The organism is Streptomyces cinereoruber (genome assembly GCF_009299385.1).
In the GTDB taxonomy this organism is placed as follows: Bacteria; Actinomycetota; Actinomycetes; order Streptomycetales; family Streptomycetaceae; genus Streptomyces; species Streptomyces bikiniensis.
Map to the genome: position 1 here is coordinate 4316228 of NZ_CP023693.1, position 53791 is coordinate 4370018.

A 53791-nucleotide genomic window follows, 5' to 3' on the forward strand; every position below is an offset into this window, starting at 1 on the left:
CAACGTGGAGAACACCCGGTTCTCCGGGGGTACGACCTCCGCCGACATCGCCTCCTACCTGAAGCACGGCGGCTTCCTCGGCAAGAAGGTCCCCGAGGGCACCGCCGAGTTCCGCATCGAGGTCGAGAACCTCAAGCAGCAGTGGGCCGCGTGCAACCACCAGGAACCGGTGGACCCGCGCAACTCCCTGAGCGAGGTCGCCTCGCAGGCCTCGGCCGAGTGGGAGGCGGAGTACGCCGGCCAGGCCGTCCCGCGCGCGATCATCGTGCAGGCGGAGGCCGACGCCGCCGCCGCGACCCGGGCCGCCGCCGACAACATGGTCGAGGCCATCGGCCAGGCGTGGCGCGCCGACCAGGTCCTGCGCTGGCAGAAGTACTGGCAGGACCAGCTGAAGAGCGACCCGAACCACATCCACAAGCCGAAGAAGGCCCTCTTCGACAAGGCGAACACGGACCTCGCGAACGCCCGGGGCCGGGTCCAGGCGCTCGTCGCCACCGCCAAGCAGCAGGCCACCGCCGCCAACGCCGCCGCGCAGCGCGCGGTGACCGCCCAGCAGCAGGCCTGGACGATCGCGGACGCGGCCGAGGTGCCGCGCGGTCGCGGCCTGATGTACGCCCAGCAGTCGGTCCAGGTCGCCCGCGCCTCGGGCGCGGCCGCCACGGCCGCCGCGAAGGCTACGGAGACGGCGCTGAACGCGGCGAACGCCACGGTCTCGACGTCCCACACCCTGTACGCACTGGCGCAGACCCAGTCGCACGCGGTGAAGACCGAGTTCCACCGCATCGCCGCCCAGGAGGCCGCCGCCCAGGCGAAGGCCGCGGCGGACAGCGCCGACAGGCAGGCCGCCGAGGCCGAGGCGAACCTGAAGACCGCCAAGGAGGCCCAGGCCACCGCGGAGAGGGAGGAGCAGGAGGCCAAGCAGGCGGCCGCGACGGCGCAGGCCGAGCGCGCCAACGCCGAGATGGAGCGGGCCGTCGCCGCCGCCGAGCGGGCGACCGCCGAGTCGGAGCGGGAGAAGGCCGGAGCGGCGGAGGCCCGCGCGCAGGAGGAGAAGAGCAGGGCGAGCTCCGCCCGCTCCGACGCGACGACCGCAGGCAACACCGCCTCGGCCAAACGCGCAGAGGCGGAGGAGGCGGAGGCACAGGCCCGGCTGGCCCGTGACCGCGCGGTCACCGCGGAACGCGCCAAGAAGGCGGCCGACTCACGGGCCGCGGCCCTCGAAGCGGCCGCGCACGCGGCCGAAGGCACCGAGGCCGCCGCCGAGACCCGACAGGCGGCGACCGAGGCGCGTACGGCCGCCACCACCGCGACCACCGCCGCGACCCAGGCTCGGGCGGCGGCCAACGAGGCGTCCACCGCCGCCGTCAACGCCCGTGCGGCCGCGACCCGCGCGCAGGGTGCCGCCGAACGCTCCAGGGCGTCGGCGGACAACGCTTGGGCCGCCTACCTGACCGCGGCCGGTTCGGCCGCGTCCGCGCGTGCCGCGGCTGCCGAGGCGATCGACGCCTCGGAGGCGGCGGCGGTGAACGCCCGGCAGGCCGAGGCCGACTCCAAGAAGGCGTCCGCCGCGGCGGCCGTCGCGAAGCGGGAGGCGGCCGCGGCGCACACCGAGGCGGTCAAGACCGCCCAGTGGGCGGCCAAGACGGCCGGTTACGCGTACGCCGTGGCCAACGCGGCGAGCGCGGCGCGGGACACGGCGACCCAGGTCATCAAGCCGGCGCGGGAGGCCATCTCCATCGGCACTCCCTACCAGGAGACCGACGCGTCGGCCGCCTTCGCGGTCCTCACGGGCCAGAACGCGCTGACCCTGTCGCAGCAGCAGGCCGCGGCGGCCGAGGCGAAGGCCGTCCAGGCGGCGGAGTACTCGGCCGAGGCGCAGCGCCTCGCGGCCCAGGCGGCCGCCGACGACAAGCTGGCCGCCGAGGCGGCAGCGGCGGCGGCCAAGGACGCGGAGCGCGCGGCCAAGGCGTCGAAGCGGGCGCAGACGGCGGCCGCGGAGGCGGAGAAGGCCGCCAAGGCGGCCCAGGCGGCCTCCAAGCGGGCCGACGGCTACGCCATGCAGGCGGGTACGGACGCCGTCTACGCGTCGTTCGCCGCCGGTGAGGCGGAGGCCGACGCGGCCGCGGCCGACAGCGCGGCCACCGAGGCCGAACGGGACGCCTCCAGCGCCCGCGCGGCGGCGACCTCGGCGGAGAAGGACGCGGCCGACGCCCGTTCCACGGCCACCAGGGCCGAGAACGACGCCGTCGCGGCCGAGACCGCGGCCGGGAACGCGAACGCGCTCGCGAAGGAGGCCGACGAGGCCGCCGAGCGGGCGGAGGAGGAGGAGCGCAAGCGCCTCCTCGAAGAGCGCGCCCGGCAGGTCGACACCGGCTCCCTGTACGACGGGCCGCAGCTCAGTGCCGACGACGAGGCCCTGCTGATGCAGATCTGCGGCCGGACCTGCGTGGAGGACTACAAGGCGGCCAGGGACCTGGCTGCCGGGGACGTCATCGAGTGGGTCAAGGCCAACGGCGGTGCGATCCTGCTCGAGGTGTTCGGCGTCACCAACATCAAGGAGTGCCTGTCCACCTGGGACTTCGAGAGCTGCATGTGGGCGCTCGCGGACGCGGCCGGCTTCCTCATCCCGGTGACGAAGATCCCCGCGGTGGCCAAGGCGCTCTACACCGTCGGCAAGTCGATCGACGCCTTCTTCGACGCCACGAAGATCGCCAAGCGCCTGGTCGAGAAGTACCAGAGCGTGATGGCGAAGATCAGGAAGGCCCCGTCGTGCGAGGTCCCGCAGCAGGCCTCCGCCCAGCGGGTCGCTTTTGCCGCCGCCGCGGCAGGCAACAACTTCGGGAACTGGAAGATCCCCGGACTGTGCATGCCCGTGGTGGACAACGACTGGTTCTACGACGACATCCGGGACTACCACTTCCCCGGTGGCAGCAATGTCCATTCCGGAAAGGGAATGTGGCCGGCGTCCATGACCAATGCCCGCCTCAAGGAGATCTTCAGCAAGGCCGAGGATCTGTGCGGAAACAGCTGGACCCCGGGATCCGAGCCGGCGTACTACGTCTGCACCTTCGACCCCGGACTCGGAGTGATCGGACAGAAATACCCGGGCGGACCGAACACCTCTATAGTCGAGGTCGTCGTTTCGAAGTACGGGGACGCGATCACCATGTATCCCAAGTAGGAATGTCTCCCAAGCAGGCGAGAGTTCGGAGGAAGAGGACCGATGAGTCTTGGTGTACGGGTGCTCGACGGCGGAAGGAGGATCCAGTCGGAGTTCGTGGACGACGACGAGCAGAGCCTCCTCCGGTTCTGTACCGGGGCGCCGGAGACGGCGGTCCGCTGGGGCGTGAGCCAGTGGCGTGAAACGCTCTTCAACTCCAAGCAGGCGTATCAGCTGATCCGCGAGATCGAGGAGACTCCCGCGGAGCTGATGACCCCCGTGCTCCGGCTCCTGCTGGAGGGAGCGCGATGGGCCCACCGGAGAAGCGGTTACCTCCAGTTCCTCGGTGACTGACGCAGTGCACGAGAACGCCCGGCCGGGAGCATCCCGGCCGGGCGTTTCGCGTGTGCGGAGAGGGCGGGCGCTCAGCCCAGCCGCTCCAACTGGGCCTTGACGACCGCCTCGGGGATCGCGCTCTTCTGCGGGGTCAGCATGTTGACGCCGTAGAAGACCGCGACCACGCCGTCCTCGCGGACCACGGTGTACGTCATGGTGACGTGCCGCTTCCCGACGACGTTGGTGATGCGGTAGCCGACGGACTCGTCGCCCAGGGCGGGGGCCTTCACCGGCTGGACCGCCTTGTAGGTCAGCCCGAGGGTCTTGAAGCCGCCGGGGCACTCCTTGAGGGAGGTGCGCAGTTCGGCCAGCACCTTCGCGGCGTTCGTCTCCGAGTGCGAGGCGAGCCACATCGAACCGATGGTGGCGTTCTTCGCCTCGGTGGGTTCGAGGGCGCGGTGCTCGACGCTCACCGCGGGGATGTGGGTGAAACCGCCGGCCAGGCTCGCCAGCGGCTGGCACTCGGCCTTGTCGGCCTTCATGTCACGGCCGGCCTCGACCTCCGCCTCGGCCACCTTCTTGGCCTCGAAGCCGTTCTCCTTTCCGGAGAGCGTGGCCTTTTCGAGGGCCTGCGGGGCCATCGCGCCTATCCGCTCCGCCTCGGCCGCGGCTTTCGCGTCCGCGCCGACCGCACCCGGAGTGCTCCCCGCGCTCGCCTTCGGCTTCTTCTCATCGGGGTCGGACGATTCGCCGCTGCACGCGGACACCGCGAGGAGGGACGGCAATACGACGGCAACGGGAAGGGCCTTGCGCAGTCTCATGTGGTGATTTCCTGGCGTCTCTCGCTGGCGAAGAATGAGCAGAATGATCTTACCGGCGGTAGGCGGCCCTTCTCATTACGTTTTGACGTCGGCCGGAGCGGTGTCTATTCCTTTCCGGACATTCCCGTCAGCTCCTTCAGCTCCCGTTCCACGTTCTCCCGCGCCTTCTCCTCCCACACCGCCGCCCCGTACGGCGTCCGGAAGAGCCGGGGCAGGTCGAGGAGGTGGCGCAGGACGGCGGCGCGGCCCTCGCGGAAGGCGTCGTCGGGGACGAAGCCGTACTCCTCGCGGACGGCCGCCGCGTACCGCGCGTACGTGTCGGGGTCGCTCGCCAGGACCGCGAGGTCCGCGTCGCAGAGGGTCTCGCCGTTGAGGTCGCCGTCGTCCGGGTCGTGGGTGACGGTCAGCCGGACCAGCCGGGCGACCTCGGTCACCTCGTGCGGGGTCAGGCCCGCCTCGGCGAGGGCCTTCTCGGCCAGGACCGCCGAGCGCTCCTCGTTCTCGGAGCGGTCGGGCCGGTAGACGGCGTCGTGGAACCAGGCGGCGAGCCGTACGAGCTCCAGCTCGCCGCCCTCCCCACCCTGGTCGGTCAGCTCGTCCACGCGGTCGAGGACCGCCCGCAGGTGGTCGACGGTGTGGTACCGGCGCTGCGGCTCGGCCCAGCGGGCGAGCAGGTTCCGGCCGTACGGGGCGGGGTCGGGCCCCTCGCGGCCGGCGCGGGCGGCGAGCAGGGTGGCGTTCCAGCGCCGGAGGAGCGCGGGGTCCTGGTCTGCGGTCATGGGGGCATTGTGCCCGCCGGGCGCGGGCGGTGTGTGGTCACAGCATGCGGCGCAGGAGCCGGTCGCGGTCGAAGAGCTGGTGCTTGAGGACCAGGCCGACGTGGCAGGCGAGCGCGGCGAGGAAGCACACCTGCGCGGTCACGTGCACCCACAGCAGGCCGTCGTCGTCCGAGGCGAGGAGGATCGCGCCGGTGACGGGGACGACGAACGTCAGCGCGTAGAGCGCGACCTCCGTGCGGTGGGCGAAGCGGCGCTCGAACGCCGTGAGCGTCGGCGCCCAGGGCGGCAGCTCGGTGTGTCGCCGCCACAGCAGCCGCGCCACCCCCAGCACGACGACGAGGGCCCCGACGAGCACGTGGACGGTCAGCAGGGCGTCCTCGCCGAAGGGCTCGTACCCGTCACCGCCGCGCCCCCGTCCCCGTCCGGGCTCCCCGCCCCGGCCCCGGCCCCGTCCGCGCCCGGACTCCGAGGCGTCCAGCGCGTACCCGACGGCGAACTGCGCGGCGAACGCGACCACGACGCTCCAGTGGAGGACCTTCGTGAGGGGCCGGTAGCCGGGGCTGCTGTTCATCGTCCCATCACAGCCCGTCCCGGCCCCTCCCGCACCGTGTCCGGGGGCGGGCACCCGCGCCGTGTCCCGGGCCCGTTCCCGGCCGTGCACTCCCGGCAGTACGCCTCGTCCGCGACGGGCCGGAACAGCATCGGCTGGGTGTGGTCGCCGGAGCATTCGCGCGTGCCTTGGAGCCGTGCGGACAGCCGGGGCCCCTCGGGCACCGGAGGCGGTACGTCGCGGGGCGGTACTTCGAGGGGCGGTACGTCGCGGGGCGGCACGTCCCGCAGCAGGTACCGGACCAGCCCGCCGGGCCGGTGCACGGGCGTCCCGTCGCCGGGCAGGCCGCGCAGCAGGTGCTCGTGGATGTCGGCGGAGGTGTGCCCGGCGTCGAGCCAGCGGGCGGCGAGGCGGGCGAGTTCGTCGCGCATGCCGGGCGGGATGCGGCGCAGGGCGGGGGAGAGGATCGGGAGGACGCCGACGAGGGCACGGGCCTCTTCGAGGGTCGGGGGCTCGTCGTGGGCGGCCGGAGCCGCCGCCTCGGCCGCTTCCACCACTTCCTCTGCCTCTGCCTCCGGCTCCGGCTCCTCCGGAAGGTTGGAGGTGTTCTCCCCGAGGTCTTCTTCTGGATGACCGCCGGTGGGCGGGCTCGCCGGTGAACCGACGGCCGGATTCCGGGTACCCGGTGCGACCTGCGGGTTCGCGGACGCCCGGTGGAGGAGGCGCGGGTCCCGGGCGAAGAACTTGGCGGCCTGTTCACAGCTCAACGGGACGTTGGAGACGATCTGTTGCGTCACCCACCGGCCGCCGACCACCTGCACCCGCCGCTCGTGCACGAACCCCTCCGCGATGAGCTGCCGCTTGGCCTTGGTGAACGCGTCTCCTCCGATCCCGGCCCGTTCGGCGGTACGGGAGAGGGTCTCGCGGGCGTTCTCGGGAAGGGAGAGCTGCCAGGTCAGCAGCCGTACGGCGTGGGAGCTGAGCCGGGGGTGCCGGATGAGCTCGTGCGAGAACTGGGTGAAGCCGCGCGAGGGCGCGCTAAAGTTCCGGTAGATCACGGTGGGACGCGTTCTTCCACTAGTGGTTCAGGCCCTCGCTGATGGGTCTCAGGTCATCGGCGGGGGCCGTTTTCCGCGAACGTATCGCAGTGGCATATGCCCGCACAGGCGCGCGGAGTGAAGACCGCCCATTCGTGTGACGCGCGGTCACATCATCATTCAGGCACGGGATGTGGCTTCCCCGGCGAGGTGCTGATGATCCGTACGGCTCCGCGCGGCGTCAGACTCGCGCGCTCCTCCGGGCTCGCCGCCCAGCACTGATCGGCCACCGCCTCCCACAGGTAGCCGCTGGGGCGGACCAGGACCAGCAAGTTCCCGTTCACAGAACGGACTTGCCCGGTGAGCGCCCGCTGTGCGTCGGTCACGACGTCGCCGACCCGGTAGTGCCTCACCGGCCGGCCGCCCGCGCGGTCCGCAGCAGCACGGCGAGCCGCTTGGCGCCGCCGATGCCGACGGTCCCGAGCCCGTACCGGTGGACGTCACCGGCGGGCCCGCGCGTGACGTCCCGGTAGAGCCCGCTCGTGGGGAGTCCGGCGGTCTCCATGGCGTCCTTGAGGTCGCGGTAGACACGGGTGGCCTCCGCCTCGGAGACGGGGCGGGAGGGGGGTGGGGGCAGGGGTGCGCTCATGGAGGGCTCTCTTTCTGATGGATCTCCTCCGGGACACCTTCACGATGGCGCGTGCGGGCCTACGCTCACCAGGAGTTGGGTTCCATTGCGCAGGTGGGGAACGGGGCATATGCCAGGGCGGCACGATCTAGAACCCGGTGACAGCGTCGAGCAGTACCTCGGGAACATGGTCCGTGAAGCCCGGCTCGCGCTCGGGCGCGAGTGGACGCAGACGTACCTGGCGGCGAAGGTCTTCAGCAGCACCACTCGGATCTCCGAGATCGAGCGGGGCGAGGATCCGCCGGACCGGGACCTGGCGAAGAAGCTGGAGGTCGTACTCCAGCTTGCGCCCGACTCCTTGGTGAACCTGGTGAAACTCGTGAGCCAGCAGAGCGTCCGCGACTACGCGAAGATCTATCTGCGCCGCCAGCTCGAAGCCACCGCCATTCACGAATTCTCCATCGTGGTACCGGGGTTGCTCCAGACCGCCGGTTACGCGCGCGGAGCGATGGAGGCCGGACTCGCGGGTGCTCCGAGCCTGATCGGTGATTACGTGCAGGGCCGTCTGGAGCGACAGATCGTTCTCGAACGGCCCGATCCTCCCTGGATGGTGACCGTTCTGGACGAGGCCTGTCTACGTCGTGAGACCGGGGGCAGGCAGGCGATGCGGGAGCAGATCGAGCACCTGCTCACCATGTGCGAACGCCCCAACGTGAACATCCAGGTGTTCCCCATGCGTGGTGTGCCCGTAGCCGGTTCCTTTGCGCTCCTCACCCTTCCGAAAGGCGATCGAGGCGCGTACACGGAGGGTTTCAGCACGGGCAGTTACACCGAGGATCGCACTGAGGTCCTGCAGTTTCAGCGGGTCTATGATCTCCTGCAACAGGATGCCCTGAGCGTCCGGGCGTCTCTCGAACTGATGCGTGCCATTGCGAAGGAACACGATGACTGAGACCTCTCCGAACTGGCACAAGAGCACGTACAGCGGCAACACCAACGACGCCTGCGTCGAGGTCGCCGACAACCTCCCCCTCGTCCACGTCCGGGACACCAAGGACCACGCCCGGGGCGAGCTGACCGCCGCCCCGGCCGCCTGGTCCGCCTTCACCGCGTTCGCGCGGACGCACACGGTCTGAGTGTCTTCGCGCGGGCAACGCACCGGTTCCGCGTTCATCGCGGCGGTTGCGGAGGCCGCTCTCCGTCAGCAGCGGCCCGTGGTCATCGACGACATGAGCAGGCTGTGCGGCGCCCGGGTGCGGCTCGTCCCGGTGTGATCCCGACGCGCCCCCTCGCCCGTTCGGCCCCGCCCCCGTGCGGAGCCCGGGGGCGGCTGGTCTCCTGGCCGGGAACCCTTCCCACGCGTACAGGAGCGACACCATGGCCGTCATCGTCACCGTCGAGATCCCCGGGGGGACCCGGGAGCAGTACGAAGAGGTCATGCGGCAGTTCGAGGGGGTCGACTGGTTCCCGGCGGACGGGCTCGTCGCGCACGCGGCCGGGCCCGACGGGGACGGGGGGTGGAAGGTCGTGGACTTCTGGGACTCCGAGGAGCAGTTCCTCGCCTTCGTGGAGCGGGCGCGGCCGATCATGGAGCGGGCCGGCATCTCGTCGATGCTGCCGACGGTGCAGCAGGCCGTGAACGTCATCCTGCGCTGACGGCGCACGCGGGACCGTCGAAAACCCTTTGCGGCGGACGGGTGCCGAGGACCAGGCTCTTCGTCCATGACCAGTCACCCCTCCTCCCCGCCCTCCGTCGCGGACCTCTCCGTCGCGGACCTGTTCGCCGCCGACGGGCGACTCAAGGCGATCCCGCGCCGGGCCGCCCGCCGCGAGGCGCTGCTCGCGCACCTCGCCGCGACCCTCTTCGAGGACGGCCGGACCTACCGCGAGCCCGAGGTCAACGAGGCGCTGAAGGGCGTGCACGAGGACTTCCCGGCCCTGCGCCGCTACCTCGTGACCGGCGGCTTCCTCTCCCGTACGGAGGACGGCGCCGCCTACCGCCGACAGCAGCGGGCCGGCACCCCGGGAGGCGCGATCCCCGCCGTCGCGTGACGGCGGACGCGGTGGTGGCCGGCCTGCTCGCCGGCTACGGCATCGCGATCCCGGTCGGCGCGGTCGGCGCCCACCTGGTGGCGGTCGCGGCCCGTTCCCCGTGGCGTACGGGCGCGGGCGCGGCGCTCGGCGTCGCCACCGCCGACGGGCTGTACGCCCTGCTCGCCGTCCTCGGCGGCACGGCCCTCGTCCCCCTCCTCGCCCCGGTGGCGACCCCGCTGCGCCTGGGCTCGGCCCTGGTCCTCGTCGCCCTCGCGACGCACTCCGCGCGGAGTGCCGTACGGGCGTACCGAAGCGGTACGGCCCCGGGACGGGCGCTCCGGGCCGCTCCCCGGCGCGCGTTCCTCGCCTTCCTGGGGATCACGGTCCTCAACCCCCTGACCGTGCTCTACTTCACCGCCCTCGTCCTCGGCGGCCGCCCGGCGACGGGCCCGGCCGAAGCGACCGCCTTCGTCCTCGCCGCCTTCGCCGCCTCCGCGAGCTGGCAACTCCTCCTGGCCGGCACGGGCACCCTCCTGGGCCGCGCCGTCACGGGCCCCCGAGGCCGCCTGGCGACGGCCCTCGCGTCGAGCGCGCTGATCGTGGCGCTGGCGGTGGGGGTGGTGGTCTGAGGGCGGGGCGTGAGCGGTCCGGCCGGTCAGCGGTTCCGTCGTGTCCCCGAGGTCAGGGCCGCCGCTCCCGCCAGTGCCACGAGCGCCCCCGCCGCCAGGAGGCCGCCGCGCGAGCGCCAGGACAGGACCGAGCCGACCGAGAGGGCCGAGCCGACCGATCCGGCGCTCGCCCAGGAGCCGATCGAGGCGAACGAGTGGGCGGAGCCGACCGATCCGACGGAGAGGAAGGAGCCCACCGAGCCGATGGAGAGCATCGAGCCCACGGAACCGATGGAGAGGAACGAGCCCCGGGACCAGAGGGAGAGGGACGAGGTCCCCGGACGGGAGCAGGGGTGAGAGGCCATGGGGCGATCCTAGGGACGCACCGGGAAGACCGCTCCCCGAACGCGCCTCGTCGCGAAAGCCCCCACCCCGAAGGTCCTTTGACCGGGCGAACGCGCCGGGTTACGTTGCCGGTACAGCCCGAAAGGCCCTGACCAGGCCGTTTCCGGGGCTGTACGTCGACCTGCGTACGGGGAGTGGAAGCGGATGCGCGCGGAAGAAGGAAGCGTCCCGGTGGCGGCACCGGAGGACGGTACGGCGGGGGGCGGTGCGCCGGAGAGCGGCACGGCGGACGCGGAGAAGCCGAGCTGGTACCTGACGAGTCTGCTCGTCGCGATCGTGTGCGCCGTGCTGAGGTTCGGCGGGGTCTGGTCCTGGTGGGCCCTCCTGTGGGCCCCGCTGCTCCTGTTCACCGTCGCGCTCGGGGTCCACGACTGGCGTCTCATGGCCCGCCACCGCCCACGCCTCGGCGCCTACGAATGGTTCGTGCTCGTCACCGCCCACCTCGGCGTCGCCGTCGCGGTCGCACGGATCGTCACGGGGTAGTACGCCCACGGGGCCGGGGCCGTCCGCTCCCGGACGGCCCCGGCCCCAAGCCCCGCACCCGTACGACACCCCCGTCCCTCAGCCCTCCGCCGCCCTGAACCCCCGCAGCCGCAGGCTGTTGCCGACCACGAAGACCGACGAGAAGGCCATGGCCGCGCCCGCGATCATCGGGTTGAGCAGGCCGGCCGCGGCGAGCGGCAGCGCCGCCACGTTGTAGGCGAAGGCCCAGAAGAGGTTCGAGCGGATCGTGCCGAGGGTCCGGCGGGAGAGCCGGATCGCGTCGGCCGCCGCCCGCAGGTCCCCCCGTACGAGGGTCAGGTCGCCGGCCTCGATGGCGGCGTCCGTGCCCGTGCCCATCGCCAGGCCCAGATCGGCCTGGGCGAGCGCGGCGGCGTCGTTCACGCCGTCGCCGACCATCGCGACCGAACGGCCCTCCGCCTGGAGGCGCTTGACGACGTCCACCTTGTCCTGCGGCATGACCTCCGCGATCACCTCCTCGATGCCGACCTCGGCGGCGACCGCCTCCGCGACCGCCCGGTTGTCGCCGGTGAGCAGGATCGGGGTGAGGCCGAGCCCGCGCAGCCGCCGGATCGCCTCGGCGCTGGTGTCCTTGACGGCGTCCGCGACCTCCAGGACCGCGCGCGCCTCCCCGTCCCAGGCGACGGCGACGGCGGTCCGCCCCGCCGCCTCGGCCGCGTCCTTCGCGGACTTGAGGCCGGCCGGGAGGGCCATCGCCCACTCCTCCAGGAGCTTTTCGCGGCCGACGAGGACCGCGTGGCCCTCGACCACGCCCTGCACGCCGAGGCCGGGGACGTTCGCGAAGTCCTCGGGGACGGGCAGGGTGCCGACCCGGTCGGCCGCGCCGGTGGCGACCGCCCGGGCGATCGGGTGCTCGGAGGAGTGCTCCAGGGCGCCCGCGAGCCGCAGCGCGTCCTTCTCGTCCACGTCGTCGGCGGTGTGGACCGCGAGGAGGGTCATCCGGCCGGTGGTGACGGTGCCGGTCTTGTCCAGGACGATCGTGTCGACCCGGCGGGTGGTCTCCAGGACCTCGGGGCCCTTGATGAGGATGCCGAGCTGCGCGCCGCGCCCGGTGCCGACCATGAGGGCGGTCGGGGTGGCCAGGCCCAGGGCGCACGGGCAGGCGATGATCAGGACGGCGACGGCGGCGGTGAACGCGGCGGTGAGGCCCTGTCCGCTGCCGAGCCAGAAGCCGAGGGTGCCGAGGGCGAGCGCGATGACGACCGGCACGAAGACGGCCGAGATGCGGTCGGCGAGGCGCTGGGCGGCGGCCTTGCCGTTCTGCGCGTCCTCGACCAGCTTCGCCATCCGGGCGAGCTGGGTGTCGGAGCCGACGCGGGTGGCCTCGACCACGAGCCGGCCGCCGGCGTTCAGGGTGGCGCCGGTGACGGCGTCCCCGACGCCGACCTCGACCGGGACGGACTCCCCGGTGAGCATGGAGGCGTCCACGGCGGACGAGCCCTCGACCACGGTCCCGTCGGTGGCGATCTTCTCGCCGGGCCGGACCAGGAAGCGGTCCCCGACGCGGAGTCCGGCGATCGGTACGGTGACCTCCCGGCCGTCCTTCAGGACGGTGACCTCCTTGGCGCCCAGCCGCATCAGGGCCTTGAGCGCGGCGCCCGCCTTCCGCTTGGAGCGGGCCTCGAAGTACCGGCCGGCCAGGATGAAGGCGGTGACGCCGGCGGCGGCCTCCAGGTAGATGTTCCCGGCGCCGTCGGTGCGGGCGATCGTGAACTCGAAGGGGTGCGTCATGCCGGGCATGCCGGCGGTGCCGAAGAACAGCGCCCACAGCGACCACAGGAACGCGGCGCCCGTACCGACCGAGATCAGGGTGTCCATGGTGGCCGCGCCGTGCCTGGCGTTGGTCCAGGCGGCCTTGTGGAAGGGCCAGGCGGCGTAGACGACGACCGGCGCGGCGAGCGTGAGGCTCAGCCACTGCCAGTACTGGAACTGGAGGGCCGGCACCATCGCCATGGCGACGACGGGGACGGCGAGGACGACGGCGGTGACGAGCCGCTGCCGGAGGGGGCGCAGCTCCTCGTCGGCCCGCTCCTCGTCGGCGTCGACGGCGTCGGCGGCCTCGTCCCTCGGGGGTTCGGGTTCGGCGGCGGTGTAGCCGGTGGCCTCGACGGTGGCGATGAGGTCGCCGACACCGACGCCCGCGCCCGCGTCGAAGGTGACCTTCGCCTTCTCGGTGGCGTAGTTGACGGTGGCCTCGACCCCGTCCATGCGGTTGAGCTTCTTCTCGATGCGGGCCGCGCACGAGGCGCAGGTCATGCCGCCGATGGCGAGCTCGACCTGAGCCGTGCCGGATGTCGTCGTTGCCATGGACTCTGCTCCTCGTGGGGTACGGGACGGGGTGCGGGGGTGGTCGGGTGCGGGTCCGGGGCCCGGGCGGGGCGGCGGGGTCCGGGCCCCGGGTGGACCGGGGCCGGTCAGGCGCGGCCGGTCAGCTCGTAGCCCGCGTCGTCGACGGCCGCGGCGATCGCGGCGTCGTCGGGCGCGCCGCCGGTGGTCACGGTCACCAGGCCGCCGGCGACGTCGACGTCCACGGAGACGACGCCGGGGAGCGCGCCGACGGCGCCCGTGATCGCGGTGCGGCAGTGGCCGCAGGTCATGCCGGAGACGGCGTAGGCGGTCGTGGTGTCGGTGACGGTGACCGTCTCGGCGACGGCGACGGCCGTGCCGCCCGCGCTCTCCGCGCCGGTCGAGCAGCTGTGGTCGGGGGTGCAGCAGGAGCCCATGGCTTTCTCCTCTGTCTCTGTCGTCCTCTGGCGTTTTCTGTCATGGATACCCTAGGGGGGTACCCGTTCCTGTCTCCATGTATACCCCCCTCCCGTATCCAAGGCAAGCGGATCGCGGGTTTGATTTGATACCCCCCGGGGGTATGGTGAAGTGCATAGGGCGGTCCGGTGCGCGACTGCCCGCGCCATCCACGGACGACCTGGACCCATGGGAGAACAGTCATGAACACCGGTGTGAGGATCGCCGCCTTTGCCGCGGCGCTCGCCGCGACCTTCGGGGCCGCGTACGGGGTCGGTGCGACCGTCGGCCCCTTCGACGCCCCCGCGAAGACCCCGGTGGTCGACGAGCGCACGGGTCACGAGGGCGGAGGGCACGCGGACCGGGAGGGGGCGGCGGGCATGTGAACCGGGGGGCGGCGGGCGTGTGGGCCGGAGGGTGCGGAGGCGCGGACGGCGTCCCCCGCGGTACGGTCGGCCCCCGCGGTACGGGCGGCCGGTTCCGGGGTACCCGTTTCCGCAGATGGTGAGGCCGAGCACGGTGCGGGCGGCCACGAGCACGGCTAGGCTGGTCATTGGACTAGACCTATAGCCGTCATTCATGGAGGAATGGGCTTCGATGAGCAACCGTGCAGTTCTTGAGGTGATCGCCCTCGACGAGCAGGACGCGGTCGCCGCCCAGACCGGCGGCGCCGACCGGCTCGAACTCGTCACCGACATGGCGGCGGACGGGCTCACCCCGTCCGGGGCCGGCTTCGCCGCGATCCGTGCCGCCGTCGACATCCCGCTGCGCGTGATGCTCCGGCTCGCCGACGGTTTCTCGGCCGGCGGTCCCGAGGGCGTCGACGCCCTCGTGGCGCGCGCCGCCGACCTCCGGGAGGCGGGCGCGGACGAGTTCGTCCTCGGCTTCCTCACCCCCGACGGCGCGCCGGACCTGGTCGCCGTCGAGCGGCTGATCGCCGTCCTCGACGGCTGCCGCTGGACCTTCCACCGGGCGATCGACCGCGCCGCCGACCGCGACGGCCTGCGCAAGAGCCTCGCGGACCTGCCGGGCCTGGACACCTACCTCACGGCCGGCTCCGCCACCGGCGTCGACGACGGCCTCGCCACCCTCAAGGCCGAGGCCGCCCGCACGGGCGAGCCCGGCTACGAGGCCCGCATCCTCGTCGGCGGCGGCCTCCGCCTCGACCACCTCCCCGAACTGCGCGCGGCCGGCCTCGACGCCTTCCACATCGGCGGCGCGGCCCGCCCCGAGGGCTGGACGGCCCCGGTCTCGGCGGCCGCGGTCCGCACGTGGCGCGAGGCGGTGGACGCGCCGCTGGAGTCCTGACGGGGGAGCCCTGACGGGCCGGTGCGTGGTCGTCGTACCCCTCGTCAGGAACGCCCCGCCGCCCGCTCCCGCCAGGCGCGTTCGAACTGGCGGGTCAGCGACGGGTAGACGATCAGGTACCGGAACGGCGCGATCAGGGACATGTACAGCCTCCCGAACCGCCCGTTGGCCTTCACCAGGACCGCCATCCGCAGCTCGTGGTCGCCGTCCGCCGCCTCGACCCACCCCAGGTGCATGACGGTGTGGACGGTCCTGTTCGCGAGCTCGCGGGCGCACTCGTCGGGAAGCTCGTACAGCGGGGTGAACGGGCTGCCGCCGGGCTCGGACCCCACCGTCCCGGTCAGCTCCTCCGGCATCCGCTCGCGCAGCGACCGCACCCGCGTCCCCAGGCCCGCCCGCGGATCGTCCCAGCCCAGCAGGGCGCCCAGCTTCCACCGCACCGAGAACAGGAACCGGGCCGGCGCCGACTGCCGCGAGAACCCGCCGTCCTCCACCATCGCGGCGAGCATCACGGGGAAGTCGTCGGGACCGGCGCCGGGCGTGCGGTAGGACCAGACGTCCTCGACCGCGAAGTCGTGGGCGTACGCGTGGATCCGCCACGGCCGCCGGGTGTGCTCCGAGACAGGAAGCTTCATGAGCCTGTACCGCCCTTCCCCTGGTGCGCGCTTTATACGCTGGCGTACAAAAGTCACGTACGACAACCATGCCAGGCCGGATGTACGGATGCGTATATTCGGCCGACGAGTGAGGTGGAACACACCGTGGGAGCTGCGCGCACACCCCGTGACCGCTGGGTCGAGGAGGGCCTGCGGGCCCTCGCCGACGGCGGCCCCGACGCCGTCAGGGTCGAGGCCCTCGCCAAGCGACTCGGCGTCACCAAGGGCGGTTTCTACGGGTACTTCGCCGACCGAGACGCCCTCCTCGGGGCCATGCTCGACACCTGGGAGCGGGAGGCCACCGACGAGGTGATCGACCGCGTCGCCCGCGCCGACGGCGACGCCAGGGAGCGGATCACCCTCGCCGGCATGCTCACCTTCTCCGGCGACCGGCTGCGCCCCATCGACCTCGCGGTCCGCGACTGGGCCCGCCGCGACGGGGCCGTCGCCGAGCGCCTGCGCCGGGTCGACAACCGGCGCATGGAGCTGCTGCGCGAGATGATCGGCAGCTTCTGCTCCGACCCCGACGAGGTCGAGGCCCGCAGCCTCGTCGCCTTCTGCGTCGCGATCGGCCACCACTTCCTCGCCGCCGACCACGAGGGACGCACCCGCCTCGAAGTCCTCGTCCGCGCGGGCGACTTGATCCTCGACCGACCACGGGAACGCACGGAAGCCACCCCGCCCCCGTCGCACACGGAAGCCCCCTCACCGCACGCGGAAAACCCTTCGTCCCCGCCGCACGCGGACAACTAGCCTCGCCCGCATGCCCGCTTCCCCCACCATGGATCCCGCCATCGACCCCGCCCTCGTCCGGCGTCTGATCGCCGCCCAGTTCCCCGAATGGGCCGGCCTGCCCGTGCGGGCCGTGGACTCGGCGGGGACGGACAACGCCATGTACCGGCTCGGCGACGACCTCGCCGTACGCCTGCCGAAGGCCGAGTGGACCGAGGGGCAGGCCGAGAAGGAGCGGTACTGGCTGCCGCGTCTCGCCCCGCACCTGACGCTCCCCGTCCCCGAGCCCGTCGGACACGGCGTGCCGGGGGAGGGCTTCGAGCGGCCCTGGACGGTCTACCGGTGGCTCGACGGGGACGACGCGTACGACGCCCCGATCACCGATCTCGCCCACGCCGCAGTCGAGTTGGGCCGCTTCGGCGTCTCCCTGCGCGCGGCGGACGCGACCGGCGGCCCGAGGTCCTTCCGGGGCGGCCCGGTCACCGACTGGGAGAAGGGCGCCATGGCCCCGGCGATCGCGGCCCTCGGCGCGGACGGCACGCTCGCCGCCGCCGCCGTCACCGAGGCCTGGGAGGCGGTGCTCCGGCTCCCGCGGTGGCGGGGCGCACCCGTCTGGGTCCACGCCGACCTGCTCCCCGGCAACCTCCTCACCCGCGACGGGCGCCTGCACGCCGTCATCGACTTCGGCGGCCTCGGCACGGGCGACCCGGCCTGCGACATGATGGCCGCCTGGTCGCTCCTCACCGCCGACACCCGCCCCCTCTTCCGCGAGGCCTCCCGCGTCGACGACGCCACCTGGGCCCGCGGCCGGGGCTGGGCCCTGTGCTGGGGCGTCGTCACCGAGGCGTACTACCGGGAGAAGAACCCGGTCCTGGCGTCCGTCGCCCACCGCACCCACGTCGAGGCCTTGGCGGACTTCCCCTGAGGGGCGGTCACACTGCCCCCAACTGCTCCGGCACCGGCGCGGAGTGGACGACCGTCAGCCCCGACACCGCACGCGTCAGCGCCACGTACAACCGGCGCAGACCCGTCCGCTCGTCGGGCTCGCCGTCCACGACCGCCGCCGGCTCGTCCAGGACCACGTAGTCGTACTCCAGACCCTTCGCGAGCGACGCCGGGACCAGCGTCAGCCGGGACTCGGCCGTCGTCTCCTCACCGGGCGAGAGGTACGTGAGCCCCGCCGCCGCCAACGCCTCCGCGAGCGGCGCGATCCGCGCGTCGGCGGCGATCAGGCCGATCGAGCCCTCGTGGCCCAGCGCCTCGACGCAGGCCGCGACGACGTCCGCGTCCAGGTCCTCCGCGCGACTGGACCGGACCGCGAGCGAACCGGGGTTCTCCCGCACCGACTCCACCGGCGCGAGCCCCGGTGACATGTGCGGAAGCAGCCGCGAGGCGTACGCGATGACCTCGCGCGGCACGCGGAAGCCGGCCGTCAGCTCCTCGACCACCGCCTCCGGCTTCCCCAGGTGCCCGAGCGCCTGCGCCCAGCTCCCCGTCGCCCACGGCGTCGTCCCCTGCGCCAGGTCGCCCAGGACGGTCGCCGAACCGGTCGTGCAGCGCCGCCCCACCGCCCGGTACTGCATCGGGGACAGGTCCTGCGCCTCGTCCAGGACCACGTGCCCGAGCGAGTGCGTCCGCTCCACCAGGTCCTTCGCCTCGTCCACGAGCACCGCGTCCGCCGCCGACCACTTCGCCGTCTTCACGCTCCGGGCCGGCTTGTCCCACAGCAGCAGCTTCTGCTCGTCCTCCGTCAGCACCCCCTCGGCGTGCTCGGCCAGGAAGCCGGCATCGCTCAGCAGCCGCAGCACCAGCTTCGCCGGGTCCACCGGCGGCCAGCACTCCTTCACGACCGCCTTCACCGCCGCGTTCCGCGCGACCGCGTTCTGCACCCGGTCGTCCGGCGCCTCGCCCGCCTGCTCCATCCGGACGAGCACGGCGTGCGCGATCCGCTGCGGAAGCGCCTCGCGGGCCGCCCCGTACCGGATGTCCCGGTCGAGCAGCTCCCGCACCATCTCCTCGATCTCGTACGCCGGGACCCGCCAGCGGCGCGAGCCGCGCACCACCATCAGGGACTCCTCCGGCAGCCTCACGTGCGAGCGGACCGCCCGCCGCAGCACCTCCGCCATCCGGGCGTCGCCCTTCACGACCGCCGTCGCCGCCGCGTCGGTGCCGCGCACCTCGACGTGCGCCACGAGGTCGTCCACCGTCGCCTGCTTGACCTCCAACTCGCCGAGTGCGGGCAGTACTTGCTCGATGTACTGGAGGAAGGAACGGTTCGGCCCGACGACCAGCGTCCCGGTGCGGGCCAGCCGCTCCCGGTGCGCGTAGAGCAGGTACGCGACACGGTGCAGGCCCACGGCCGTCTTGCCGGTCCCGGGCCCTCCCTGTACGCACACCGACCCCGACAGGTCGGACCGGACGATCTCGTCCTGCTCGGGCTGGATCGTCGCCACGATGTCCCGCATGGGACCCACGCGCGGCCGCTCGATCTCCGCCTGGAGCAGCCGGCTGGTGCGCTCCAGCTCCTCGGGGTCGGACAGGTGCTCGTCCTCGTACGCGGTGAGCTCGCCGCCCGTGTAGCCGAAGCGGCGCCGCAGCCCCACGTCCTGCGGGTCCTTGCGCGAGGCCCGGTAGAACGGCTGCGACACCGGGGCGCGCCAGTCGATCACCATCGGATCGCCGTCGGCGTCGTGCACGTGCCGCCGCCCGATGTAGAACCGTTGCCCCTCCTGCGTGGTGTGCAGGTAGTCGAGCCGCCCGAAGAACAGCGGCGTCCCGGCCAGGTCGGCCAGCGCCTTGATCCGGTCCTCGATCTGCCGCTCCAGGACGACCGCGTTCACCCAGTTCGCGGTGACGTCCTTGATGTCGAGCGCCTGCACGTCCTCGCGCATCGCGCGCAGGGCGGCACGGGAGGCGGCCAGATGGGCGCGCTCGCGCGCGAGCGGATCGTCGGCGGACGGCGGCTGGTCGACTTCGGGTACGGACACGGACACGGCGGAGCCTCCGGGACGGATACACGGACACGGCGAAGTGGCCGCCGGTTTCCGACCGGGCGGCGGCTCTCCACGGAGGGAGGCGGGGAAGCTGGCGAGTGTAGACCCTGGGCGGGGCGCGGTGCGAACGGATTCCGCCGGGATCCACCCCGTAGGGGACGGGGTAGACCTCACGTCGGACCCCGGCCCCGCCCCGGCTCGACCCTCAGGCCGATGTGTTCGCAATGTCCGGATTGCATCATGGAAACATGTCCGCGACGACCTTCACCCTCGTGACCACCGCCCCCCGCCTCCACCGCGTGGGCCTCGCCCTCCGCGCGATACGCGCCTTCGGCGGCGCCGCGGCCGGCGTCGTCCTCCTCGGCGACTACGGCCCGCCGGAGGCGGGGGTGAGAGACCCCCGCCCGAGGTACGCGCCCGAGCGCACGTCCACCTGAGGACGCGCCCTGCCGCGTGGCCCGCTCCGAGCAGGGGCCTGCCGAGTGCCCCTTCCGAGGTGCCCCGCTCTGAGTACGCGCCCCGCCCGGCTGAGTACCGCGACGCCTGGCGCCACCCCGGCGCCCCTTGATGTGATCGGCCCATGACGACGCCGACGACCCCCGCAGCCGACCTCCCCGCCCCCACCGACCTCCCCGGCCCCACCGCTCCCGACCCCACCGCCCCGAACACCCGCGCCCTCCGCGTCCTCGCGCTCTGCGGGTTCCTCCTCCTCGCCGGGTGCCTGGTGCTCACCGCCGTTCTCGGGCTCGTCGACGCCGTCGAGGGCGACGGCGTGGGCGGCGGCCTCCTCACGGCCGGCCTCTGGTCCCTGGCCCTCGGCGCCGCCGCGGGCACGGCCGCCCTCGCCGTGCCCCGCCGCGCGCTCGTCGCCGCCCAGTACGCCCTGGCCTTCGCGGCCCCGGTCCTCGCCGCCCTGGACTGAGCGGCGCGCTACGGCGCCAGCAGCTCGTCCGCGTCCACGATCCGGTACGCGTACCCCTGCTCCGCCAGGAACCGCTGCCGGTGCGCCGCGAAGTCCTGGTCGATGGTGTCCCGGGCGACCACCGAGTAGAAGTGCGCCTGGTGGCCGTCGGCCTTCGGCCGCAGCACCCGGCCCAGGCGCTGGGCCTCCTCCTGCCGGGAGCCGAAGGTGCCGGACACCTGGATGGCGACCGTCGCCTCGGGCAGGTCGATCGAGAAGTTCGCGACCTTCGAGACGACGAGCACGCTGATCTCGCCGGTGCGGAAGGCGTCGAAGAGCCGCTCCCGTTCCTTGTTCGAGGTCTCGCCCTTGATGACCGGCGCGTCGAGGTGCTCGCCCAGCTCGTCCAGCTGGTCGATGTACTGCCCGATGACGAGGGTCTGCTGCCCGGCGAACTTCCTCACCAGCGCCTCCGTCACCTTCCGCTTCGTCGCCGTCGTCGCGCAGAAGCGGTACTTCTCCTCCGGCTCGGCCGTCGCGTACGCGAGCCGCTCCGAGTCGGTGAGGTTCACCCGGACCTCGACGCAGTCGGCGGGCGCGATGTACCCCTGCGCCTCGATCTCCTTCCACGGCGCGTCGAACCGCTTGGGCCCGATCAGCGAGAACACGTCCGACTCGCGCCCGTCCTCGCGCACGAGGGTGGCGGTGAGGCCGAGGCGGCGGCGGGCCTGGAGGTCGGCGGTGAACTTGAAGACGGGCGCGGGCAGCAGGTGCACCTCGTCGTAGACGATGAGGCCCCAGTCGCGGGAGTCGAACAGCTCCAGGTGCGGATAGACGCCCTTCCGGCGGGTGGTGAGCACCTGGTAGGTGGCGATGGTGACGGGCCGGATCTCCTTCTTCGTCCCGCTGTACTCGCCGATCTCGTCCTCGGTGAGCGAGGTCCGCTTCACCAGCTCGTGCTTCCACTGCCGGGCGGAGACGGTGTTGGTCACCAGGATCAGGGTCGTGGCCTTCGCCTCGGCCATCGCCCCGGCGCCGACCAGCGTCTTGCCCGCGCCGCAGGGCAGCACGACGACGCCGGAACCGCCGTGCCAGAAGCCCTCCACGGCCTGCTTCTGGTACGGCCGCAGGCTCCAGCCGTCCTCGGCGAGGTCGATCCGGTGCGCCTCCCCGTCCACGTACCCGGCGAGGTCCTCGGCCGGCCAGCCCAGCTTCAGCAGGGTCTGCTTGATCTGCCCGCGCTCGGAGGGGTGCACGGCCACGGTGTCCGGGTCGATCCGCTCCCCGACCAGCGGCTGCACCTTCTTCGACCGGAGGATCTCCTCCAGGACGGGCCGGTCGGTGGTGGTGAGCACGAGCCCGTGCACGGGGTGCTTGGAGAGCGTCAGCCGCCCGTACCGGTCCATCGTCTCGGCGACGTCCACGAGCAGCGCGTGCGGCACGGGGTAGCGCGAGTACTCCACGAGCGCGTCCACGACCTGCTCGGCGTCGTGCCCGGCGGCCCGCGCGTTCCACAGCCCGAGCGGCGTCACGCGATACGTGTGGATGTGCTCCGGCGCCCGCTCCAGCTCCGCGAAGGGCGCGATGGCCCGCCGACACGCCTCGGCCAGCTCGTGGTCGACCTCCAGGAGCAGCGTCTTGTCGCTCTGGACGATCAGTGGTCCGTTCACGCGCGATCAGATCCTTCCCGGGCCGCTCCGACGACGGCCAATCCTCCAGTCTGCCTGATGCGGGGCCGATGTCGGCAGGGGCTGCCACACTGGGGGCACCGGTTTCCGCGCGAGGGAGGTGGCGAGAGATGGGCGTGGCTCACGATCCGCATTACGGGCCTTGGACGATAGAGGAGGTCCTGGCTCTGGGGGAGGACCGTGGTGAGCGTCGCGAATTGATGGGGGAAGCACTCTTGATGTCACCGGCTCCGGGATTCCTGCACCAGCGGGCCTCGTCGCGGCTGTGGAACCTGCTCGACTCCGCGGTCCAGGCGGCCGGCGCGTCCGCCGAAGTGCTCGAAGCCGTGAACGTGGTCCTTCCCGACGGACTGTTCATCCCCGACATCGTGGTGGTCGATGCCGCTGCCGCCGCCGAGAACCCGGTGACGTGCGACGCCGACGCCGTGCTCCTCGTCGTCGAGATCGTCTCCCCGTCGTCCTCCGGCCGCCGTACGGACCGGCTGCTCAAACCGCCGTACTACGCGGAGGCCGGCATCGAACACCTGTGGCGCCTGGAGCTGGAGCCCGTGCCCGCGCTCGTCGTCTCCGAGCTGCGGGACGGCCACTACGTGGAGCGGCTCGTCGCCGAGGCCGGACGCGAGACGGCCGTGGAGGCGCCGTTCCCGCTGAAGCTCGACCCCGGAGCCCTGGTGGCCCCGCGCCGTTGAGGGCGGGGCCCGGACCCGTCACACCTGGTCGTCCGCCAGTTCCGCCACCCCCGTGATCCGGTGCAGCGGATACGTGCGCATCTCGTCGGCCGTGTGGTCGTAGCCCGTCACGAAGCCGCCCTCCACGCGGACCGGGGCGATGACGCGCTGGCTCGCCGCGCCGTCCGCGTTCACGTAGCCGATCCAGACCGCCGAGCCGGTCATCGCGGCCGCCTGGACGGTCGCCAGGGTCTCCGCGGACGAGGTCCGGGGGAGCGAACCGGCCGGCGTCGGGGCCGACGGCTCCCGGCGGACCGCCGTCGCCGCCCGGTCGCCCGCCCGGATCGCCTTCACCGCCGCGTGCAGGAGGGTCGCGTCCGGGGCGGGCGGCCCCTCCGGGACGGGCACGGGGGCCGTACGCGCGGGCGTGCGGTACGCGTCGGCGCGCGTGACCAGGACGTCCCCCTCCGCCGACTCGGCCGCCGGGGCGTACCCCATCGCCCGCAGCCCGTCGAGCAGCGCCGCCGGGTCCGTCTGCGCGGCGAGCACGGTCGGCGCCAGGCGCCGCAGACCCAGCGCGGCCGAGCGCCGGTCGGCCAGGATCTCGCCGAGGACGGTGTCGTCGTCGCAGCGCACGTACGCGGACGCCGCCCCCACCCGCAGGTGCCCGTGGCGCCGGGCCACGTCGTCCACCAGGTACGCGAGCGGCTGCGGCACCGGCGTGCGGGAGTGCGCGGCGAGGAAGTCGTGCAGGTCGGACGCGGTCAGCCCGGAGTCGAGCGCCCGCCGTACGGAACCGGGCGTGAACCGGTACACCGTTGCGCCACCCTTCGACTCCACGTCCGCGAGGACCGCGAGCGCGTCCGCCAGGGGCCGCCGCAGCGGCCCGGGCGCGACCGCCGTCAGGTCGGCCTGGAGCAGCACGTGGTCGACGGCCTCCGGCAGCAGCGGCGCCAGCAGCGTCGCCGCCCGCTCGGCGGCCACCGACTCCTCGACCCCGCCGCCCTCGTCGGCCGGCGACGCGGCCTCGGCCAGCGGCAGGTTGAGCAGCGCCCGCGCCGGGGCCGACAGGGCGCCCCGGCCGGTGAGCCCGAGCAGTTCGGCCTCCGCGAGCGCCCAGCGCGCGAGCCGGGACCGCAGGTCGTCGGGGAGGGCGGGGCCGGCGCCCTCGGCACCGGAGCCCGCGGGACCGGCAGTACCCGCCCCCCGCAGCGGCCGCTCCCACCGCAGCCGTGCGAACAGCGTCTCCGGGTCGGCCGCCGCGCCCGGCGGCAGCGTCGCCAGGAGGCCGAGCACCCGGTGCCGGACCTCGGGCGCGGCCGCCCGGTCCAGGTCCGGGCCGAGCGCCGAGAGCGCGCGCCCCTTCGCGTCCTGCCCGCCGACCAGGCCCGACGTGCGGGTCGAGGCGAGCCAGGGCGTGACGAGCCGGGCCCAGCGCTCGGCGGGCGGCAGGTCCAGCCAGTCGTCGTAGGCGGGCGTCGGCGCGTACCGCTCGTCCGCCTCCCCGTCCGAGGCGAGCAGCCCCGCCCCGTGGCAGAGCTCCAGCCAGAAGGCCGCGACCTGCTCCGTCACGTCCAGGGCGGCGGCGGTCCGTCTGAGGTCCCGTACCGAGAGGCCGCCCGCCCGCAGCACCTGCGGACCCCCCTTGTCCCACGACTTCAGCAACTCCTCGACGGTCGCCAGCGCCGTGTACGCCTGCCCGGCCGCCGCGCCGTCCACCACCTGGGGACGGTGCTCGCGCAGGACGGCCACCTCCGGCGCCGCCGGCTCCGGCGCCCGGTGCGCCCGTCCGCCCCGCAGGTGCAGCGCCACCTCGCGCGGCAGCACCATCGTCCGCGCCGACACGGGGAGCAGCAGGCCCCGGTCGCGCAGCCAGCGCACGGGCGGGGCCGGGTTCGCCGTCACCTCGCCGTACGGCGGCCCCCACACGAGCCGGTCCAGGACCGCCAGCGCCTCCGGCGGCGCCCCGTCGAGGAGCGCGCCCATCCGGGCCCGGTCGGTGAAGAGCCCGGTCAGGGCCGCCACCGCCGACACCGGGTCGTGCGTCGCGGGGAGCCCGGCCGCCGCGATGATCTCCTGCACCCGGCCCGGCGACATCCCGGACGTCGCCTCGGCGACGGTCGGCCCGAGCCCGGTCGGCGAGGGGTGCTGCGGCGACGGCGAGAGCAGCTCCCGCGCGGTCCGTACGAGCCGCAGCCGGTCGTCCTCGCCCCACACGAGCGCCTGCTCGCGCAGCAGCGCCACCGCGCCCGGCAGCGCCGCCTCGATCGCCGGATCGCCCTCGTCGCCGGTGAGCAGGGCGAGGAGTACGGGGTACGGGGCCGGGTCCGGGGCGACGGCGAGCGCCTCGGCCGTCTGGAGCGCGAACCGGTCGAGCCGCTCCAGGGCCCGCACCACCGAGCCCCGCGTCCCGGCGCGGGTCGCCAGCTGCGTCAGGTCGTTCGGTACGGGGTTCAGCAGGTCCGGGCGGGCGCGCAGCAGCGCGGCGAGTCCTTCGTCGCCCCGCGCGCGGAGCGCCTCCGCGAGCGTGCGGGGCGCCGCGGCGCCAGTCCCCTCGGCCACGTGCGCCTCCCGGTCGAGCTCGCCGATCCCCATCCGGACCACGTTAACCGCTGCGCAGGCGCTAACGTCGGGCCGTACCGGGCGAACCGGCCGTGGAGGGACACCGTGGGCATCGAGAGCGACCAGTTGGTCTACGACTACCTGAGCCGGGTCGGCGATCTGGCCCAGCAGCGCCACCTGCCGGCGAGCGACCGCGCGCGGCTCGTCTCGACCCTTCGGAACGAGATCGACCGCCGGCGCGCCACCCACGGCGAGGAGACCCCCGCGGCGGTACGGGGCATCCTCGGCGCCCTGGGCACCCCGGACGAGGTCGTGGACCGCGCGGGGGCGCCGGAGGGCGCCGGGAAACCGGGGGAGACCCGGGACCCGGTGCCGCAGCCGCGCGGGGGCGACACCGGCTCCGCCGTCCGGGCGCCCCGCCCCCGTCCCGCCCCCGACAAGCCCGGAATCCCGGCTCCTCGCCCCGGCGTGTCGGCCCCGGACCGGCCGCTGTTCCACGGCGGGATGGACGGGGGCGCCTTCGACGGCCCGGAGGAACCCGACTGGTGGCGGACGGAGGACGCCGCCGACGGCATCCCCGGCTTCGTCGGCGGGGTCGAGCGCCCGGACCTCTTCCGGCCGCCCGTCCCCGAGGAGGACGAGGAGGAGGCGGAGGGCGGGGCCCCCGCCTCCGGGAAGCGCCGACTGCTCGCCCGGCTCCTGCGCCCGCGCAAGACCGCCCAGGTTTCGGAGCCGGGACCGGCCCCCGAGGTGGAGGCCCCGCCCCGCCCCCGCCTCGCCAGCCCCTTCGTGCTGCTCGCCGCCCTGCTCCTGCTCGGCGGCGCCGTCTTCGGTTCGCTCCTCGCCCTCGCCGCGGGCTGGCTCCTCGCGTACGCCTCCCGCCGGCTGACCCCCGGCGAGGTCAAGGGCGCGGTCCTGGTGATCCCGGGCCTCGCCGCCGGCTCCGGGGCGCTCTGGCTGTGGGGGCGGGTCCAGGGCCGCTGGGGCGACCCGGTGGCCCCGGGCGGGGAGGCGATGGGCGCGGCGGTCGCGGAGACGTGGCCGTGGGTCCTGCGGGGGGCGGCGATCGCGTCGGCCCTGTTCCTGCTGTGGCGCTCCCGCAAGCACTGAACCACCCGGACCCGCCCGTACGAAAACGCCCGCCCGACGCGCCTGAGCAACCTCGGCCCCGTGCCCCCGACGCGCTCGACTCCACGTCCCCGGGGCACCCGGCTCCCCGCTCCTGAGGCGTCTCGGACCCCGTGCGACCTCCGGGGCGCCGACCTCACGGCCCTGGACACCCGCCCCCGCGTCCGAACGCCTGGCCCAGAATGGGCCCATGACCTCGACCCCCGCCTCAGCCCCCGCCCCCGGACACCTCACCGTCGGATTCGACCTCGACCTGACCCTCCTCGACACCCGCCCCGGCATCAGGGCCACCTGGGAGGCGTTCGCCGCCGACACCGGTGTCGCGATCGACGCCGACCTCGTCGTGACCCGCCTCGGGCCGCCGCTGGAGCACGAGATGGCGTACTGGTTCCCGCAGGAGCGCGTCCCGGAGATGGCGGCCCGCTACCGGGCGCTCTACCCGGAGCACGCGATCGAGCCCACCGTCCCGATGCCGGGCGCCGAGGACGCGCTCCGGGCCGTCCGCGAGGCGGGCGGCCGGACGCTCGTCGTCACCGCCAAGAACGGCCCGCACGCCGAGCTGCACTTCGCGCGCCTCGGCATCGAGCCCGACGCGGTCGTCGGCGGCCTGTGGGCCGAGGGCAAGGCGGAGGCCCTGCGCGCCCACGGCGCCCGTGTGTACGTGGGCGACCACACCGGTGACGTCCGGGGCGCCGCCGCGGCGAACGCCCTCTCGGTGGCCGTGGCGACCGGCCCCTGCCCCGCCGAGGAGCTGCGGGAGGCCGGCGCGGACGTGGTCCTGACGGACCTGACGGACTTCCGTGCCTGGTGGGAGGGCTACCTGGCCTGAGCGGACGCGCCCGCGCCCGCCTTGGCCTGGCGCCGCTGGGCCGCGATCGAGCGCATCACACCGGCGCCGGCGACGAGGAACCCGACCCCCATCAGCATGGAGACGGTGTACGCGACGGTGGGGAACGGGTCCGTCCCGAGGAACAGCGGAGCCACGGTGACCAGCGTCGCGACCGCGCCGATCACGAACACGATGCCACCGGCCTTGACGAGGCCGTCACCCGGGGCACTGTCGTCCACCGGCACGGCGGGGGTTTCATCACGCATTCGGCCAGGGTAGTTCCCAGGCCGTAGGAACACATCGGCGACGTCTTGTCACCGGCCCCCGGACCATTAGCCTTGGTGCCGGCGGGTCGGTCGACCCGCTGTTTGCCATCCCCATCGACGAGGACGAGGACGGACGTGCCTACCGGCAAGGTGAAATGGTTCAACAGCGAGAAGGGCTTCGGCTTCCTCTCCCGTGACGACGGCGGCGACGTCTTCGTCCACTCGTCGGTGCTCCCCGCCGGAGTCGAGGCGCTGAAGCCGGGCCAGCGGGTGGAGTTCGGCGTCGTCGCCGGCCAGCGCGGCGACCAGGCGCTGTCCGTCACGATCCTCGACCCCACCCCGTCCGTCGCCGCGGCCCAGCGCCGCAAGCCGGACGAACTCGCGTCCATCGTGCAGGACCTGACGACGCTCCTGGAGAACATCACGCCGATGCTGGAGCGCGGCCGCTACCCGGAGAAGGCGGCGGGCAAGAAGATCGCCGGCCTGCTGCGGGCGGTCGCGGACCAGCTCGACGTCTGACCCGTTTTACGGGAAGGCGAGCGCGTCCGGGCCGAGGGGCGGTACGAGTCCCTCGGCCGCGGCGCGCGTGAGCAGCCCGCGGACCGCCGCGTAGCCGTGCTCGCCGAGGTCGGCCGTGAACTCGTTCACGTACAGGCCGATGTGCTGGTCCGCCACCTTCGGGTCCATCTCCTGCGCGTGCTCCATGACGTACGGCCGGGAGGCGTCCGGGTCGTCCCAGGCCATCCGCACGGACGTACGGGCCGACTCGGCGAGCCGCCGGAGGGTGTCCGCGCCGAGCGAGCGGCGGGCGACGATCGCGCCGAGCGGGATCGGCAGTCCGGTCGTCGTCTCCCAGTGCTCGCCCATGTCGGCGAGCCGGTGCAGCCCGTACTCCTGGTACGTGAAGCGGGCCTCGTGGATGACGAGCCCCGCGTCGACCTTGCCGTCGCGGACGGCGGGCATGATCTCGTGGAACGGCATCACGACCACCTCGCCGACCCCGCCGGGCACGGCCTCGGCCGCCCACAGCCGGAAGAGCAGGTACGCGGTCGAGCGCTCGCTCGGTACGGCGACGGTCCTCCCGGCCAGGTCGGCGCCGGTCCCGGCGTGCCGGGTCAGGACGAGCGGACCGCAGCCCCGGCCCAGGGCGCCGCCGCAGGGCAGCAGGGCGTACTCGTCGAGGATCCAGGGCAGCACGGCGTACGACACCTTGAGGACGTCGTGCGCGTCGGTGCCGCTCTCGGCCCAGCCGTTGGTGACGTCGATGTCGGCGAAGGTCACGTCGAGCCGGGGGGCGTCCGGGACGCGCCCGTGGGCCCAGGCGTCGAAGACGAAGGTGTCGTTCGGACAGGGCGAGTAGGCGATCTTCAGTTTCACGGCGCCTCCACGAAGACGGTTCGGCCGAGGAGCCGGACGGCCCGCCGGAGCGCGTCCAGGGCGTCCCCGATGCGCCAGGCGGCGCGGTCGCGGGGGCCGACGGCGTTCGACACGGCCCGGAGTTCGACGACGGGCACGCCGTACGCGGCGGCGGCCTCGGCGACGCCGAAGCCCTCCATCGCCTCGGCGGCGGCCCCGGGGTGCCGCTCCGCCAGCTCGGCGGCGCGGCGGGCGGTGCCGGTGACGGTGGAGACGGTGAGGACGGGCGCGACGGCGCACGGCAGGCCCTCGGCGGCCAGGGCGGCGGCGATCCGGCCGGTCAGCTCCCCGGGCACGGGGTGGACGGAGCGGCCGAAGCCGAGCGCGTCGACGGCGAGGTACCCGTCGGGGGTCTCCGCCCCGAGGTCGGCGGCGACGATCGCGGACGAGACGACGAGGGACCCGAGGGGGGCGGTCGGCCGGAACCCGCCGGCGATCCCGGCGGAGACGAGCAGGTCGTAGGGACGCTCCCCGGAGGCCCCGCCCGTCAGCGCGGCGTACGCCAGGGCCGTTCCCGTCGCGGCGGCGACGGCCGCGGGGCCGACCCCGCCGACGAGGACGTCGACGCGCGCGCGGTCCCCGTCCGCGTGGCGGCGCAGGGCGAGCCCCCCGGGCAGCGGGACGTGCTCCGGGGCGGCGGTCGTGAGGCCGGCGGTGACGGAGTCCGCCTCCGCCGCCACGGCCGTCACGATCAGGATCCGGTGGACCACCGGCGGATCAGGATTCCTTCTTCAGCTGGAAGTGCCAGACGCCGGTCAGCTTCTTGCCGGTGTTCTCGACGATGGTGACCTGGGTCTGGTCCACGGTCTCGCCGGGCTGGGCGGAGAAGAAGGCGCCGGCCGAAATGGTCCGGTAGGTCTTCTTGTACGGCTCGGCCTCGGCCTGCTCGCCGCCGAGGAAGATCGTCCAGCCGTTGTCGGCGACCTCGGGGTCCACGCCGAAGCGGATCCGGTCGTCGGCCGCGACGGTGATGGTCTTCTCGGCCTTCTTGTTCAGGCACTCCTGGACCTGCGACTCCTTGATGGCGTCGCCGTCGTTGTAGCAGGCGGCCTCGGAGTGGACCGACTCGGTTCCGACCGTCAGGGTCGCGACCGGGGTCGGCTTGTCGCAGGCGGAGAGGACGAGGAGCCCGGCGGAGACGGCCCCGAGGGCGACGGCGGTCCGGCGGCGCGAGCCGGAGAAGAGCGCAACGGTCATGAGCCGAAGGCTATCGGGCCGTCGCTTCCGCGCCACGCGGGGGTACGGCGTGCCGCCCCGGCGTACGAGAAGGGCTGGGCCATCCGTACGGGAAGGCGGGGCCGTCCGTACGGGAAGGGCGGGGCCGTCCGTACGCCGGGAGGCCCCTTTCGCGCCGCCCCGCACCGCCCCGTACCCCTCGCCCGTCACGCCACCCGCGTCTTCGAGCGGTTCTTCGGGCCCTGGCGGCGGCGGGCGGCCGCGAGGAGGCCGCGGACGGCCAGGAGGGCGCCCAGGGCGAGGATCGCGGCGGCGACGGACATGCCGAGGGTGCCGTTCAGGGGGAGCGCGATGCCGATCGCGCCGCCCACCACCCACGCCATCTGCAGGGCGGTCTCGGAGCGCGCGAACGCCGAGGTCCGCACCACCTCCGGCACGTCCCGCTGGATCAGCGCGTCCAGGGACAGCTTCGACAGGGCCTGGGTGAGGCCCGCGACCGCGCCGAGGACGGCGACCATCACGCCGCCGAAGAAGATCGCCGTGCAGATCGCGGTCCCGAGCACGATGCTGATCATCGTGGCGATGATCACCTCGGGGCCGTGGCCCCGGTCCCGTAGCAGCGAGCCGACCGCCGTCCCGCAGGCGTTGCCGACGCCCGCCGCCACGCCCACGATGCCGAGGGAGACGGCGGCGCTCTGCCCGGAGAGCGGGTGCTCGCGCAGCAGGAACGCCAGGAAGAAGATCAGGAAGCCGGACAGCATGCGCTGGGCCGCGTTGGCCGCCAGACCGTGCAGGACGGCCGGGCCGACCGTCCGCAGGCTCGGCTTCTTCTCGCCGTGGGTGAGCAGGTGCGCCCGCCGCTCGCCCTTCGCGGAGTCCACCTTGGGCGGCATCCGCAGCGCCCAGAACACGCCGAGCAGGAACAGCGCGCACGCTCCGTACAGCGGCCAGCCGGGGCCGATCATCTGGAGGCCCGCGCCGACGGGCGCGGCGATCCCGGTGGCGAGCAGCCCGGCCAGGGTGACTCTGGAGTTCGCCTTCACGAGCGAGAAGTCCGGTGGGAGCAGTCGGGGCACGACCGCGCTGCGGACCACCCCGTACGCCTTGGAGGCCACGAGCACGCCGAGCGCGGCCGGGTACAGCTCGATGCCGCCGGTCGCGACGGCCCCGGACATCATGATCGCCAGGACCGCGCGGGTCCCCATCGCGCCCGCCATCGCCGCGCGCCGGCCGTGCGGGATGCGGTCCAGGAGCGGGCCGATCACGGGGGCGAGGAGGGTGAACGGGGCCATGGTGATGGCGAGGTAGAGCGCGACGCGGCCGCGGGCCTCGTCGGTCGGCACGGAGAAGAAGACGGTGGAGGCGAGGGCGACGGTGATCATGACGTCCCCGGCGCCGTTCACGGCGTGCAGCTCGATCAGCTTGCCGAGCCCCGACTCGCCCGCGCCGTGCGCGTGCGTGGCCTTCCGGATGCCCTTCGCGGTGCCGGTGAACGGCAGGTGCAGGGCACGCCCGACCGCCCGGCCCGCTCTCCGGAGCGGCCCGGCGTGATCCTCGGATCGTGCGGGGGACCGTGCGGCTGCCACCCCGTCATAGTGCCCCAAGGTCGGGGGACGAATCGTGACGTGACGCGGGAGACACCCGACCCGCCGGACGCGCCCGCGGCCCGGCGAACGAGCCGGGACCGCACCGGGCCCCGCCCCGGACCCGGCACACACTCCGGGCGTGTCGCCCCCGCCCCGGGACGGGACGCGCGCCGTACGCGGGCGGACGGCTGCCGGGCCCCTGGAGCGGTACGGCTCGGCCGGGGGCGTGCCGCTCCGGGGCCGTACCGTTCCACCCGAAGCCGTACCGCCCCACCGCAGGCGCGCCGCGGACGGGGCCCCTCCCGGGGCGGGCGGAGGGCCTTCCCGGGGCGGGGCGGCGGGCCTCTTGGGGCGGGCAGGTGGGCGGAGGCTCGCGAACGGGGTAGCGTGCGTAACGCGTCACCGGCGGAAGCTCTCGGCCGCGCGCCTCTTCGGCATCCCGCAGAATGGATGGCGTTAGGTGTGCCCGAGACGCGCGAGACACGTCGGGCGCGGACGTCGATGCGGCCCCCCGGTCCGCTCCGCCCGCCGCCCGTTGCTTCGCTCCCGCCTCCCGGCCGGCGCACCTGTGAGACGGCGTAGGAGAGAAGCGATACCTGTGAGTGCTGCGACGACGCGAAGCGGTACCCCGCGTGCCCCGCGAGCCACGCGTACCCCCGACCGCCTGTGCGCCGAGGCGGTGGAACTCGCCCGGGAGGCCGCCGAGGAGGCGGCCGCGCCGGGGATCGTGGGCGCCCACGTGGAGGTCGTCGCGGAGGGCGACCGCGTCGTCACCCACTTCTTCGAGTGCAAGGAGCCCGGCTACCGGGGCTGGCGCTGGGCGGTGACCGTCGCGCGCGCCTCCCGCGCCAAGAACGTCACGCTTGACGAAACCGTCCTGCTGCCCGGCCCCGACTCCCTCCTCGCCCCCGAGTGGGTGCCGTGGAGCGAGCGGCTGCGCCCCGGCGACATGGGCCCGGGCGACCTGCTGCCGACCGAGCAGGACGACCCGCGCCTGGAGCCCGGCTACACCGGCGAGGAGGCGCCGCCGCCGAACTCGGCGGTCTCGGAGGAGCTGTCGGACCACCTCGACGCCGAGGACGCCGAGATCGTGACCCGTACCCCCGTGCGGGGGACGATCGCCGCGGTCGCCGAGGAACTCGGCATGCGCCGTGCCCGGGTCCTGTCCCGCTATGGCCTGCACACGGCCGCGGACCGCTGGGACGAGGCCTTCGGTGCCAAGACCCCGATGGCGCAGGCGGCCCCGGCGACCTGTGAGTCCTGCGCCTTCCTGATGCCGCTCGCCGGCTCCCTGAAGCAGGCGTTCGGCGTCTGCGCCAACGAGTTCTCCCCGGCGGACGGCCGGGTCGTCTCCCTGGCGTACGGCTGCGGGGGCCACTCGGAGGCCGCCGTCATGCCGAAGCCGCCGCGTCCCGCGCCCCCGGTCCACGACTCGACGGCCGTCGACGCCTTCCCCCTGCGCCCCGCCAGGGACTCCGGCTCCACGACGGAACCGGACGAGGTCCTGGAGGACCTGGGCCACTCGTAGGCGGACTCGCGGCGGACCCGGGCCGCTCCCGCGGGGGCGGCTCCCTCCGCCGGGAAGGGCGTGCCCCGCGGCGCGGTACCTTCGGGCCCCGGGCCCTCGGGCCCGGGGAGCGGCACCGTACCGGTCCCGCCCCGAATCACCGCCCCGCAGAGTGGAGTCAGACGTGAGCGTCAGCGTCCGGACGACGGCCGACGGAACCGACCCCTTCGGCACCGCGCGGCTGCGCCGCGGAGTCCTCGACGCCTGGGGGGCCTCGCCCGCCCGGTTCCGCGAGGACGCCAACGCCGAGGAGGACCTCGCCCTCGGCGGCTACCGCGACCGGCTGGTCGTCGAGCTGGCCCAGAACGCCGCCGACGCCGCCCGCCGCGCCGGCGTCACCGGCCGCCTCCGCCTCACCCTGCACCCGGCGGACCGCGAGGGCCCGGCCGTCCTCGCCGCCGCCAACACCGGCGCCCCGCTGGACGCCACGGGCGTCGAGTCGCTGTCCACCCTCCGCGCCTCCGCCAAGCGCGAGCAGGGCGGCGAGGGGGACACGGGGGCCGTGGGCCGCTTCGGCGTCGGCTTCGCCGCCGTCCTCGCCGTGACCGACGAGCCCGCCCTCCTCGGCCGCCACGGCGGCGTCCGCTGGTCCCTCGTCGAGGCCCGCGAACTGGCCGCCGACGCCGCCCGGTACAGCCCCGGCCTCGGCGACGAGCTGCGCCGCCGCGACGGCCACGTGCCGCTGCTGCGCCTGCCGCTGCCCGCCGAGGGCACCGCGCCCGACGGGTACGACACCGTCGTGGTCCTGCCGCTGCGCGACGCGGCCGCCCACGACCTCACCGAGCGGCTGCTCTCCTCGATCGACGACGCCCTGCTGCTCACTCTTCCGGGTCTGTCCGAGGTCGTCGTGGAGACACCCGAAGGTGTACGAACGCTCCGCCGCTCCGAGGCCGACGGCTACGTCCGCATCGAGGACTCCGCGAGCACGGCCGCCGCCGGCCCCACCCGCGGCTCCGCGGACGGCGCACACCGCTGGCGGACCGTCAGCCACGGCGGCCCGCTCGACCCCGAGCTCCTCAGGGACCGCCCGGTCGAGGAGCGCCTGCGCCCCCACTGGTCGGTCACCTGGGCCGTACCCGTGGACGACGAGGGGGCCCCGCGCTACCCGCAGACCACCCCCGTCGTGCACGCCCCGACCCCTACGGACGAGCCCCTGGGCATCCCCGCCCTCCTCATCGCCTCCCTGCCGCTCGACACCGCCCGCCGCCACCCGGCGCCCGGGCCGCTCACCGACTTCCTGGTGCAGCGGGCGGCCGACGCGTACGCCGAACTCCTCGCGGACTGGCGGCCGGTGACGACCGCCGCGCTCGACCTCGTGCCCGGCCCGTTCGGCAAGGGCCCGCTCGACGGGGCGCTGCGCGAGGCGATCCTCGACCGGCTGCCGCGCGTCGGGTTCCTGGCGCCCGCCGTCCCGACCGAGGAGCTGCCCGCGCTCCGCCCGATCGAGGCGGAGGTCGTGGAGGGCGCGGGCGCGGACACCGTGAACGTGCTCGCGGAGGTTTTCCCGACGCTCCTCCCGGCCGGTCTGGAGCGCCGCCCGGAGCTGCGCACGCTCGGCGTCGGCCGGGTGCCGCTGACCGAGGCGATCGACCGCCTGGCCGGGGTGGACCGGCCCGCCGGCTGGTGGTGGCGCCTGTACGACTCCCTCGCGGGCGTCGACCCGGACCGGCTCACCGGCCTGCCGGTGCCGCTGGCGGAGGAGGCCGACGGCCCCCGGTCCCGCACGGCGATCGGCCCCCGCCAGGTCCTGCTGCCGCAGGAGGGCACCCCGCCCGAGCTGGCCCGGCTCGGCCTGAAGGTGGCGCACCCGGACGCGGCCCACCCGCTCCTGGAGAAGCTGGGCGCCCTGCCCGCCACCCCCCGCGCGATCCTGACGACCCATCAGGTGCGGCTCGCGGTCGCGGCCTCCCTCGACGTGGGCGAGATCTGGGACGAGGACGTCGACGCCCTCGACGCGGAGGAGCTGGCCGAGACCGTCCTCACCCTGGTCAGGGACGCGGACCTCGCCCCGGGCGAGGAGCCGTGGCTGGGCGCGCTCGCCCTCCCCGACGAGGACGGCGAACTCGCCCCGGCCAGCGAACTCGTCCTGCCCGGCTCGCCCTTCGCCGCCGTCGTCCGCGAGGACGAGATCGCCTTCGTGGACGCGGACCTGGCCGCCCGCTGGGGCGAGCAGCCCCTCACCGCGTGCGGGGTGCTCGCCACCTTCGCCCTGGTCCGTACGAGCGACCTCGTCCTCGACCCGGACGAGATCGAGCCCCGCGAGGGCGACTACCCGGAGCCGGACGACGCCGGGCTCCTCGACGCGGTCGACGTGTGGTGCGAGGACGTCCTCGACCGGCTCCCGGAGACCCCGGTGCCGCCGGTGGCGACGGAGATCGTCGCCGTACGGGACCTGGACCTGGTCGACGACGACGCCTGGCCGCAGGCGCTCGCCCTGCTCGCCGCACCGCCCCTGAGGGACGCCCTGATCGATCCCGTACGGGTCCTCCTGCCGGACGGCACGACGGAGACCGTCCGCTCGTACACGGCCTGGTGGCTCCGGGACCACCCCGTACTGGACGGGCGCCGCCCGGCCGGACTGCGCGCGGCCGGCACCGACCCCCTCCTGATGGGCCTGTACGACTCCGCCGACGCGACCGGCTTCGAGGACGAGCAGGTCCTGCGGGCCCTCGGCGTCCGCACCTCGGTCCCCGCGCTCCTGGACGAGCCGGGCGGCGCGGCCGAGCTCCTGACCCGCCTGGCGGACCCGGACCGCACGGTGTCGGCCCCGCAGCTGCACGCCCTCTACACGGCCCTCGCGGACCTGGACCCGGAGCAGGTGACCCTCCCGGACGAGCTGCGGGCGGTCGTGGACGGGGTCGTGACCGTGGTCGACGCGGCGGACGCGGTGGTGGCGGACGCCCCGGACCTCCTGCCCCTGACGGCCGGGCTCCCGCTCCTCCCGGTCTCCCCGTCCCGCGCGGTGGACCTGGCCGACCTGTTCCAGGTGCGCCGCCTGAGCGAGACGGTGGAGGCGGAGGTCACGACGACCGGCGAGGAGCACGGCGTCCCGGACGCGGTCACGGCCCTCCTCGGCCCCGCCACCCCCGGCTTCTACGTCGAGCACGAGGAGCTCCGCGCGGGCGGCGTCGAACTCGACTGGCGTCGCACCCCCGACGGCACCGTCCACGCCGCCACCCTCGAAGGCGTCGCCGCCGGCCTCGCCTGGGCCGCCGGCCAGTGGCCCCGCCGCTTCGAGGTCGCGGCCCTCCTGGAGGACCCGACCCGCACGGAGGAACTGTCGCGGGACCGGTGGTTCGACTAGGGGCTGTCCGGCGGACCGTGGCCGGGGCCGCGAGCCCGGCATGATCGGCGAGACACCTCCTAGGGGCCGCCGAGGGAGGCCGTGTGGCAGGGTTCCGGGCATGGACCAGCAGATGGAGGCCCCGGAACTCCGGGCGTTCCTGGAGGCGTTGAACCGCGGCGAGGTACTGACCGGCACCGTCGCGGCGATCGAACGGTTCGGGGTGTTCGTCGCCCTGGACGACGGGCCCGGCCACCCGGTCTTCCCCGGTGCCGGGTTCATCAGCATGGCCGAGCTGTCCTGGGTCCGCTTCGACGCCCCGGACGACGTCGTGGCGGTCGGGGAACGCGTCTCCTGCGAGTTCCTCCAGTTCGACACGTACAACATGGAGGCCAGGCTGTCCCTGAAGGCGCTGCGGCCCGACCCCCTCCGGGCCTTCGCCGACCGCATGCCGGTGGGCCGGGAACTGCGCGGGACGGTCGAGAAGGTGCTCTCCGTCGGAGCCTTCGTCGACCTCGGGGAGGGGCTCCTCGGGTTGGTCCCCTTCCGCGAGGTCAACGGGTACCCCGCCGCCGGTCGGCCGGAGGACTTCGGGGAGGGCGAGGAGGTCTCCGTCGTCGTCACACACATCGAGCGCCCGACCCGGCGAATCCTCCTCTCCGGCCCGCGGGGGACGTCCTAGGCCATCCAGACCCCGCTGTGCCGGTGCCGGGCGGGCGGTACGTCGACGGACTCGGCGGCGGCGAGGTCGAGCACGCCGTCGGGGGTGTTCACCAGGCCCAGGACCGTGCCGACCCGCTTCCGGAGCAGCTGTCGCGCCCGGCGCTCCTGCTCGGCGGCCCGGTGCGCGACGGTCTTGTCCCAGCGGTGCCGGGGCAGCGAGTGGACCGCGACCGCCCGCCGGACCGGGCGTGGGCGGGGTCGCCGGGCCTCCCGGGCGGCTTCGGCGAGGTCCCCGGCGTCGTACCTCAGGTCGTAGAGCACGACGGCGTGGTGAGGATCCCCCGGCAGCCAGTCGGCGGGACTCCTCCGGCGGGCGAGGGAAGGGTGATGAGCGGTACGGGCCACGGCAAACTCCATCGGGCAGCCACCGCCAGGCATCTCCTGGCGGGCTACCTGAAGCCCCGGGGACCGTTCGCACGCGCGTTCCGCATGGGGGCACGGTATGCGGGTGTGCGCGCCCGCCGCAGCCGAATTCGGCACCGCCGAGTCCTCTGTCCGGCTACGTGCGCACAGGGCCCAGGACGTGGGGAGCCCGCCGTGCGGCCGGTGCTCGGTTCACTCCGTGGTCGACGGGTGCGGGCCGGCCGCCGCGCGGCGGTACCGGTCGTTGAGGCGCTGGGCCTCTTCGAGCTGGTCTTCGAGGACGACGATGCGGCAGGCCGCCTCGACGGGGGTGCCCTGGTCGACCAGTTCCCGGGCGCGGGCCGCGATCCGCAGCTGGTAGCGGGAGTAGCGGCGGTGGCCGCCCTCGGAGCGCAGCGGGGTGATCAGGCGGTGTTCGCCGAGGGCGCGGAGGAAGGCGGGGGTGGTGCCGAGCATCTCGGCGGCCCGGCCCATGGTGTAGGCGGGATAGTCGTCGTCGTCGAACTTGTCGACGGGGCGGGTGCTGCGAGGGGGCATAGGCCTCTTCTTCCGGGGACGCGTCGAGGGGCCCGGACGCCGTAGCGGCGCCCGGGCCCCGAGCTTTCAACACCATCTACCGGCCGACTGCGCCGGGTTTCTCGTTCCGCGGGTGCCGCCTCGTGGGCGGGGCCGCGGGGATCGCGGTTGCGTGACCGGGGACCACCTTCCAATCCGGGGCCTGCGGTACCCGGGCTGCCGTGCTCGCCCGGGCGATCCTGATGGCGTCCTGCTCCTTCTCTCTTCCGTGTACTTCACTTCGGTACCGCTCACGGCCCCTGGGGCCGCCCGGCCCGGCGGCCAGTGGAGGAACCCGTCACTTCCGGCTCCGCCGCTCCGCCGCCGTTCCGCACCTTCTCGACCTGCGTACGCGGCAGTGCGTCCCTGCCGCGTCCTTCGACTTCTGGGTTACGAGGAAAACGTTAGACCCGTCGGGAGAAAAAATCTACTCCCGCCGCGATAGATTTATTCTTTCGGGGGACAGTGACATTCTGTCTTGGCCGGGGCACGGGGGGACGGCGGCGCCACCGTCTCGCGGGCCCTGTCGGCGGTCGCCGGTAGCCTCTCGCCGTGCAGACGAACCTGATGATCTACGACGGCCCCGCGCCGGCCGATTCCGACGCCCCGCGCACCGGGGGCGTGCCGCTGGCTCCCGCCGGGTTCGTCTGGCCGGTGTGCGGCTGCGGCGGACCGCTGCGGTTCTTCGCCCACCTTCCCGTCGGGGACGACGTCCTGTCGGTGTTCCTGTGCCAGAACGATCCCGGCGTGTGCGAGTTCTGGGACGCGCGGTCCAGCGCGAACAGGGTCCACCTGTTTCCCCGAGAGGGCCTGCGGCCCGTAGCCGTACCCGAGTCGGGGCTGGCCCTGCTGCCTGTCACCTCGGCCATCCGCGTCCACGGGGTGGCGTTCGACCCCGACGAGGCCGACGAGGAGGAGGGCGAGCCCGACGCCTACGACATCGCCCGCCAGGGGTGGAGGCGCGAACCGGGAGAACGGTTCGGGAAGCAGCGCGAAGTGCTCGGGTCGCTCGGAGGCAGTCCCTCCTACCTGGAGGACGACCGCCTGCCCGCCTGCCCTTCCTGCGCTGGCGCCATGGAGTTCGCGGCGCACCTGGAAGAGGGGCTGACCCGGGAGACCGCCATGAACCTCGGCGGCCAACTGGGCTACGTCTTCGTCTGCCGCGCCTGCCGCGAGGGCGCCTTCCTGACGGACTGAGACCGGCCGCCGACCCGCTGGAGCCGGCACCGGCCGGTCGCGTCCGCCCCCGGGCGGCCTCAGAGCGGCCCGCCGCCCAGGCCGATCTCGTTGCCGTCCGCGTCCCGGTAGGTCACCTTGGTCACGGTGTCGTAGGTCTCGCGCCGCACGGGTTCGAGGCCCTGGCGGGCGAGTTCGGCGACCCGGGCGTCCAGGTCGTCGACGAAGGTCGTCAGGAGGGCGTTCCCCGCGCGTTCGCGGTCCTCGACGATGTAGGCGTAGCGGCCCTCGGCGAGCTGCCACACCGCCTCCGTGTCGTGCGGCAGGAACGAGGGGCGGGCGCCGAAGAACCGTTCGTACCAGGGCAGGGCCGAGGTGTAGTCGGTCACGGGGATGCCCGCGAAGAGTTCCGGGGTCATGTCGGTCCTCCAGTCGTCTTCCAGGGGATTCGTGCGGCTACGCCGGGAACCTCCGGTCCACCCAGCGCCAGGCCAGTTCCAGGAGCGCCGCGCCCGTCGCCGCGATCGCGACCGCCGCCCACGGCATCGTCGTGCCGACCAGCTTCAGGGCGAAGAAGTCCTGGAGCCAGGGGACGACGAGGACGAGGAGGAAGGCGCCGGCCATGGTGGCGACCAGGGCGAGGCGCCACCAGGTGTAGGGGCGGGCGATGATCGCGAGGACCCAGAGGGAGACCAGGAAGAGGGTCAGGGTCGCCGCGCTGGTCTCCGCGCCCAGGGCGTCCGCGCCGCTGTAGTGGTGGCGGGCCAGGAGGTACGTGGTGAAGGTGGCCGCCGCCGCGACGACCCCGCCCGGGATCGCGTACCGCATCACCCGGCGCACGAAGTGCGGCTTCGCCCGCTCCTTGTTGGGGGCCAGGGCCAGGAAGAAGGCCGGGACGCCGATCGTCAGGGTGGACAGCAGGGTCAGGTGGCGGGGCAGGAAGGGGTACTCGACCTGGGAGCAGACCACCAGGACCGCCAGGAGCACCGAGTACACCGTCTTCGTCAGGAACAGGGTCGCCACGCGCGTGATGTTGCCGATGACCCGGCGCCCCTCCGCCACCACCGACGGCAGGGTCGCGAAGGAGTTGTTCAGGAGGACGATCTGCGCGACCGCCCTCGTCGCCTCCGAGCCCGAGCCCATCGACACCCCGATGTCGGCGTCCTTCAGGGCCAGGACGTCGTTCACGCCGTCGCCGGTCATCGCGACCGTGTGGCCCTTCGACTGGAGCGCGGCCACCATGTCCCGCTTCTGCTGCGGGGTGACCCGGCCGAAGACCGCGTTCTCCTCCAGCACCTCCGCCATCTTCTCCCGGTCCTCGGGGAGCGTGCGGGCGTCCACCGTGTGCTCCGCGCCCGGCAGGTCCAGCTTCCCGGCCACCGCGCCGACCGAGACCGCGTTGTCGCCGGAGATGACCTTGGCGGCGACGTTCTGGTCGGTGAAGTACGCCAGGGTGTCGGACGCGTCCGGGCGCAGCCGCTGCTCCAGGACCACGAGCGCGGCCGGGCGGGCCGCCTCCGCCGCCCCGGGGGCGCCGGGCGCGCGGTCCGTACGGGCCAGGAGGAGGACCCGCAGGCCCTGCTCGTTCAGGTGGTCGGTCTCGGCGAGCGCCGGGTCGCCGGCCTCCAGGAGGACGTCCGGGGCGCCCAGCAGCCACGACGACTCCGGACCACCGTCCTCCCCGCCGCCCTCCTCGAACGTCGCGCCGCTGTACTTGCGGGCCGACGAGAACGGCAGCGCCTCCGCGCAGCGCCATCCGTCCGGTTCCGGACAGGCCTCGATGATCGCCTGGAGGGAGGCGTTCGGGTGCGGGTCGGACGCGCCGAGCGCGCCGAGGACCTTCCGTACGTACGCCTCGTCGGAGCCGTTCAGCGGGCGCAGCTCCGTCACGTCCATGCCGCCCTCGGTCAGCGTGCCCGTCTTGTCCAGGCACACGACGTCCACCCGCGCCAGGCCCTCGATGGCCGGCAGCTCCTGCACGAGGCACTGCTTGCGGCCGAGCCGGACCACGCCGATCGCGAAGGCCACGGAGGTGAGGAGGACCAGCCCCTCCGGGATCATCGGGACGATGCCGCCGACGGTCCGGGCGATCGAGTCCTTGAGGTCGGTGTCCTTGACGACCAGCTGGCTGATGATCAGACCGGTCGCGGTCGGGATCATCATCCACGTCACGTACTTGAGGATCGTGGAGATGCCGCTGCGCAGCTCGGAGTGGACGAGCGTGAAGCGGGACGCCTCCTCCGCGAGCTGCGCCGCGTACGCCTCGCGGCCGACCTTCGTGGCCGTGAACGCGCCGCCGCCCGCCACCACGAACGAGCCCGACATCATCGGGTCGCCCGGCTTCTTCACCACCGGGTCCGCCTCGCCGGTGAGCAGCGACTCGTCCACCTCCAGGCTGTCGGCCTCCGCCACCACCCCGTCCACGACGACCTTGTCCCCGGGGCCGAGCTCGATCAGGTCGCCGAGGACGATCTCGGAGGTGGACAGTTCGGCGGCGGTCCCGTCGCGCCGGACCGTCGGCCTGGCCTCGCCGATGACGGCGAGCCCGTCGAGGGTCTTCTTGGCGCGCAGCTCCTGGATGATGCCGATGCCGGTGTTCGCGACGATCACGAAGCCGAAGAGGCTGTCCTGGATCGGCGCGACGAAGAGCATGATCACCCACAGGACGCCGATGATCGCGTTGAAGCGGGTGAAGACGTTGGCCCGGACGATGTCGACGGCCGAGCGGGAGCTGCGTACGGGGACGTCGTTGACCTCTCCGCGCGCGACCCGCTCCGCGACCTCGGCGGAGGTGAGCCCGGCCGGGCGGTGCTCGACGGGCGGTCCGCCCCCCGCCGCCCCACTGCTGTCGGTGTCGATCTTCGCCCGCTGCGTCATGCTCTCGACGGTACGACCGGAATCGGGCGTTCACCTGCCGGAGAGGGGGATCGGAGGGGGATATGGGGGTGGGGGTCGGACCCCGGGCGTAGGGGGGTGCTCCCTCGGTACTACGGGCGGTACTACGGGGTCACCAGTACGGGGTCACCGGCGCGTCACCGCGGAGCCCGCCGTTCCGGGGCTTCCCCCGCCGTGGCCGTGGCCCCCGCTTCCGTCGCCGCCGCGTGCCGCTTCAGCGCCGCGTCGCGCTTGCGCACGTACCAGATGCCGATGAGGCCGAGGCCGGCCCCGGCCAGGCAGGTCCACACCCACCAGGTCAGGTCCCGGTCGTCGAACCAGCCGTAGAAGGGGACCTGGACGAGGAAGAGGACGAACCAGAGGATCGTTCCGCCGGTGATGGTGGCGACGACGGGCCCTTCCAGGGGCTCGGGTGCCTCGTGCTTCGGTGTCCACTTCGCCATGGAGCCCAGTCTAGGCGGCGGCCCGGACGTCGGAAATTGGTGTCTACGCGCGGAGATGGACTCGCGCTCGTTCATGTGTTCATACTGAAACGGTTTGCCTGTGGCGGGTTTTCTTCGTACGAACCGCCAAAATGGACACTTTCCTACGAGGACTCCCATGAGCACCACGGCCACCGCCAAGGCACCTTCCCCCGAGCCGTCCGGTTCCCCCGAACCGTCCTCCGGCCTCGACCGCTTCTTCAAGATCTCCGCGCGCGGCTCGACCGTCGCCCGCGAGGTCCGCGGCGGCTTCGCCACCTTCTTCGCGATGGCCTACATCATCGTGCTGAACCCGATCATCCTCGGCAGCGCCAAGGACATGTACGGGAACCAGCTCGACGGCGGCCAGCTCGTCACCGCCACCGTCCTCACGGCGGCGTTCACGACCCTCCTCATGGGCGTCATCGGCAACGTCCCGATCGCCCTCGCCGCCGGCCTCGGCGTCAACACGGTCGTCGCGCTCCAGCTCGCGCCCCGGATGTCCTGGCCCGACGCCATGGGCATGGTCGTCCTCGCCGGCATCGTCGTGATGCTGCTCGTCGCGACCGGACTGCGCGAGCGCGTGATGAGCGCCGTCCCGGCCGGGCTCCGCAAGGGCATCGCGATCGGCATCGGCCTCTTCATCATGCTGATCGGCCTCGTCGACTCGGGCTTCGTCTCCCGCATCCCCGACGCCGCGCACACCACCGTCCCGCTCCAGCTCGGCGGCGACGGTCACCTCACCGGCTGGCCGGTGCTCGTCTTCGCCCTGGGCACCCTGCTCACCCTCGCGCTGATCGTCCGCAAGGTCCCCGGCGCCATCCTCATCTCGATCGTCGTCATGACGATCGTCGCCATGGTGATCAACGCGGTCGCCGACGTCCCGTCCTGGGGCCTGACCACCCCGGAGTGGCCCGGCAACCCGGTCGCCTCGCCCGACTTCGGCCTCCTCTGGGAGTTCAGCCTCTTCGGCGGCTTCCACAAGGTCGGCGTCCTGACCGGCGTCCTCTTCGTCTTCACCGTGCTGCTGTCCTGCTTCTTCGACGCCATGGGCACGATCCTCGGCGTCGGCGACGAGGCCGAGCTGACCGACGAGGACGGCAACTTCCCCGGCATCAACCGGGTGCTCCTCGTCGACGGCCTCGCCGTCGCCTCCGGCGGCGCGTCCTCCTCCTCCGCCACCACCTGCTTCGTGGAGTCCACGGCCGGCGTCGGTGAGGGGGCCAGGACCGGCCTCGCCTCCGTCGTCACCGGCGGCCTCTTCTCCGTGGCGCTGTTCCTCACGCCGCTCGCCACGATGGTCCCGTCCCAGGCCGCCACCCCCGCGCTGCTCGCGGTCGGCTTCCTGATCATGGCCGGCTCGGTCAAGGACATCGACTGGAGCGACTTCACCATCGCGGTGCCGGCGTTCCTGGCCATGGTGATGATGCCGTTCACGTACTCGATCACGAACGGCATCGGCATCGGCTTCATCGCCTTCAGCGTGCTGCGGCTCGCGGCCGGCCGGGGGCGCGAGGTCCCGGCGGCCATGTACGCCGTGTCGGCGGTGTTCGTCTTCTACTACGCGATGCCGGCGCTCGGCCTCACGTGATCCAGGGGCGGGGCGGGGGCCGTCCGCGGCTCCTGCCCCGCCTCCGCACCTTCCGCGCCCTCCGGGCCGTAGAACTTCTCCGTCTCGTCGACGGCGGTCTTGAACCGTTCGTCGAAATCCTCGCGAATGAGCGTCCGGGCCACGTAGTCCTGGACGCTCATTCCTCTTTTCGCGGCGTGACTCCTGAGCCGGTCGAGCAGCTCACCGTCGATGCGCAGGCTGAGCACTGTCGATCCCATGCCGTCAGGGTCGGGGCAGCCGGTGCTTCTTTGCGTCACTTTCTGGATCCGACTCACTCGTTTGGGTGATACATGGATGCCGAAGCGTGATCTGCGCCCGTGTGTGTTGTCGCGGGCGGGGGCGCGTGCGGGTGTGTGTGGGCGTGCCGTGTGATCCGTGCGACGTCCGGGGGGCCCGGTGTCTTTAGTTAGAGTAATGAGTTACGCTAATAAACATGCCTGACCTGTCCCACGGCACCGCCGACGACGTCGCGGCCGTGAACGCGCTCCGCTCCTCCGTCATGCGGCTGGGCCGACGCCTCAAGCACCAGCGCGTCGACGAATCGCTGAGCCCCACCGAGATGTCGGTGCTCGGCACCCTGTCGCTCTGCGGCTCCGCGACCCCCGGCGAGCTGGCCCGCAAGGAGCACGTCCAGCCGCCCTCGATGACCCGCATCGTCGCGCTGCTCGAAGCCAAGGGACTGGTCCGGCTGGAGCCGCACCCCGACGACCGCCGGCAGAAGGTGGTCAGCCAGACCGAGCAGGCCGAGGCCATGCTCGAGGAGTCCCGCCGCAAGCGGAACGCCTGGCTGGCCGCGCTCGCCGAGGGCCTGGACGAGGACGAATGGGCCAAGCTGCGCGCGGCCGCCCCCGTCCTGGAGAAGCTCGCACACCTGTAGACCCCGAGCCGAGGAGGCGACGCACTTTGAGTACGGGACCCGGAGCAGACTCCGCACCCGTCCACAAACCCGATACCCACACCCGCCGGGGCGGGGGGACCTTCTCCTCGCTCGGGATCCGGAACTACCGGCTGTTCTTCACCGGAGCGATCGTCTCCAACACCGGTACGTGGATGGCCCGGATCACCCAGGACTGGCTCGTCCTGAGCCTCACCGGCTCGGCCGCCGCCGTCGGCATCACGACGGCCCTCCAGTTCCTGCCGATGCTGCTCTTCGGCCTGTACGGCGGTGTCATCGCCGACCGGTACCCGAAGCGGCAGCTCCTTCTCGTCAGCCAGGCGGCCCTCGGGCTGTGCGGCGTCGCGCTCGCCGTGCTGACCCTGTCCGGGCACGTCCAGGTCTGGCACGTGTACCTGATCGCCTTCCTGCTGGGCATGGTCACCGTCGTCGACAACCCGGCGCGGCAGTCCTTCGTGTCCGAGATGGTCGGGCCCGAGCAGCTCCGCAACGCCGTCTCCCTGAACTCGGCGAACTTCCAGTCCGCCCGGCTCGTCGGGCCCGCGGTCGCCGGCGTCCTCATCGCCGGGGTCGGAAGCGGGTGGGCCTTCCTGCTGAACGGCCTGTCCTTCGCCGCGCCGGTGGTCGGCCTGCTGCTCATGCGGACCGGCGAGCTCCACAAGGTGGAGCGCGTGCCGCGGGGGAAGGGGCAGCTCCGGGAGGGGCTGCGGTACGTGGCCGGACGGCCCGATCTGGTGTGGCCCATCGTGCTGGTCGGCTTCATCGGGACGTTCGGGTTCAACTTCCCGATCTGGCTCACCGCCTTCGCCGACGGCGTCTTCCACGTGGGGGCCGGTACGTACGGGTTCCTCAACACCCTGATGGCCGTCGGGTCGCTCGTGGGCGCCCTCGCGGCGGCCCGGCGCGGGACCACCCGGCTGCGGATGCTCGTGATCGCGGCGGGCGTCTTCGGCGTGCTGGAGGTCGTGGCGGCCCTGTCGCCGGCGTTCTGGCTGTTCGCGCTGCTGCTCGTACCGATCGGCATGATCGGGCTCACGGTCAACGTCACCGCCAACTCCGCCGTGCAGATGGCCACCGATCCCGCGATGCGGGGGCGGGTGATGAGCCTCTACATGATGGTCTTCGCCGGGGGCACGCCGATCGGCGCGCCGCTGCTCGGGTGGGTCACCGACGCGTACGGGGCCCGGGTCGGGTTCGCCACGGGCGGGGTGATCTCGTTCGTCGCCGCCGTGGTGGTCGGGCTCGTGCTCGCTCGGGTCGGGGGGCTCAAGGTCGCCGTCGGGTGGCGGCGGGGACATCCGCAGGTCCGGTTCGTGGCGCGGGAGCGCCTGACCGCCGCGGCGTAGCCCCGGGGCGGGCGGCGGGGCCGTGACGGAGGCCCCGCCCCCTCCCGTACGGCGTCGTCAGACCCGCCGCTCCAGGATCTGGCCCTGCCAGTCGCCCACGGCGAAGGTGTCCGTGCGGGTGAAGCCCTGCTTCTCGTAGTACGCGATCAGGCGGCCCTCGCTGCCCGCGAAGCAGTCCACGCGGAGGAGCGAGACGTTCTTGCGGCGGGTTTCCTCGGCGGCGTGCCGGAGGAGGGCCGCTCCCACGCCCCGGTCGTGGAAGCGGGCGTCCGTCGCCAGGAGGCGTACGTACACCTCCGGCTCGTCGGCGGGGGGCACGTGCTTGCCCGGGTGGGGGGTCAGGGTCATCGTGCCCGCCGGTGCGCCGTCGATCTCCGCCACCCAGAGGTCGCCCTCGGCCACCGTCTCCTCGACCTGCCGCACGGCGGCGGGGCGGGCCGTGAAGGGTTCGGTGCCCCACTGGGCGGTGATGCCCTTGCCGTTCAGCCACGTGACGGCGCTGTCCAGGACGGTGAGCACGGCGGGTATGTCTTCGGGTCCACCCCTACGGATCTTCATGGGGGTGAGGGTAGGGGGTCCCGGGCGGGGTCAGGGGGCGGGTTCCGCGTTCACGGCGCGGTTGTGGAGGCGCCGGTGCCATTCGCCGGCGTCCGGTCCGGGGTCGGCGGTCAGGGCCGGGTCCGGTCCGCTCTCGACGAGGTGGAGGAGCGACCAGGCGACGCCGTAGCAGTCGTCCGGTCCGAAGCAGGAGACGAGTGCCCGGGCCTCTTCCGCGGTGACCGGCTTCGAGATCGCGTCGAGCTGCCGTACGCGCCTGTCGATCTCCTCCTCGCTCGCGTCCTCGTCGGGGAGCGGGCCGGCGGCGACGAACGCCTGTACTTCGGGTCTCATGGGCCGATGATCGGCCGCCTTCGCTTCCGGGGGCAAGCCGTCTCCGCCGGTCGGGGCGTGCGTACGCGGGGGGTGCCACACTTCTCGCATGAGGCTTTTCGCCGCCGTGCTGCCGCCTTCGGAGCGGTTGGACGAGCTCGGGCGTGTGGTCGACCGGTTGCGGGGGCTGCCCGGGGCCGGGGGAGTGCGCTGGGCCTCGCGGGACGGGTGGCACCTCACGCTCGCCTTCATGGGGGAGGTGGACGAGGCCCTGCTGCCCGAGGTGCGGGCGCGGCTGGAGCGGGCCGCGTCCCGTACGCCGGTCTTTCCGCTGCGGCTCCACGGGGGCGGGCACTTCGGGCGGCGGACGCTGTGGGCCGGGGTCGCCGGGGACCTGGACACGCTGCGGCTCCTCGCCGAGCGGTCCGACGCGGCCGCGCGCCGGGCCGGGATCGCGATGGGGGAGCACCGCCGGTACCGCGCCCACCTGACCGTCGGACGGGGGAGGGGGGAAGGGGTTGCCATGGGGCCCTTCCTGGACGTGCTCGACGGGTTCGAGGGCGGCCGGTGGGAGGTGGACGAGCTGGTTCTCGTACGGTCCGAGCTGCCGGTGAGCGGGGTGAAGGGGGAGCAGCCCCGGTACGAGAGGATCGGATCGTGGCCCCTGGGAGGGGGCGGAAGCGGGGCGGGTTAACCTCGAAGGGTGGACCCGAAGACTCGCAACCGGATCATGGCCGGTGTTCTCGTGCTGATGTTCGCCATCGTCGCCGTGGCGTCGGCGGTGGGCCAGTAGCCGGGCGCTTGCTTGGAGTGCGCTCCACGTAGTTGGCTGGTGACTCATGGAGTACACGCAGCTCGGACGCACCGGACTCAACTTCTTCGACGCGAATCAGTCACTTTGACGCCCGTGTGACGTGGTGGCCGCCGCCCCAGCAGGACGGGCGACGGCCATGCCCACGAGGCCCTGGTCGATTACCAGGCGAAGGCTTCCGGCGAAGGGCCGGGGCCGGGGAAGATCTCGTCCAGACCCGTCAGAACTTCGTCGCTCAACTCCAGCTCCAGGGCGCGCAGCGCGCTCTCCAGCTGCTCCACCGTGCGCGGACCGACGATCGGGCCGGTGACGCCGGGCCGGGTGAGGAGCCAGGCGAGGCCGACCTCGCCGGGGGCGAGGCCGTGCTTGTCGAGGAGGTCCTCGTACGCCTGGAACTGGGCGCGCTTCGCCGGGTCGGCGAGGGTCTCCGCCGCGCGCCCCTCGGTGCGGCGCTTGCCCTCGGTCTCCTTCTTGAGGACGCCGCCGAGGAGGCCGCCGTGCAGCGGCGACCAGGGGATGACCCCGAGCCCGTACTCCTGGGCCGCCGGGATGACCTCCATCTCGGCGCGGCGCTCGTAGAGGTTGTACAGGCACTGCTCGCTGACGAGGCCGACCATGCCGCGGCGGGCGGCGGTCTCGTTGGCCTGGGCGATCTTGTAGCCGGGGAAGTTGGACGAGCCGGCGTAGAGGATCTTGCCCTGCGTGATCAGGACGTCGATCGCCTGCCAGATCTCCTCGAAGGGAGTGCGGCGGTCGATGTGGTGGAACTGGTACAGGTCGATGTAGTCGGTGCCGAGTCGCTTGAGGCTGGCTTCCACCGCGCGCCGGATATTCAACGCCGACAGCCGGTCCTCGTTGGGCCAGGTCTCACCGTCGTGGGACATGGAGCCGTAGACCTTGGTGGCGAGGACCGCCTTCTCCCGCCGGCCACCGCCCTGGGCGAACCACGTCCCGATGATCTCCTCGGTGCGGCCTTTGTTCTCACCCCACCCATACACATTGGCCGTGTCTACGAAGTTCAGACCTGCGTCCAGCGCGGCATCCAAGATGCCGTGACTTGTCGGTTCGTCCGTCTGCGGGCCGAAGTTCATCGTGCCGAGGACGAGTCGGCTGACCTTGAGTCCGGTGCGTCCGAGCTGCGTGTACTTCATGAGGCACAAGCCAACTGCTTCGAACCCACTCCAAGCAAGAGCCGACCACTCAGCCGCCCGTTTATGCGACAACGTGCATGAGTCGCGTCCGTGCATGGACGGCCGCGAATGGCCCCCGTACGGTCGTCTCAGGCGGCCCCACCGGGCCGACAAGTCAAGGGGGTTCGCATAGCACGCGAAGAACTGACTCGGCTCACCGGCAACGGCACGTGCGGAGAGGACGACTGCCCGAACGTCTACCGCACCGCTTCCGGCTCCATCGTGGTTCAGGGCGACGTGTCCGATGCCTTCACGCCCCCGCAGGGGGAAGGGCTCGTGGAGATCCCCGAGGGCGTTCTTCGGGAGGCCGTTCGTGCTCTTGGACGGTGACGAGTGGCGGGCGATGCTCCGGGGCTTCCAGTCCGAGGCATGGCGGCTGGAGACCCTGCCCCAGTACCTCGTACCGCAGGAGGCGGAAGAGCTCGAAGCCTTCCGCGCAGGCAAGCGCGTCGACCCGGACACCTACTCGTCCGCGTATACGGAAGACCTGAAGCGGCTGCGAGGCGAGGGGAAGAGCAAGGGGCGCGTGCACGTCCTGACTCGACCGCTCTCCGAGTACCTGCGCTTCGAGTTCTCGCGTTACTACGCCTCTCACGTGCTCGCCGGGGAGGACATCCGCATCCTTGACGTGACCGAGCGGGAGAACCCGTTGCCGGATGTCGGGGACTTCTGGATGTTCGACCGCTCGACGGTCGTTCTCATGAAGTACGAGGACGACGGAACGCAGATCAGCCGGGAGTTGTACGAGGGTGACCCTGCGCCGTTCGTCGAGTGGCAGCGCATCGCCGTTGCCGAGTCGGTTCCCTTCCTGGAGTACACGGAACGCGGGACGGAGTGACGTTCGAAGCTGAGCAGCTTGGCGAATCTGGTACCGAACTCGCCTCTCTGCTCCGGGACTTGCGCAAGCGAGCCGGCCTCTCGGGGGGTCGGCTCGCAGCGCGCTGCAACATGTCCCAGTCGAAGGTGTCTCGCATCGAGAACGGCCGGACACGGCCGTCCCTGGTCGACGTCGAGCAGATCTTGCGAGCGCTGGACGCTCCGCCGGAACTGGTCTCGGAGGTGTCCGCCCTCGCCAGGATGGCGAACACCGAGTGGCGGAACGTCCGAGAACTTCGGCGCAAGGGACTCGGTACGAGACAGGCCGAGCTGAAGTCCCTCGAAGCGTCCTCCACGCACATGCGGTACTTCCTGCTTTCGATGGTTACGGGCTTGCTGGCAACACCTGAGTACGTACGGGCGAGCTTGGCCCACTCGACGGCCGACACGAGCAAGGCAGTGGCGGGGAAGCTGGGACGGCAAGCCGTCCTCTACGACGCCTCGAAGCGGTTCACGTTCGTCCTGACCGAGCAGGCGGTTCGCTGGCCGGTGGTCTCCCCACTGGCACTGGCCGAGCAGATGGACCGGCTGGCGTCCCTGTCCTACCTCCCGAACGTTCAGATCGGGGTGATCCCCGTAGGGGCGCCGACGCCCCGAACCCCCCTGAGTACGTTCACCATCTACGACGCCGCGTTGGTCACCATCGAGACGACCGCGGGAAGCCTCGTACTCCGCGACGGCCGAGACGTTCCTTCCTACCTGAAGGAGTTCGCCGGATACGAGGAACACGCCCTCTTCGGAGAAGGCCTTCGGGTACGGCTCGCCGAGTGGTCCGCCGCTTGCCGTGCATGACTTCAGTCGACTACGCGACTGAAACGCCATCCCGTGCGCACCCCAGGGGATCATCCTTCGGCAGGCGAACAGTCGGGAGGCCACACGGATGAGCACACCCAAGACGACGATGGCAGGGCCGGTGAACCTGACCCTTCCGGAGGGAGATCCGAACCCCTTCGCGGGCTGTCGGCAGTGCCTCGGCGTCGCCGCGACCCGAGCCAACGCCCGATCGGTCGGCGACTACTCGAAGGCGACGGACGCGAACGTCGTGCTCCGCACGCACCTCCGGGAAGACCACGGGGCCGAGTGATGGCGCGCACGGTCCTGCGGTTCGTGACGCACCGGATCACACAGCATCCGGACGCGGACGTGACCTATGAGGCGGAGTGCCTGCACTGCAAGTGGAAGGCGGAGCCGTCGACGGACAGCGCGGCGGTCGACGTGGAGTGCATGAGCCATACCGGCCTGAGCAACCATCGCGGCTTCCGGCGGATCTGTACGTCGTTCGCCATGGTGGTGCGGGCCGAGTAGGGCAGTGTCGTACGTTCACGACGTAGCTGGGGGCCTGTCTGAAACTGCTGTGTGCTTGACTCAGGCGCTTTCTCCCAGGTGCCGGTACGAGCGTGTGGCACGGGAGATTCCGAGGGCCTTGGCGATGGTGCTGACGCTCTCTCCCTTGGCCTTTCTCGCAGGGGCCACGGTGAGTACATCCTCGTCCACCGCAGACGGGCGGCTCCCGGTACGGCCCTGTGCCTTGGCCGCTTCCAGACCGTCCCGTGTGCGGCCCTTGATGAGCGACCGGCCGAGCCGGTCGAGCTTCCGCACGCACAGGACTTCGCCCGGTCGGGCGTAGTCCAGTGCGGCCGTGAGCTGCGGCCGGTCGGTGTTCTTCCCGCTGGCAGTGTCCTAGAAGATGCGGGCGCACCTCACAGCCGTCAGCGCGTCGCACTGAAGCTGCGTTTCCTGGTCGTCGGTGGAGACGCGGGCGTAGCCGATGAGCTGGCCGGTGATCGTGTTCGCCGTCATGGCACGGACCGTCAAGGGGCGGACGGAGGAGATCGTCAGCTCCTGGTTCGCCAAGGGCGGCGGTCGGCGGGACCGTACCGTCATCGCCACCAAGGTGTACGGGAACATGGGCGCCGACGGGGAGGCCTGGCCCAACCACGACAAGCTCTCGGCGGTCAACATCCGGCGGGCCGTGGAGGGCAGCCTCCGGCGGCTCGGGACCGACCACATCGACCTCTACCAGTTCCACCACGTCGACCGCGCCACTCCCTTCGAGGAGATCTGGCAGGCCGTCGACGTGCTCGTCCAGCAGGGGAAGATCCTGTACGCGGGGTCTTCCAACTTCCCCGGGTACAAGATCGCCCAGGCCAACGAGATCGCCGCGCGGCGCGGAAGCCTCGGGCTCGTGAGCGAGCAGTGCCTCTACCTCTGGTCCTTGCGCAGTGCTCCGTCCTTTGGGGCGGAGGTGAAGCGCGTCCCTGGCCCGGAGGCGCGAAGCGCCGGAGTTCGCTGCGCCTCCGTCTGTGAGGGTCAGACGGGACGCTTCTGGTTCTCGATGTACTGCTTGACCACGGTCAGCGGTGCGCCGCCGCAGGAGCCGGCGAAGTAGGAGCCTGACCAGAAGTGGCCGCCCCACAGGAACCGGCGGAGCATACCTCCCGCATGATCTCTTCGCATCGCGTCAACATGGCGTCCGTCATGGCCTTGCGCCGGTACTTAGTGACGAAAACCAAGTGAACGTGCAGGTTGTAGACGACGTGACGGCCGGTGCGTACGTCGGGGTTAGGATTCCACCTCGGTGACATGGACCAAATGACAGAGTGATCGCATGACTTCGTAACCCGGCACAGAGAAGCGGCAGTTCGGGCACCGTGCCCGTCTGGCGCTGTCGCCTGCCGAGTTCCAGGGCATGGACGATCAGGCGCACGCGGCCCGCACCATGTGGAACTGCCTGCACTCCTGGTGGCAGATGATGCCGAAGGACAAGCGGTCCCTGGCCGCCGCTGACGCGGCGATCCGGCAGGCCCGCAAAGACCTCGACTACCTCGGGAAGCTGCCCGCGCAAGCAGCGCAGGCCGTCCTCAAGACGTACTTCCAGGCGTGGAAGAACTGCTGGGGCGGGCGCGCCGACGCCCCGAACTTCAAGGGCCGGTTCCGGTCGGTGATGTCCGTGGATATCCCGCAGGGCCGCGACCTCCAGATCAAGCGCGTCCACCGCCGATGGGGCATGGTCAACATCCCCAAGGTCGGCCGGGTCCGCTTCCGCTGGACCAAGGACCTGCCCGTCGGCAAGACGGCGAACACCGACCATCGGATCACTGGAGCCCGCCTCGTCAAGGACGGCCTGGGCTGGCACATCGCCTTCCGGATCACCACCCTGGAGCGCACCCCCCAGCCCCACCCGGGGCCGGAAGTCGGCATCGACATGGGCGTCAGCATCCCCCTCGCCCTGTCCGACGGCAACCACCACGACCACGGCCGGCCGCCCCGCCTGTCTGACGGCACCTCCGACCGCGACAAGTGGCTCAGCCCCGACGAGAAGGCCAAGCTTCTCCGCCTGGAACAGCGCGCCGCGTACCGCAAGACCTTCCGCAAGCCGAAGGAGAAGACCTCTCGACGCCTGCACCGCACCTACGACCAGATCCGGGCCCTGCGCGCCAAAGCCACGCGCCGCAGCATCGACTGGCAGCACAAGACCACCACGGCTCTCGCCGAGCAGTACGGCGTGATCGTGGTGGAAGACCTGCACATCACGAACATGGCCAAGACCCCGGCCCCCAAGCCCGACCCCGAGAACAACGGCGCATACCTGCGCAACGGGGCCAAAGCCAAAGCCGGTCTCAACCGCTCCAGCCTC

General features: G+C 72.9%; 60 protein-coding genes and 5 pseudogenes (2 of these 65 cut by a window edge). 34 read left to right on the forward strand and 31 right to left on the reverse strand.

Annotation, left to right across the window (positions count from 1 at the left end):
* Together CP977_RS19395 and CP977_RS19400 are read left to right on the forward strand one after the other, a co-directional pair.
* Positions 1-3181: the 3' portion of a hypothetical protein gene (locus CP977_RS19395; protein ID WP_152370554.1), read on the forward strand. The gene continues 3872 nt to the left of window position 1, outside the view; the window shows 3181 of its 7053 coding nt (coding positions 3873-7053); its start codon lies beyond the left edge, outside the window; the stop codon is at positions 3179-3181.
* 42 nt (positions 3182-3223) lie between these two features.
* Positions 3224-3514, forward strand: a complete 291-nt coding sequence (locus CP977_RS19400; protein WP_063915158.1) for a hypothetical protein — start codon at positions 3224-3226, stop codon at positions 3512-3514.
* Between the two features lie 71 nt (positions 3515-3585).
* Here CP977_RS19400 and CP977_RS19405 read toward each other — a convergent pair whose 3' ends face one another.
* The 6 genes from CP977_RS19405 to CP977_RS19425 form a co-directional block, all read right to left on the reverse strand.
* Complete coding sequence (locus CP977_RS19405) at positions 3586-4317, reverse strand: hypothetical protein (protein WP_229991417.1); 732 nt, start codon at positions 4315-4317, stop codon at positions 3586-3588.
* A gap of 104 nt (positions 4318-4421) precedes the next feature.
* Positions 4422-5096, reverse strand: a complete 675-nt coding sequence (locus CP977_RS19410) for an HD domain-containing protein (RefSeq protein ID WP_062753175.1) — start codon at positions 5094-5096, stop codon at positions 4422-4424.
* A 37-nt stretch (positions 5097-5133) separates the two neighbouring features.
* Positions 5134-5667 carry a cytochrome b gene (locus CP977_RS19415; protein WP_062753173.1) on the reverse strand — a complete coding sequence of 178 codons (534 nt, stop codon included), beginning with the start codon at positions 5665-5667 and terminating at the stop codon, positions 5134-5136.
* Positions 5664-6704, reverse strand: a complete 1041-nt coding sequence (locus CP977_RS19420; protein WP_183953214.1) for a hypothetical protein — start codon at positions 6702-6704, stop codon at positions 5664-5666. Before CP977_RS19420 ends, CP977_RS19415 begins: the two co-directional genes overlap by 4 nt.
* Positions 6705-6859: 155 nt before the next feature.
* Complete coding sequence (locus CP977_RS34155; protein ID WP_162603028.1) at positions 6860-7027, reverse strand: hypothetical protein; 168 nt, start codon at positions 7025-7027, stop codon at positions 6860-6862.
* Positions 7028-7092: 65 nt separating this feature from the next.
* The gene (locus tag CP977_RS19425) at positions 7093-7332 is read right to left on the reverse strand and encodes a hypothetical protein (RefSeq protein WP_062753169.1); all 240 of its coding nucleotides are present in this window, start codon (positions 7330-7332) and stop codon (positions 7093-7095) included.
* A gap of 166 nt (positions 7333-7498) precedes the next feature.
* On the opposite strand from CP977_RS19425, the gene CP977_RS19430 reads away from it, so the two are divergent.
* The 6 genes and pseudogenes from CP977_RS19430 (at position 7499) to CP977_RS19455 (ending at position 9974) form a co-directional block, all read left to right on the forward strand.
* Positions 7499-8263 (forward strand): helix-turn-helix domain-containing protein, encoded by a 765-nt coding sequence (locus tag CP977_RS19430; protein WP_229991416.1) that lies wholly within the window; start codon positions 7499-7501, stop codon positions 8261-8263.
* Positions 8256-8447: a DUF397 domain-containing protein gene (locus CP977_RS19435; protein WP_109185073.1), complete on the forward strand. Its 192-nt coding sequence runs from the start codon at positions 8256-8258 to the stop codon at positions 8445-8447. Before CP977_RS19430 ends, CP977_RS19435 begins: the two co-directional genes overlap by 8 nt.
* 30 nt (positions 8448-8477) lie before the next feature.
* A pseudogene (locus CP977_RS34870) lies at positions 8478-8585 on the forward strand (DNA-binding protein); the annotation flags it as partial.
* 103 nt (positions 8586-8688) lie between these two features.
* Positions 8689-8967 carry a PIN domain-containing protein gene (locus tag CP977_RS19445; protein ID WP_062753163.1) on the forward strand — a complete coding sequence of 93 codons (279 nt, stop codon included), beginning with the start codon at positions 8689-8691 and terminating at the stop codon, positions 8965-8967.
* Positions 8968-9033: 66 nt separating this feature from the next.
* Entirely contained in the window at positions 9034-9363 is a 330-nt protein-coding gene (locus tag CP977_RS19450) for a DUF2087 domain-containing protein (protein WP_152370556.1), read from the forward strand.
* Positions 9360-9974 carry a LysE family transporter gene (locus CP977_RS19455; RefSeq protein ID WP_152370557.1) on the forward strand — a complete coding sequence of 205 codons (615 nt, stop codon included), beginning with the start codon at positions 9360-9362 and terminating at the stop codon, positions 9972-9974. The genes CP977_RS19450 and CP977_RS19455 overlap by 4 nt, the downstream gene beginning before the upstream one ends.
* A gap of 26 nt (positions 9975-10000) precedes the next feature.
* Here the strand turns inward: CP977_RS19455 and CP977_RS19460 are convergent, their stop codons facing one another.
* The gene (locus tag CP977_RS19460) at positions 10001-10318 is read right to left on the reverse strand and encodes a hypothetical protein (RefSeq protein WP_152370558.1); all 318 of its coding nucleotides are present in this window, start codon (positions 10316-10318) and stop codon (positions 10001-10003) included.
* A gap of 211 nt (positions 10319-10529) precedes the next feature.
* Between CP977_RS19460 and CP977_RS19465 the strand changes: the two genes are divergently transcribed.
* Complete coding sequence (locus CP977_RS19465; protein WP_109185075.1) at positions 10530-10841, forward strand: hypothetical protein; 312 nt, start codon at positions 10530-10532, stop codon at positions 10839-10841.
* 78 nt (positions 10842-10919) lie between these two features.
* Here CP977_RS19465 and CP977_RS19470 read toward each other — a convergent pair whose 3' ends face one another.
* Together CP977_RS19470 and CP977_RS19475 are read right to left on the reverse strand one after the other, a co-directional pair.
* Positions 10920-13187, reverse strand: a complete 2268-nt coding sequence (locus CP977_RS19470) for a heavy metal translocating P-type ATPase (protein WP_152370559.1) — start codon at positions 13185-13187, stop codon at positions 10920-10922.
* A 107-nt stretch (positions 13188-13294) separates the two neighbouring features.
* A complete protein-coding gene (locus tag CP977_RS19475) occupies positions 13295-13603 on the reverse strand; it encodes a cation transporter (protein ID WP_152370560.1) in 309 nt (102 codons plus the stop codon).
* 222 nt (positions 13604-13825) lie between these two features.
* Between CP977_RS19475 and CP977_RS19480 the strand changes: the two genes are divergently transcribed.
* Together CP977_RS19480 and CP977_RS19485 are read left to right on the forward strand one after the other, a co-directional pair.
* Positions 13826-14008 (forward strand): hypothetical protein, encoded by a 183-nt coding sequence (locus tag CP977_RS19480; RefSeq protein ID WP_152370561.1) that lies wholly within the window; start codon positions 13826-13828, stop codon positions 14006-14008.
* Positions 14009-14219: 211 nt separating this feature from the next.
* Entirely contained in the window at positions 14220-14930 is a 711-nt protein-coding gene (locus CP977_RS19485; protein ID WP_062753147.1) for a copper homeostasis protein CutC, read from the forward strand.
* Between the two features lie 44 nt (positions 14931-14974).
* Here the strand turns inward: CP977_RS19485 and CP977_RS19490 are convergent, their stop codons facing one another.
* Positions 14975-15565: a DUF2867 domain-containing protein gene (locus CP977_RS19490; protein WP_152370562.1), complete on the reverse strand. Its 591-nt coding sequence runs from the start codon at positions 15563-15565 to the stop codon at positions 14975-14977.
* 126 nt (positions 15566-15691) lie between these two features.
* Between CP977_RS19490 and CP977_RS19495 the strand changes: the two genes are divergently transcribed.
* The gene (locus tag CP977_RS19495) at positions 15692-16339 is read left to right on the forward strand and encodes a TetR/AcrR family transcriptional regulator (RefSeq protein WP_104860679.1); all 648 of its coding nucleotides are present in this window, start codon (positions 15692-15694) and stop codon (positions 16337-16339) included.
* A gap of 10 nt (positions 16340-16349) precedes the next feature.
* The gene (locus CP977_RS19500) at positions 16350-17243 is read left to right on the forward strand and encodes an aminoglycoside phosphotransferase family protein (protein WP_062753143.1); all 894 of its coding nucleotides are present in this window, start codon (positions 16350-16352) and stop codon (positions 17241-17243) included.
* 7 nt (positions 17244-17250) lie between these two features.
* On the opposite strand, the gene CP977_RS19505 is transcribed toward CP977_RS19500, so the two are convergent.
* Complete coding sequence (locus tag CP977_RS19505) at positions 17251-19305, reverse strand: HelD family protein (RefSeq protein WP_152370563.1); 2055 nt, start codon at positions 19303-19305, stop codon at positions 17251-17253.
* A gap of 254 nt (positions 19306-19559) precedes the next feature.
* On the opposite strand from CP977_RS19505, the gene CP977_RS19510 reads away from it, so the two are divergent.
* Complete coding sequence (locus CP977_RS19510) at positions 19560-19748, forward strand: hypothetical protein (RefSeq protein ID WP_030222743.1); 189 nt, start codon at positions 19560-19562, stop codon at positions 19746-19748.
* A gap of 143 nt (positions 19749-19891) precedes the next feature.
* Positions 19892-20233 carry a hypothetical protein gene (locus CP977_RS19515; protein ID WP_062753141.1) on the forward strand — a complete coding sequence of 114 codons (342 nt, stop codon included), beginning with the start codon at positions 19892-19894 and terminating at the stop codon, positions 20231-20233.
* A gap of 8 nt (positions 20234-20241) precedes the next feature.
* Here the strand turns inward: CP977_RS19515 and CP977_RS19520 are convergent, their stop codons facing one another.
* The gene (locus CP977_RS19520; protein WP_062753139.1) at positions 20242-21882 is read right to left on the reverse strand and encodes a DNA repair helicase XPB; all 1641 of its coding nucleotides are present in this window, start codon (positions 21880-21882) and stop codon (positions 20242-20244) included.
* Positions 21883-22010: 128 nt separating this feature from the next.
* Between CP977_RS19520 and CP977_RS19525 the strand changes: the two genes are divergently transcribed.
* Positions 22011-22589 (forward strand): Uma2 family endonuclease, encoded by a 579-nt coding sequence (locus CP977_RS19525; protein ID WP_062753137.1) that lies wholly within the window; start codon positions 22011-22013, stop codon positions 22587-22589.
* 18 nt (positions 22590-22607) lie between these two features.
* Here CP977_RS19525 and CP977_RS19530 read toward each other — a convergent pair whose 3' ends face one another.
* A complete protein-coding gene (locus CP977_RS19530; protein ID WP_152370564.1) occupies positions 22608-25163 on the reverse strand; it encodes a helicase C-terminal domain-containing protein in 2556 nt (851 codons plus the stop codon).
* Between the two features lie 72 nt (positions 25164-25235).
* Here CP977_RS19530 and CP977_RS19535 point away from each other — a divergent pair, with 72 nt between their 5' ends.
* Together CP977_RS19535 and CP977_RS19540 are read left to right on the forward strand one after the other, a co-directional pair.
* On the forward strand, positions 25236-26240 hold the full coding sequence (locus CP977_RS19535) for a hypothetical protein (protein WP_152370565.1): 1005 nt from the start codon (positions 25236-25238) through the stop codon (positions 26238-26240).
* A 208-nt stretch (positions 26241-26448) separates the two neighbouring features.
* A complete protein-coding gene (locus tag CP977_RS19540; RefSeq protein WP_152370566.1) occupies positions 26449-27087 on the forward strand; it encodes an HAD family hydrolase in 639 nt (212 codons plus the stop codon).
* Here CP977_RS19540 and CP977_RS19545 read toward each other — a convergent pair.
* Positions 27075-27353, reverse strand: a complete 279-nt coding sequence (locus CP977_RS19545) for a hypothetical protein (RefSeq protein ID WP_062753127.1) — start codon at positions 27351-27353, stop codon at positions 27075-27077. The genes CP977_RS19540 and CP977_RS19545 overlap by 13 nt on opposite strands.
* A 135-nt stretch (positions 27354-27488) precedes the next feature.
* On the opposite strand from CP977_RS19545, the gene CP977_RS35225 reads away from it, so the two are divergent.
* Positions 27489-27872, forward strand: coding sequence for a cold-shock protein (locus CP977_RS35225; protein WP_062753125.1), 384 nt, complete (start codon positions 27489-27491; stop codon positions 27870-27872).
* Between the two features lie 6 nt (positions 27873-27878).
* Here the strand turns inward: CP977_RS35225 and CP977_RS19555 are convergent, their stop codons facing one another.
* From CP977_RS19555 to CP977_RS19570, 4 genes are all read right to left on the reverse strand, one after another.
* The gene (locus CP977_RS19555; RefSeq protein WP_062753123.1) at positions 27879-28730 is read right to left on the reverse strand and encodes a 1,4-dihydroxy-6-naphtoate synthase; all 852 of its coding nucleotides are present in this window, start codon (positions 28728-28730) and stop codon (positions 27879-27881) included.
* The gene (locus CP977_RS19560; RefSeq protein ID WP_062753120.1) at positions 28727-29479 is read right to left on the reverse strand and encodes a futalosine hydrolase; all 753 of its coding nucleotides are present in this window, start codon (positions 29477-29479) and stop codon (positions 28727-28729) included. The genes CP977_RS19555 and CP977_RS19560 overlap by 4 nt, the downstream gene beginning before the upstream one ends.
* 7 nt (positions 29480-29486) lie before the next feature.
* Entirely contained in the window at positions 29487-29966 is a 480-nt protein-coding gene (locus CP977_RS19565) for a hypothetical protein (RefSeq protein ID WP_062753118.1), read from the reverse strand.
* Between the two features lie 185 nt (positions 29967-30151).
* Positions 30152-31531 (reverse strand): MFS transporter, encoded by a 1380-nt coding sequence (locus tag CP977_RS19570; RefSeq protein ID WP_062753116.1) that lies wholly within the window; start codon positions 31529-31531, stop codon positions 30152-30154.
* A gap of 598 nt (positions 31532-32129) precedes the next feature.
* On the opposite strand from CP977_RS19570, the gene CP977_RS19580 reads away from it, so the two are divergent.
* From CP977_RS19580 to CP977_RS19590, 3 genes are all read left to right on the forward strand, one after another.
* Entirely contained in the window at positions 32130-33059 is a 930-nt protein-coding gene (locus CP977_RS19580; protein ID WP_152370567.1) for a DUF3027 domain-containing protein, read from the forward strand.
* A 151-nt stretch (positions 33060-33210) separates the two neighbouring features.
* Positions 33211-36402, forward strand: coding sequence for a sacsin N-terminal ATP-binding-like domain-containing protein (locus tag CP977_RS19585; RefSeq protein WP_152370568.1), 3192 nt, complete (start codon positions 33211-33213; stop codon positions 36400-36402).
* Between the two features lie 100 nt (positions 36403-36502).
* Positions 36503-37063 (forward strand): S1 RNA-binding domain-containing protein, encoded by a 561-nt coding sequence (locus CP977_RS19590; protein ID WP_109185088.1) that lies wholly within the window; start codon positions 36503-36505, stop codon positions 37061-37063.
* Here CP977_RS19590 and CP977_RS19595 read toward each other — a convergent pair.
* Together CP977_RS19595 and CP977_RS19600 are read right to left on the reverse strand one after the other, a co-directional pair.
* Positions 37060-37449 carry a hypothetical protein gene (locus CP977_RS19595; protein WP_229991415.1) on the reverse strand — a complete coding sequence of 130 codons (390 nt, stop codon included), beginning with the start codon at positions 37447-37449 and terminating at the stop codon, positions 37060-37062. The genes CP977_RS19590 and CP977_RS19595 overlap by 4 nt on opposite strands.
* A 210-nt stretch (positions 37450-37659) precedes the next feature.
* Entirely contained in the window at positions 37660-38004 is a 345-nt protein-coding gene (locus tag CP977_RS19600; protein ID WP_062753110.1) for a MerR family transcriptional regulator, read from the reverse strand.
* Between the two features lie 570 nt (positions 38005-38574).
* Between CP977_RS19600 and CP977_RS19605 the strand changes: the two genes are divergently transcribed.
* The gene (locus tag CP977_RS19605; RefSeq protein ID WP_229991414.1) at positions 38575-39219 is read left to right on the forward strand and encodes a YwqG family protein; all 645 of its coding nucleotides are present in this window, start codon (positions 38575-38577) and stop codon (positions 39217-39219) included.
* 59 nt (positions 39220-39278) lie between these two features.
* Here CP977_RS19605 and CP977_RS19610 read toward each other — a convergent pair whose 3' ends face one another.
* From CP977_RS19610 to CP977_RS19620, 3 genes are all read right to left on the reverse strand, one after another.
* Entirely contained in the window at positions 39279-39617 is a 339-nt protein-coding gene (locus tag CP977_RS19610) for a VOC family protein (protein ID WP_062753106.1), read from the reverse strand.
* A 37-nt stretch (positions 39618-39654) separates the two neighbouring features.
* Complete coding sequence (locus CP977_RS19615) at positions 39655-42075, reverse strand: HAD-IC family P-type ATPase (RefSeq protein ID WP_062753104.1); 2421 nt, start codon at positions 42073-42075, stop codon at positions 39655-39657.
* Between the two features lie 155 nt (positions 42076-42230).
* Positions 42231-42536, reverse strand: a complete 306-nt coding sequence (locus CP977_RS19620; protein WP_062753102.1) for a DUF2530 domain-containing protein — start codon at positions 42534-42536, stop codon at positions 42231-42233.
* A gap of 157 nt (positions 42537-42693) precedes the next feature.
* Between CP977_RS19620 and CP977_RS19625 the strand changes: the two genes are divergently transcribed.
* Complete coding sequence (locus tag CP977_RS19625) at positions 42694-44145, forward strand: NCS2 family permease (protein ID WP_062753100.1); 1452 nt, start codon at positions 42694-42696, stop codon at positions 44143-44145.
* Here CP977_RS19625 and CP977_RS19630 read toward each other — a convergent pair.
* Positions 44115-44384 (reverse strand): hypothetical protein, encoded by a 270-nt coding sequence (locus tag CP977_RS19630; RefSeq protein WP_062753097.1) that lies wholly within the window; start codon positions 44382-44384, stop codon positions 44115-44117. The two genes, CP977_RS19625 and CP977_RS19630, sit on opposite strands and share 31 nt — an antisense overlap.
* A 215-nt stretch (positions 44385-44599) precedes the next feature.
* Here CP977_RS19630 and CP977_RS19635 point away from each other — a divergent pair, with 215 nt between their 5' ends.
* Together CP977_RS19635 and CP977_RS19640 are read left to right on the forward strand one after the other, a co-directional pair.
* Positions 44600-45043 carry a MarR family winged helix-turn-helix transcriptional regulator gene (locus CP977_RS19635; protein ID WP_062753095.1) on the forward strand — a complete coding sequence of 148 codons (444 nt, stop codon included), beginning with the start codon at positions 44600-44602 and terminating at the stop codon, positions 45041-45043.
* A 26-nt stretch (positions 45044-45069) separates the two neighbouring features.
* A complete protein-coding gene (locus CP977_RS19640; protein ID WP_062753093.1) occupies positions 45070-46407 on the forward strand; it encodes an MFS transporter in 1338 nt (445 codons plus the stop codon).
* 57 nt (positions 46408-46464) lie between these two features.
* On the opposite strand, the gene CP977_RS19645 is transcribed toward CP977_RS19640, so the two are convergent.
* Positions 46465-46965, reverse strand: coding sequence for a GNAT family N-acetyltransferase (locus CP977_RS19645; protein WP_062753091.1), 501 nt, complete (start codon positions 46963-46965; stop codon positions 46465-46467).
* A 30-nt stretch (positions 46966-46995) separates the two neighbouring features.
* Positions 46996-47298 (reverse strand): hypothetical protein, encoded by a 303-nt coding sequence (locus tag CP977_RS19650; RefSeq protein WP_062753088.1) that lies wholly within the window; start codon positions 47296-47298, stop codon positions 46996-46998.
* Positions 47299-47386: 88 nt separating this feature from the next.
* Here CP977_RS19650 and thpR point away from each other — a divergent pair, with 88 nt between their 5' ends.
* Positions 47387-47971: an RNA 2',3'-cyclic phosphodiesterase gene (gene thpR / locus CP977_RS19655; RefSeq protein WP_152370569.1), complete on the forward strand. Its 585-nt coding sequence runs from the start codon at positions 47387-47389 to the stop codon at positions 47969-47971.
* A gap of 278 nt (positions 47972-48249) precedes the next feature.
* On the opposite strand, the gene CP977_RS19660 is transcribed toward thpR, so the two are convergent.
* Positions 48250-49239, reverse strand: a complete 990-nt coding sequence (locus tag CP977_RS19660) for an aldo/keto reductase (RefSeq protein WP_152370570.1) — start codon at positions 49237-49239, stop codon at positions 48250-48252.
* A gap of 168 nt (positions 49240-49407) precedes the next feature.
* On the opposite strand from CP977_RS19660, the gene CP977_RS34880 reads away from it, so the two are divergent.
* The 5 genes from CP977_RS34880 (at position 49408) to CP977_RS19685 (ending at position 51459) form a co-directional block, all read left to right on the forward strand.
* Positions 49408-49608, forward strand: coding sequence for a hypothetical protein (locus CP977_RS34880; RefSeq protein ID WP_152371600.1), 201 nt, complete (start codon positions 49408-49410; stop codon positions 49606-49608).
* Positions 49592-50116, forward strand: a complete 525-nt coding sequence (locus CP977_RS19670; RefSeq protein ID WP_152370571.1) for a DUF6879 family protein — start codon at positions 49592-49594, stop codon at positions 50114-50116. Before CP977_RS34880 ends, CP977_RS19670 begins: the two co-directional genes overlap by 17 nt.
* On the forward strand, positions 50113-50946 hold the full coding sequence (locus CP977_RS19675; protein WP_152370572.1) for a helix-turn-helix domain-containing protein: 834 nt from the start codon (positions 50113-50115) through the stop codon (positions 50944-50946). The genes CP977_RS19670 and CP977_RS19675 overlap by 4 nt, the downstream gene beginning before the upstream one ends.
* 88 nt (positions 50947-51034) lie before the next feature.
* Positions 51035-51238, forward strand: a complete 204-nt coding sequence (locus CP977_RS19680) for a hypothetical protein (protein ID WP_229991413.1) — start codon at positions 51035-51037, stop codon at positions 51236-51238.
* Positions 51238-51459, forward strand: coding sequence for a DUF7848 domain-containing protein (locus CP977_RS19685; protein ID WP_183953215.1), 222 nt, complete (start codon positions 51238-51240; stop codon positions 51457-51459). The genes CP977_RS19680 and CP977_RS19685 overlap by 1 nt, the downstream gene beginning before the upstream one ends.
* Positions 51460-51519: 60 nt before the next feature.
* Here CP977_RS19685 and CP977_RS19690 read toward each other — a convergent pair.
* Both CP977_RS19690 and CP977_RS35230 read right to left on the reverse strand, forming a co-directional pair.
* Positions 51520-51822: pseudogene (locus CP977_RS19690) on the reverse strand (recombinase family protein); the annotation flags it as partial.
* 12 nt (positions 51823-51834) lie between these two features.
* On the reverse strand, positions 51835-51954 hold the full coding sequence (locus CP977_RS35230) for a recombinase family protein (RefSeq protein ID WP_279605591.1): 120 nt from the start codon (positions 51952-51954) through the stop codon (positions 51835-51837).
* Here CP977_RS35230 and CP977_RS19695 point away from each other — a divergent pair.
* Positions 51923-52441, forward strand: a pseudogene (locus CP977_RS19695) (aldo/keto reductase); the annotation flags it as partial. The gene CP977_RS35230 and the pseudogene CP977_RS19695 sit on opposite strands and share 32 nt — an antisense overlap.
* Positions 52442-52464: 23 nt before the next feature.
* On the opposite strand, the pseudogene CP977_RS35525 reads toward CP977_RS19695, so the two are convergent.
* Together CP977_RS35525 and CP977_RS35530 are read right to left on the reverse strand one after the other, a co-directional pair.
* Positions 52465-52562: pseudogene (locus tag CP977_RS35525) on the reverse strand (transposase); the annotation flags it as partial.
* Positions 52563-52583: 21 nt separating this feature from the next.
* Positions 52584-52739, reverse strand: a pseudogene (locus tag CP977_RS35530) (transposase); the annotation flags it as partial.
* A 104-nt stretch (positions 52740-52843) separates the two neighbouring features.
* Here CP977_RS35530 and CP977_RS19705 point away from each other — a divergent pair.
* A protein-coding gene (locus CP977_RS19705) for an RNA-guided endonuclease InsQ/TnpB family protein (RefSeq protein ID WP_229991412.1) crosses the window boundary here: on the forward strand, positions 52844-53791 show its 5' portion. The gene runs 312 nt beyond the window's last position; only the first 948 of its 1260 coding nucleotides appear in the window; it begins with the start codon at positions 52844-52846; its stop codon lies off the right edge, out of view.

Coding starts and splice junctions, on each gene's coding strand:
- CP977_RS19400 (WP_063915158.1), top strand. CDS start 3,224: ATGAGTCTTGGTGTACGGGTGCTCGACGGCGGAAGGAGGATCCAGTCG.
- CP977_RS19405 (WP_229991417.1), bottom strand. CDS start 4,317: ATGAGACTGCGCAAGGCCCTTCCCGTTGCCGTCGTATTGCCGTCCCTC.
- CP977_RS19410 (WP_062753175.1), bottom strand. CDS start 5,096: ATGACCGCAGACCAGGACCCCGCGCTCCTCCGGCGCTGGAACGCCACC.
- CP977_RS19415 (WP_062753173.1), bottom strand. CDS start 5,667: ATGAACAGCAGCCCCGGCTACCGGCCCCTCACGAAGGTCCTCCACTGG.
- CP977_RS19425 (WP_062753169.1), bottom strand. CDS start 7,332: ATGAGCGCACCCCTGCCCCCACCCCCCTCCCGCCCCGTCTCCGAGGCG.
- CP977_RS19430 (WP_229991416.1), top strand. CDS start 7,499: ATGGTCCGTGAAGCCCGGCTCGCGCTCGGGCGCGAGTGGACGCAGACG.
- CP977_RS19435 (WP_109185073.1), top strand. CDS start 8,256: ATGACTGAGACCTCTCCGAACTGGCACAAGAGCACGTACAGCGGCAAC.
- CP977_RS19445 (WP_062753163.1), top strand. CDS start 8,689: ATGGCCGTCATCGTCACCGTCGAGATCCCCGGGGGGACCCGGGAGCAG.
- CP977_RS19450 (WP_152370556.1), top strand. CDS start 9,034: ATGACCAGTCACCCCTCCTCCCCGCCCTCCGTCGCGGACCTCTCCGTC.
- CP977_RS19460 (WP_152370558.1), bottom strand. CDS start 10,318: ATGGCCTCTCACCCCTGCTCCCGTCCGGGGACCTCGTCCCTCTCCCTC.
- CP977_RS19470 (WP_152370559.1), bottom strand. CDS start 13,187: ATGGCAACGACGACATCCGGCACGGCTCAGGTCGAGCTCGCCATCGGC.
- CP977_RS19475 (WP_152370560.1), bottom strand. CDS start 13,603: ATGGGCTCCTGCTGCACCCCCGACCACAGCTGCTCGACCGGCGCGGAG.
- CP977_RS19480 (WP_152370561.1), top strand. CDS start 13,826: ATGAACACCGGTGTGAGGATCGCCGCCTTTGCCGCGGCGCTCGCCGCG.
- CP977_RS19485 (WP_062753147.1), top strand. CDS start 14,220: ATGAGCAACCGTGCAGTTCTTGAGGTGATCGCCCTCGACGAGCAGGAC.
- CP977_RS19490 (WP_152370562.1), bottom strand. CDS start 15,565: ATGAAGCTTCCTGTCTCGGAGCACACCCGGCGGCCGTGGCGGATCCAC.
- CP977_RS19500 (WP_062753143.1), top strand. CDS start 16,350: ATGCCCGCTTCCCCCACCATGGATCCCGCCATCGACCCCGCCCTCGTC.
- CP977_RS19510 (WP_030222743.1), top strand. CDS start 19,560: ATGTCCGCGACGACCTTCACCCTCGTGACCACCGCCCCCCGCCTCCAC.
- CP977_RS19515 (WP_062753141.1), top strand. CDS start 19,892: ATGACGACGCCGACGACCCCCGCAGCCGACCTCCCCGCCCCCACCGAC.
- CP977_RS19525 (WP_062753137.1), top strand. CDS start 22,011: ATGGGCGTGGCTCACGATCCGCATTACGGGCCTTGGACGATAGAGGAG.
- CP977_RS19530 (WP_152370564.1), bottom strand. CDS start 25,163: ATGGGGATCGGCGAGCTCGACCGGGAGGCGCACGTGGCCGAGGGGACT.
- CP977_RS19540 (WP_152370566.1), top strand. CDS start 26,449: ATGACCTCGACCCCCGCCTCAGCCCCCGCCCCCGGACACCTCACCGTC.
- CP977_RS19545 (WP_062753127.1), bottom strand. CDS start 27,353: ATGCGTGATGAAACCCCCGCCGTGCCGGTGGACGACAGTGCCCCGGGT.
- CP977_RS19565 (WP_062753118.1), bottom strand. CDS start 29,966: ATGACCGTTGCGCTCTTCTCCGGCTCGCGCCGCCGGACCGCCGTCGCC.
- CP977_RS19590 (WP_109185088.1), top strand. CDS start 36,503: ATGGACCAGCAGATGGAGGCCCCGGAACTCCGGGCGTTCCTGGAGGCG.
- CP977_RS19600 (WP_062753110.1), bottom strand. CDS start 38,004: ATGCCCCCTCGCAGCACCCGCCCCGTCGACAAGTTCGACGACGACGAC.
- CP977_RS19610 (WP_062753106.1), bottom strand. CDS start 39,617: ATGACCCCGGAACTCTTCGCGGGCATCCCCGTGACCGACTACACCTCG.
- CP977_RS19615 (WP_062753104.1), bottom strand. CDS start 42,075: ATGACGCAGCGGGCGAAGATCGACACCGACAGCAGTGGGGCGGCGGGG.
- CP977_RS19620 (WP_062753102.1), bottom strand. CDS start 42,536: ATGGCGAAGTGGACACCGAAGCACGAGGCACCCGAGCCCCTGGAAGGG.
- CP977_RS19625 (WP_062753100.1), top strand. CDS start 42,694: ATGAGCACCACGGCCACCGCCAAGGCACCTTCCCCCGAGCCGTCCGGT.
- CP977_RS19630 (WP_062753097.1), bottom strand. CDS start 44,384: ATGGGATCGACAGTGCTCAGCCTGCGCATCGACGGTGAGCTGCTCGAC.
- CP977_RS19635 (WP_062753095.1), top strand. CDS start 44,600: ATGCCTGACCTGTCCCACGGCACCGCCGACGACGTCGCGGCCGTGAAC.
- CP977_RS19645 (WP_062753091.1), bottom strand. CDS start 46,965: ATGAAGATCCGTAGGGGTGGACCCGAAGACATACCCGCCGTGCTCACC.
- CP977_RS19650 (WP_062753088.1), bottom strand. CDS start 47,298: ATGAGACCCGAAGTACAGGCGTTCGTCGCCGCCGGCCCGCTCCCCGAC.
- thpR (WP_152370569.1), top strand. CDS start 47,387: ATGAGGCTTTTCGCCGCCGTGCTGCCGCCTTCGGAGCGGTTGGACGAG.
- CP977_RS19660 (WP_152370570.1), bottom strand. CDS start 49,239: ATGAAGTACACGCAGCTCGGACGCACCGGACTCAAGGTCAGCCGACTC.
- CP977_RS19680 (WP_229991413.1), top strand. CDS start 51,035: ATGAGCACACCCAAGACGACGATGGCAGGGCCGGTGAACCTGACCCTT.
- CP977_RS19685 (WP_183953215.1), top strand. CDS start 51,238: ATGGCGCGCACGGTCCTGCGGTTCGTGACGCACCGGATCACACAGCAT.
- CP977_RS35230 (WP_279605591.1), bottom strand. CDS start 51,954: ATGACGGCGAACACGATCACCGGCCAGCTCATCGGCTACGCCCGCGTC.